56 protein-coding genes (1 of these 56 only partly in view) are annotated in these 55,923 nt (G+C 67.3%); 34 read left to right on the top strand and 22 right to left on the bottom strand.

All coding sequences use genetic code 11. The features are described from left to right. Positions 1-1,237 carry the 3' portion of an amidophosphoribosyltransferase gene (gene purF / locus J0F76_RS02765; protein WP_207465464.1) on the top strand. 254 nt of this gene lie to the left of the window's left edge, so the window shows 1,237 of its 1,491 coding nt (coding positions 255-1,491); its start codon lies beyond the left edge, outside the window; it ends in the stop codon at positions 1,235-1,237. 52 nt (positions 1,238-1,289) lie between these two features. On the opposite strand, the gene J0F76_RS02760 is transcribed toward purF, so the two are convergent. From J0F76_RS02760 to J0F76_RS02745, 4 genes are read right to left on the bottom strand one after another with little or no spacing between them, the layout of a single operon-like run. Next, on the bottom strand, positions 1,290-1,736 hold the full coding sequence (locus J0F76_RS02760; RefSeq protein ID WP_207465462.1) for an NUDIX domain-containing protein: 447 nt from the start codon (positions 1,734-1,736) through the stop codon (positions 1,290-1,292). Continuing rightward, positions 1,733-2,767 (bottom strand): 5-(carboxyamino)imidazole ribonucleotide synthase, encoded by a 1,035-nt coding sequence (locus tag J0F76_RS02755; protein ID WP_207465460.1) that lies wholly within the window; start codon positions 2,765-2,767, stop codon positions 1,733-1,735. Before J0F76_RS02755 ends, J0F76_RS02760 begins: the two co-directional genes overlap by 4 nt. Then, complete coding sequence (purE, locus tag J0F76_RS02750; protein WP_207465458.1) at positions 2,760-3,245, bottom strand: 5-(carboxyamino)imidazole ribonucleotide mutase; 486 nt, start codon at positions 3,243-3,245, stop codon at positions 2,760-2,762. Before purE ends, J0F76_RS02755 begins: the two co-directional genes overlap by 8 nt. A gap of 54 nt (positions 3,246-3,299) precedes the next feature. Further along, positions 3,300-3,518: a YdcH family protein gene (locus tag J0F76_RS02745; protein WP_207465456.1), complete on the bottom strand. Its 219-nt coding sequence runs from the start codon at positions 3,516-3,518 to the stop codon at positions 3,300-3,302. Between the two features lie 204 nt (positions 3,519-3,722). Here J0F76_RS02745 and J0F76_RS02740 point away from each other — a divergent pair, with 204 nt between their 5' ends. Further along, positions 3,723-4,133 carry an Hsp20 family protein gene (locus J0F76_RS02740; protein ID WP_207465454.1) on the top strand — a complete coding sequence of 137 codons (411 nt, stop codon included), beginning with the start codon at positions 3,723-3,725 and terminating at the stop codon, positions 4,131-4,133. A gap of 11 nt (positions 4,134-4,144) precedes the next feature. After that, complete coding sequence (locus J0F76_RS02735) at positions 4,145-4,372, top strand: DUF1150 family protein (protein ID WP_207465452.1); 228 nt, start codon at positions 4,145-4,147, stop codon at positions 4,370-4,372. Here the strand turns inward: J0F76_RS02735 and J0F76_RS02730 are convergent. Beyond that, complete coding sequence (locus J0F76_RS02730) at positions 4,359-5,816, bottom strand: MFS transporter (protein WP_207465450.1); 1,458 nt, start codon at positions 5,814-5,816, stop codon at positions 4,359-4,361. The two genes, J0F76_RS02735 and J0F76_RS02730, sit on opposite strands and share 14 nt — an antisense overlap. A 43-nt stretch (positions 5,817-5,859) precedes the next feature. After that, positions 5,860-6,621 carry a bifunctional sulfate adenylyltransferase/adenylylsulfate kinase gene (locus J0F76_RS02725; RefSeq protein WP_207465448.1) on the bottom strand — a complete coding sequence of 254 codons (762 nt, stop codon included), beginning with the start codon at positions 6,619-6,621 and terminating at the stop codon, positions 5,860-5,862. Positions 6,622-6,706: 85 nt separating this feature from the next. Here J0F76_RS02725 and J0F76_RS02720 point away from each other — a divergent pair, with 85 nt between their 5' ends. Beyond that, complete coding sequence (locus J0F76_RS02720) at positions 6,707-7,402, top strand: HAD family hydrolase (RefSeq protein ID WP_207465446.1); 696 nt, start codon at positions 6,707-6,709, stop codon at positions 7,400-7,402. Between the two features lie 48 nt (positions 7,403-7,450). Beyond that, entirely contained in the window at positions 7,451-8,902 is a 1,452-nt protein-coding gene (gene xylB, locus J0F76_RS02715) for a xylulokinase (protein WP_207465444.1), read from the top strand. 10 nt (positions 8,903-8,912) lie between these two features. On the opposite strand, the gene J0F76_RS02710 is transcribed toward xylB, so the two are convergent. Both J0F76_RS02710 and J0F76_RS02705 read right to left on the bottom strand, forming a co-directional pair. After that, positions 8,913-10,202, bottom strand: coding sequence for an ATP-binding protein (locus J0F76_RS02710; RefSeq protein ID WP_207465442.1), 1,290 nt, complete (start codon positions 10,200-10,202; stop codon positions 8,913-8,915). Next, positions 10,199-10,924, bottom strand: a complete 726-nt coding sequence (locus tag J0F76_RS02705) for a response regulator (protein WP_207465440.1) — start codon at positions 10,922-10,924, stop codon at positions 10,199-10,201. The genes J0F76_RS02710 and J0F76_RS02705 overlap by 4 nt, the downstream gene beginning before the upstream one ends. A gap of 213 nt (positions 10,925-11,137) precedes the next feature. On the opposite strand from J0F76_RS02705, the gene J0F76_RS02700 reads away from it, so the two are divergent. The 10 genes from J0F76_RS02700 to J0F76_RS02655 all read left to right on the top strand — a co-directional run bounded on the left by J0F76_RS02700 (position 11,138) and on the right by J0F76_RS02655 (position 21,409). Beyond that, positions 11,138-11,524, top strand: coding sequence for an RcnB family protein (locus tag J0F76_RS02700; protein ID WP_207465438.1), 387 nt, complete (start codon positions 11,138-11,140; stop codon positions 11,522-11,524). Positions 11,525-11,548: 24 nt separating this feature from the next. After that, positions 11,549-12,775 carry an efflux RND transporter periplasmic adaptor subunit gene (locus J0F76_RS02695; RefSeq protein ID WP_207465436.1) on the top strand — a complete coding sequence of 409 codons (1,227 nt, stop codon included), beginning with the start codon at positions 11,549-11,551 and terminating at the stop codon, positions 12,773-12,775. Between the two features lie 3 nt (positions 12,776-12,778). Then, complete coding sequence (locus J0F76_RS02690) at positions 12,779-14,722, top strand: MacB family efflux pump subunit (protein ID WP_207465433.1); 1,944 nt, start codon at positions 12,779-12,781, stop codon at positions 14,720-14,722. Between the two features lie 149 nt (positions 14,723-14,871). After that, on the top strand, positions 14,872-15,846 hold the full coding sequence (locus J0F76_RS02685; RefSeq protein ID WP_207465431.1) for a tripartite tricarboxylate transporter substrate-binding protein: 975 nt from the start codon (positions 14,872-14,874) through the stop codon (positions 15,844-15,846). A 51-nt stretch (positions 15,847-15,897) separates the two neighbouring features. Continuing rightward, entirely contained in the window at positions 15,898-16,362 is a 465-nt protein-coding gene (locus tag J0F76_RS02680; protein WP_207465429.1) for a tripartite tricarboxylate transporter TctB family protein, read from the top strand. A gap of 9 nt (positions 16,363-16,371) precedes the next feature. After that, positions 16,372-17,880 carry a tripartite tricarboxylate transporter permease gene (locus tag J0F76_RS02675; protein WP_207465427.1) on the top strand — a complete coding sequence of 503 codons (1,509 nt, stop codon included), beginning with the start codon at positions 16,372-16,374 and terminating at the stop codon, positions 17,878-17,880. An 18-nt stretch (positions 17,881-17,898) separates the two neighbouring features. Further along, complete coding sequence (locus J0F76_RS02670; RefSeq protein ID WP_207465425.1) at positions 17,899-18,855, top strand: tripartite tricarboxylate transporter substrate binding protein; 957 nt, start codon at positions 17,899-17,901, stop codon at positions 18,853-18,855. Between the two features lie 78 nt (positions 18,856-18,933). Continuing rightward, positions 18,934-19,917 (top strand): DUF808 domain-containing protein, encoded by a 984-nt coding sequence (locus J0F76_RS02665; protein WP_207465423.1) that lies wholly within the window; start codon positions 18,934-18,936, stop codon positions 19,915-19,917. Positions 19,918-19,991: 74 nt separating this feature from the next. Continuing rightward, complete coding sequence (locus J0F76_RS02660; RefSeq protein ID WP_207465421.1) at positions 19,992-21,092, top strand: M4 family metallopeptidase; 1,101 nt, start codon at positions 19,992-19,994, stop codon at positions 21,090-21,092. Positions 21,093-21,127: 35 nt separating this feature from the next. Further along, on the top strand, positions 21,128-21,409 hold the full coding sequence (locus tag J0F76_RS02655; protein WP_207465419.1) for a protealysin inhibitor emfourin: 282 nt from the start codon (positions 21,128-21,130) through the stop codon (positions 21,407-21,409). A 90-nt stretch (positions 21,410-21,499) separates the two neighbouring features. Here J0F76_RS02655 and J0F76_RS02650 read toward each other — a convergent pair whose 3' ends face one another. The 7 genes from J0F76_RS02650 to J0F76_RS02620 form a co-directional block, all read right to left on the bottom strand. Beyond that, positions 21,500-22,558 (bottom strand): DUF475 domain-containing protein, encoded by a 1,059-nt coding sequence (locus tag J0F76_RS02650; RefSeq protein WP_207465417.1) that lies wholly within the window; start codon positions 22,556-22,558, stop codon positions 21,500-21,502. An 82-nt stretch (positions 22,559-22,640) separates the two neighbouring features. Continuing rightward, positions 22,641-23,603: a magnesium transporter CorA family protein gene (locus tag J0F76_RS02645; RefSeq protein ID WP_207465416.1), complete on the bottom strand. Its 963-nt coding sequence runs from the start codon at positions 23,601-23,603 to the stop codon at positions 22,641-22,643. 100 nt (positions 23,604-23,703) lie between these two features. Beyond that, positions 23,704-23,907, bottom strand: a complete 204-nt coding sequence (locus tag J0F76_RS02640) for a CsbD family protein (RefSeq protein WP_207465414.1) — start codon at positions 23,905-23,907, stop codon at positions 23,704-23,706. A 73-nt stretch (positions 23,908-23,980) separates the two neighbouring features. Then, positions 23,981-24,928, bottom strand: a complete 948-nt coding sequence (locus J0F76_RS02635) for a 2-hydroxyacid dehydrogenase (protein ID WP_207465412.1) — start codon at positions 24,926-24,928, stop codon at positions 23,981-23,983. Next, positions 24,928-25,260 carry a tRNA-binding protein gene (locus J0F76_RS02630; RefSeq protein WP_207465410.1) on the bottom strand — a complete coding sequence of 111 codons (333 nt, stop codon included), beginning with the start codon at positions 25,258-25,260 and terminating at the stop codon, positions 24,928-24,930. The genes J0F76_RS02635 and J0F76_RS02630 overlap by 1 nt, the downstream gene beginning before the upstream one ends. Continuing rightward, complete coding sequence (proC, locus tag J0F76_RS02625) at positions 25,257-26,069, bottom strand: pyrroline-5-carboxylate reductase (protein ID WP_207465408.1); 813 nt, start codon at positions 26,067-26,069, stop codon at positions 25,257-25,259. The genes J0F76_RS02630 and proC overlap by 4 nt, the downstream gene beginning before the upstream one ends. Before the next feature lie 35 nt (positions 26,070-26,104). Then, complete coding sequence (locus J0F76_RS02620; RefSeq protein WP_207465406.1) at positions 26,105-26,608, bottom strand: type III secretion system chaperone family protein; 504 nt, start codon at positions 26,606-26,608, stop codon at positions 26,105-26,107. 204 nt (positions 26,609-26,812) lie between these two features. Between J0F76_RS02620 and cobD the strand changes: the two genes are divergently transcribed. The 8 genes from cobD (at position 26,813) to J0F76_RS02580 (ending at position 37,849) form a co-directional block, all read left to right on the top strand. After that, entirely contained in the window at positions 26,813-27,778 is a 966-nt protein-coding gene (cobD, locus tag J0F76_RS02615; RefSeq protein WP_207465404.1) for a threonine-phosphate decarboxylase CobD, read from the top strand. A gap of 100 nt (positions 27,779-27,878) precedes the next feature. Beyond that, positions 27,879-31,211, top strand: coding sequence for a transglutaminase family protein (locus J0F76_RS02610; protein WP_207465402.1), 3,333 nt, complete (start codon positions 27,879-27,881; stop codon positions 31,209-31,211). Positions 31,212-31,217: 6 nt separating this feature from the next. Beyond that, complete coding sequence (locus J0F76_RS02605; RefSeq protein ID WP_207465400.1) at positions 31,218-33,605, top strand: circularly permuted type 2 ATP-grasp protein; 2,388 nt, start codon at positions 31,218-31,220, stop codon at positions 33,603-33,605. After that, the gene (locus J0F76_RS02600) at positions 33,605-34,483 is read left to right on the top strand and encodes a transglutaminase family protein (protein WP_207465398.1); all 879 of its coding nucleotides are present in this window, start codon (positions 33,605-33,607) and stop codon (positions 34,481-34,483) included. The genes J0F76_RS02605 and J0F76_RS02600 overlap by 1 nt, the downstream gene beginning before the upstream one ends. Positions 34,484-34,560: 77 nt before the next feature. Continuing rightward, positions 34,561-35,937: a GntP family permease gene (locus tag J0F76_RS02595; protein WP_207465396.1), complete on the top strand. Its 1,377-nt coding sequence runs from the start codon at positions 34,561-34,563 to the stop codon at positions 35,935-35,937. After that, positions 35,925-36,446, top strand: a complete 522-nt coding sequence (locus tag J0F76_RS02590; protein WP_341351551.1) for a gluconokinase — start codon at positions 35,925-35,927, stop codon at positions 36,444-36,446. Before J0F76_RS02595 ends, J0F76_RS02590 begins: the two co-directional genes overlap by 13 nt. A 188-nt stretch (positions 36,447-36,634) precedes the next feature. Then, entirely contained in the window at positions 36,635-36,886 is a 252-nt protein-coding gene (locus J0F76_RS02585) for a hypothetical protein (RefSeq protein ID WP_207465394.1), read from the top strand. Between the two features lie 81 nt (positions 36,887-36,967). Continuing rightward, a complete protein-coding gene (locus tag J0F76_RS02580; protein WP_207465392.1) occupies positions 36,968-37,849 on the top strand; it encodes a LysR family transcriptional regulator in 882 nt (293 codons plus the stop codon). A 44-nt stretch (positions 37,850-37,893) separates the two neighbouring features. On the opposite strand, the gene glnA is transcribed toward J0F76_RS02580, so the two are convergent. Then, entirely contained in the window at positions 37,894-39,300 is a 1,407-nt protein-coding gene (gene glnA / locus J0F76_RS02575) for a type I glutamate--ammonia ligase (RefSeq protein WP_207465390.1), read from the bottom strand. An 82-nt stretch (positions 39,301-39,382) separates the two neighbouring features. Continuing rightward, a complete protein-coding gene (locus J0F76_RS02570) occupies positions 39,383-39,721 on the bottom strand; it encodes a P-II family nitrogen regulator (protein ID WP_207465388.1) in 339 nt (112 codons plus the stop codon). 154 nt (positions 39,722-39,875) lie between these two features. On the opposite strand from J0F76_RS02570, the gene J0F76_RS02565 reads away from it, so the two are divergent. Further along, the gene (locus J0F76_RS02565) at positions 39,876-41,477 is read left to right on the top strand and encodes an NAD(P)H-hydrate dehydratase (protein WP_207465386.1); all 1,602 of its coding nucleotides are present in this window, start codon (positions 39,876-39,878) and stop codon (positions 41,475-41,477) included. Here J0F76_RS02565 and nrdF read toward each other — a convergent pair. The 5 genes from nrdF to J0F76_RS02540 form a co-directional block, all read right to left on the bottom strand. Then, positions 41,426-42,397, bottom strand: coding sequence for a class 1b ribonucleoside-diphosphate reductase subunit beta (gene nrdF / locus J0F76_RS02560; RefSeq protein WP_207465384.1), 972 nt, complete (start codon positions 42,395-42,397; stop codon positions 41,426-41,428). The two genes, J0F76_RS02565 and nrdF, sit on opposite strands and share 52 nt — an antisense overlap. A 78-nt stretch (positions 42,398-42,475) precedes the next feature. Beyond that, complete coding sequence (gene nrdE, locus J0F76_RS02555; protein WP_207465382.1) at positions 42,476-44,599, bottom strand: class 1b ribonucleoside-diphosphate reductase subunit alpha; 2,124 nt, start codon at positions 44,597-44,599, stop codon at positions 42,476-42,478. Then, a complete protein-coding gene (nrdI, locus tag J0F76_RS02550) occupies positions 44,584-45,033 on the bottom strand; it encodes a class Ib ribonucleoside-diphosphate reductase assembly flavoprotein NrdI (protein ID WP_207465380.1) in 450 nt (149 codons plus the stop codon). The genes nrdE and nrdI overlap by 16 nt, the downstream gene beginning before the upstream one ends. A 5-nt stretch (positions 45,034-45,038) precedes the next feature. Beyond that, a complete protein-coding gene (gene nrdH / locus J0F76_RS02545) occupies positions 45,039-45,260 on the bottom strand; it encodes a glutaredoxin-like protein NrdH (protein ID WP_207465377.1) in 222 nt (73 codons plus the stop codon). A 234-nt stretch (positions 45,261-45,494) separates the two neighbouring features. Beyond that, positions 45,495-45,638, bottom strand: coding sequence for a hypothetical protein (locus J0F76_RS02540; protein WP_207465375.1), 144 nt, complete (start codon positions 45,636-45,638; stop codon positions 45,495-45,497). 88 nt (positions 45,639-45,726) lie between these two features. Here J0F76_RS02540 and J0F76_RS02535 point away from each other — a divergent pair, with 88 nt between their 5' ends. The 10 genes from J0F76_RS02535 to ppk2 all read left to right on the top strand — a co-directional run bounded on the left by J0F76_RS02535 (position 45,727) and on the right by ppk2 (position 55,764). Beyond that, complete coding sequence (locus J0F76_RS02535; RefSeq protein WP_207465373.1) at positions 45,727-46,959, top strand: aromatic ring-hydroxylating oxygenase subunit alpha; 1,233 nt, start codon at positions 45,727-45,729, stop codon at positions 46,957-46,959. A gap of 7 nt (positions 46,960-46,966) precedes the next feature. After that, complete coding sequence (locus J0F76_RS02530; protein ID WP_207465371.1) at positions 46,967-48,043, top strand: FAD-binding oxidoreductase; 1,077 nt, start codon at positions 46,967-46,969, stop codon at positions 48,041-48,043. A 274-nt stretch (positions 48,044-48,317) separates the two neighbouring features. Further along, on the top strand, positions 48,318-51,206 hold the full coding sequence (locus J0F76_RS02525) for a monovalent cation/H+ antiporter subunit A (RefSeq protein WP_207465369.1): 2,889 nt from the start codon (positions 48,318-48,320) through the stop codon (positions 51,204-51,206). Continuing rightward, positions 51,206-51,550, top strand: coding sequence for a Na+/H+ antiporter subunit C (locus tag J0F76_RS02520; protein WP_207465367.1), 345 nt, complete (start codon positions 51,206-51,208; stop codon positions 51,548-51,550). Before J0F76_RS02525 ends, J0F76_RS02520 begins: the two co-directional genes overlap by 1 nt. Beyond that, positions 51,547-53,187, top strand: coding sequence for a monovalent cation/H+ antiporter subunit D (locus J0F76_RS02515; protein WP_207465365.1), 1,641 nt, complete (start codon positions 51,547-51,549; stop codon positions 53,185-53,187). Before J0F76_RS02520 ends, J0F76_RS02515 begins: the two co-directional genes overlap by 4 nt. Then, on the top strand, positions 53,184-53,669 hold the full coding sequence (locus J0F76_RS02510; RefSeq protein WP_207465364.1) for a Na+/H+ antiporter subunit E: 486 nt from the start codon (positions 53,184-53,186) through the stop codon (positions 53,667-53,669). Before J0F76_RS02515 ends, J0F76_RS02510 begins: the two co-directional genes overlap by 4 nt. Beyond that, positions 53,666-53,947, top strand: a complete 282-nt coding sequence (locus J0F76_RS02505; protein ID WP_207465362.1) for a K+/H+ antiporter subunit F — start codon at positions 53,666-53,668, stop codon at positions 53,945-53,947. Before J0F76_RS02510 ends, J0F76_RS02505 begins: the two co-directional genes overlap by 4 nt. Next, a complete protein-coding gene (mnhG, locus tag J0F76_RS02500) occupies positions 53,944-54,312 on the top strand; it encodes a monovalent cation/H(+) antiporter subunit G (protein WP_207465360.1) in 369 nt (122 codons plus the stop codon). The genes J0F76_RS02505 and mnhG overlap by 4 nt, the downstream gene beginning before the upstream one ends. Further along, complete coding sequence (locus J0F76_RS02495; RefSeq protein WP_207465359.1) at positions 54,312-54,776, top strand: hypothetical protein; 465 nt, start codon at positions 54,312-54,314, stop codon at positions 54,774-54,776. The genes mnhG and J0F76_RS02495 overlap by 1 nt, the downstream gene beginning before the upstream one ends. 82 nt (positions 54,777-54,858) lie before the next feature. Further along, complete coding sequence (gene ppk2, locus J0F76_RS02490; RefSeq protein WP_207465350.1) at positions 54,859-55,764, top strand: polyphosphate kinase 2; 906 nt, start codon at positions 54,859-54,861, stop codon at positions 55,762-55,764. Positions 55,765-55,923: the final 159 nt, after the last annotated feature.

Genomic DNA, 55,923 nt, shown 5'->3' with positions numbered 1-55,923 from the left:
GGCCATCGGGCACGTCCGCTACTCCACCGCCGGGACCAAGGCTGCGACCGCCATCCGGGACGTGCAGCCGTTCTTCGGCGAATTCCACATGGGCGGCTGCGCCATCGCCCATAACGGCAACATTACCAACGCGGCAGCCCTGCGCCGCGAGTTGATCGAGCGCGGCTCGATCTTCCAGTCGTCCTCGGACAGCGAATGCATCATCCACCTGATGGCTCGGTCCATCCAGCGCAACATACCGGAACGGATGAAGGACGCCCTGCGCCGGATCGAAGGCGCGTTTTCCGTCATCGCCATGACGCGGACCAAGCTGATCGGCGTGCGCGACCCCTTGGGCGTGCGTCCGCTGGTCCTGGGCAAGGTGGGCGACGAAGGTTTCGTGCTGGCTTCGGAAACCTGTGCGCTGGACATCATCGGCGCCGACTTCGTGCGCGAGATCGATCCTGGCGAGATGGTGGTGATCTCTCGCGGAGAGGTCGAGTCGTCGCGGCCCTTCGGTCCGTCGAAAGGGCGGTTCTGCATCTTCGAGCATGTCTATTTCTCGCGCCCCGATTCGATCATCGGCGGGCGCTCGGTTTATGAAACCCGTCGCCAGATCGGCGTGGAACTGGCCCGCGAGGCACCCATCGAGGCGGATCTCGTCTGCCCCGTCCCCGACAGCGGCACGCCTGCGGCCATCGGTTTCGCCCAGGAATCGGGCATCCCCTATGGCATGGGGATCATCCGCAACCAGTACATGGGCCGCACCTTCATCGAGCCGACCGAGCAGATCCGCAACATGGGCGTGCGGTTGAAGCTGAACGTCAACCGGTCGCTGATCGCGGGCAAGCGCGTGGTGCTGGTGGACGACAGCGTGGTGCGCGGCACCACGTCGCGCAAGATCAAGGACATGATCCTGGACGCGGGTGCGGCCGCCGTGCATTTCCGCATCGCCTCGCCGCCCACCGCCTGGCCCTGCTTCTATGGCGTGGACACGCCCGACCGTGACAAGCTGCTGGCGGCGCAGATGACGACCGAGGAGATGCGCGACTGGATCGGCGTCGATTCGCTGGCCTTCGTGTCGCTTGACGGTCTTTACCGCGCCGTGGGCGAGGCGCAGGGACGCAACAAGTCCTGCCCGCAATACTGCGACGCCTGCTTCTCGGGCGATTATCCCGTGGCGCCGTTCGACCAGCTGGAGCGGGGCTTCCGCATGAAGGCGGGGTCGGAAACGGCGATGAACGAGGCGGCGGAGTAAGCCGGGGCGCTTCGCCCCCGGACCCCCGAGGATATTTGAGCCAAGATGAAAGCTAGCCTACGACCCGCTCCAGCGGATCGTACCAGGCGGCGTGCGGACCCCAGACGGCGCGGGCCAGCATGGCTGGCTTGTGGCGCAGCCTGGCCAGTTCAGCGCGTCGGGCCCAGCAAAAGCGGTTCACGACGCCTTCGGGGTCTTCGAGGATGATCCCGACGTCGCCATTCAGCGAGGCGCGGAAGATGATCTCGACCTGATGGAAGCCGCGTTCGGGATCGTGGAATTCGTTCACCAGGATCGGAGCGCTGACGGTGATCGCCAGGCCGGTTTCCTCGGCCACCTCGCGGATCAGGTTTTCGGGCAGGGACTGGCCGGGTTCGACCCCGCCGCCGGGCAGGCACCAGAGATCCGACTGCCGGCCGGGATAGGCGTTGACCATCAGCAGCCGGTCGTCGCGCAGGATCGCCGCGCGGACGGCCAGCCGGGGCCGAGCCAGCGTCATCCGGTGATCCGGTTGACATGGCCCATCTTGCGTCCCGGACGCGGCGTGCCCTTGCCGTAGAGATGGACCTGCACGTTCGGCGTCCTGAGCAGGTCCGGCACCCGATCCAGGTCGTCGCCGATCAGGTTTTCCATCGCCACGGCGGCGTAGCGCTTGCCGTCGCCAAGCGGCAGGCCGGCGACCGCACGGATATGCTGTTCGAACTGGTCCACGGCGCAACCCGCCTGCGTCCAGTGGCCCGAATTGTGGACGCGGGGGGCGATCTCGTTCACGATCAGGCCTTGCGGGGTGAAGAACAGTTCGACCCCCATGACGCCGATGTAGTCCAGCGCGTTGGCGATCCGCGCGGCGATCAGCACGGCGTCGGTCGTGGTCTTGGAGGGCAGTCCGCAGGGCACGGTGGTGGTGCGCAGGATGCCGTCGCGGTGGACGTTCAGGCCGGGGTCGAAGGCCGCGACCTGACCGTCGGCGCCGCGCGCGATGATGACGCTGATCTCGGCGCTGAAATCGACGAAGCCTTCCAGGACGGAGGGCGCACCGGTCCATTCGGCCGGGCCGTCGCCGATGCGGACCTGCCCCTTGCCGTCGTAGCCCATCCGCCGGGTTTTCAGGATCGAGGGACGGCCGATGGCTGCGATGGCGGCGTCCAGGTCGGATTCGGACGGCACATCGGCGAAGGGCGCGGTCGCCAGGCCGATGTCATTCAGGAAGGTCTTTTCAGCCAGCCGGTCCTGCGACACCGCCAGCGCGCGGCGGTTCGGGCGGATCGGCCGGATCGATTCCAGCAGGTCCAGGGCCGAGGTCGGCACGTTCTCGAATTCATAGGTGATCACGTCCACGCTTTCGGCGAAGGCACGCAGGGCGTCGACGTCCTCATAGGGCGCGGTCGTCAGCCGCCAGGCCACGTCGCCTGCGGGCGCGGCGCCGGGCTCGAAGATGTGGCAGCGCAGGCCAAGGCGGCTGGCGGCGACGGACAGCATCCGGCCCAACTGGCCGCCGCCCAGGATGCCGATCGTCTGGACGTCATTCATCGCGCGGCTCCTGAGGGATCGAGTCGGACAAGGCCTGGCGCCAGGCGTTCAGGCGTTCGGCCAAGGCGGGATCGCTGATGGCCAGGATACCTGCCGCCATCAGCCCGGCATTGGCGGCGCCTGCCGCGCCGATGGCCATGGTGGCCACGGGATAGCCCTTGGGCATCTGCAGGATGGAATAAAGGGAATCGACCCCGGACAGCGCCTTGGTCTGCACCGGCACGCCGATCACCGGCACGCGGGTCTTCGACGCCATCATGCCCGGCAGATGCGCCGCGCCGCCCGCGCCCGCGATGATGACCTTCAGGCCGCGCGACACGGCGGTCTTGCCATAGTCCCACAACCGGTCGGGCGTGCGATGGGCGCTGACGATCCGCGCCTCGTAGCCCACCCCCAGTTCGTCCAGTATCGCTGCGGCCTCGCGCATGGTGGGCCAGTCGGACTGGCTGCCCATGATGATCCCGACCGGTTTGTCCATCGCCGTTCCCCGATTGCTTGCGCCCGCAATAGCGCGCGGGGCGCAGGCCCGCAATCAGGCGATGATGTCGGGAGTGATCTCATCCTCGAGCCGGGCGATCTGGTCCTTGAGGACCAGCTTCTGCTTTTTCAGCCGCTGCAGCGCGAGCGAGGACGTAAGCTGCTGCGCCGACAAGGCCGCGATCGCCTCGTCAAGGTCGCGATGCTCGCACCGCAGGGCCGCCAGTCGCGCGCGGGCGATATCGTCGTGGGACATCTCGTGGTGCATGTTCATCTGGCTTTGCCCGGTGGGACGTTTGACCCTGTTTCCAGCATCATAGCGCGTCTTGTCGGCGGTGTTAACAGGAACGCGTGGTTAACGGAATATTCCCGTGTCCGCACCGCATCTTGCGCTGGGCGTCACCACCCCACATATAATCGTCAACGGGTTGCCGGATCGGGGCCCGCCATGCAGTCGCTTCATGGGCAGAGGGCTGAGATGACGAAGATTTCGCTGGGGGCGCACCCCTACCTGCTGGGTTTCGACCAGCTGGAGCGTTTGGCAGAACGCGCCGCCAAGGGCGCCGAGGGCTATCCGCCTTTCAACATCGAGCATATCGCGCCCGACGGCTTCCGCATCACGCTGGCCGTGGCCGGTTTTTCCGAAGCCGACCTGTCGGTCACGACCGAGGACCGGCAGCTTGTCATCCGCGGCCGCCAGGCCGAGCCCGATACCGGGCGCGTGTTCCTGCACCGGGGCATCGCCTCGCGCGCGTTCCAGCGCAGTTTCGTTCTGGCCGACGGGGTCGAGGTCGTGGGCGCGCAGATCGAAAACGGGCTGCTGCATGTGGACCTTCGCCGCGAACGTCCGCAGCAGGTCGTCCAGACCATTCCGATCAGCCGCAAGTAAAGGGGATCATCATGGATACCAAATTCGATTTCGGCGGCATCGACGCCGAAAAGACAGTCTATATCCGGCAGGTCGAGACCCGCACCCTGCCGCAGGAAATCCGCCAGCAACTGCCGGGCGTTGAAAGCATGTATGCCGTCCACGACACCGATGGCGAACGCCTGGCGCTTGTCAAGGACCGGTCGCTGGCCTTCATGCTGGCGCGCCAGAACGAACTGACGCCCGTCAGCGTCCACTGACGCTTTCACGGCGCGGCAAGGGATCGGCCTTGCCGCGCAAGGCTCCTCGCAGCGCAAGGACGACCAGGATCGCCGTGAACGCGCCGACCTGATAAACCAGCGCATGGGACATGGCCCCGGCATAATCATCTCCGCCCTGCCCGTGCAGCCGGACAAAGAACAGGCTGGACACGACCGCGATCCCGACGGCCGCACCGACCTGCTGGAAGGCCTGCATCGCCCCCGATCCTGCGCCCGCATCATGGCCCGGCACCGCCTGCAGGACGGACTGGAACAGCGGAGAGATGGTCAGTCCCATCCCGAAGCCGCAGATTGCCAGGGGTGCCGCCAGCGACAGCGCGCTGAAGGCTTGCGGCGGGTGCCCCGTGGCGTGGCGCAGGAAGATCATCCCGCCCAGCAGGATCGACACGCCGATGGCCATCCGCGGCGACAGCCACCTGGTGCCGAAGCGGCCGGTGATGTAGCTGCCCAGCATGATGCCCAGCGGAAACGGCGCCGTGGCGATGCCCGACTGCATTGGGTCAAGGCCGAAGCCGGTCTGCAGATAGATCGCCAGCACCAGGAACATCCCCGGTATGGCCGAGAAATGCAGCATCACCATGGCCACGCCCGATAGGAAGCCCCAGTTCCGCATCAGGGTGACGGGCAGCAGTTGCGCGCGCCCCTGGCGCGACAACGCCACCTGCCGTTGCACGAACAGCGCGCCGACCGGCAGGGCTGCAGCCAGCATCGCCACGCACCACCAGGGCCAGCCCAGCAGCGCGCCCTCGATCACCGGCAGGACGATCAGCAGGACGGCGGCGGAAAACAGCGCGATGCCGATCCAGTCGATCGCCATGCGCCGGTCGGACGACAGCTTGGGAATCCAGCGCAGGCCCGCCGCGATCACGAACAGCCCGACCGGCAGGTTCACGAGGAAGATCGGCCGCCAGTCGAGCCCCGCGATGTTGCCGGTGATCAACGCCCCGCCCAGCAGCGGCCCCGTCACCGCGCCCAGGCTTGCGACCACGCCTGCCAGCGCAAAGGCGCGCGCCTTCTGTTCGGGGGGAAACATCACGTGCATGATCGCCATGACCTGCGGCACCATCATCGCGCCGCCGATCCCCTGCAGCGCGCGCGACCAGATCAGCATGGGCATGGTCTGCGCGAACCCGCACAAGGCGGATGCCAGCGTGAACAGCCCCACGCCCATCAGGAACAGCCGCTTGCGCCCGAACTTGTCGCCGAAGCGTCCGAAGGGCAGCAGCCCGGCGGCAAAGGCCAGCACATAGGCGGCGGACACCCACTCGATCTGGGCGGCGGTCGCGCCGAGGTTGCGCTGAATCGAGGGCAGCGCCACGTTGACGATGCTGACATCGATCAGGTTCATGAAGTTGCCCAGCAGCAGCAGCACGGTGGCAAGCCAGGGATTGTAGCCGGGGTCGCCTGCGCGCGTCGGGGTCATGGGGGGACTGCCTTCCTGCGGAATGTATAGCTTTGGGTGGTCCTCAGGCCATCCCGTCCGGGATCGCCATCTGCACCCCGATGTCGTCCTGATGCCGGCGGTAGAGGTCCCGTGCCTCGGGATCGCCGTCCGGAACGAGATGCGTGGCCCCGTGGTTCCGCGCGACAAGGCCCTGCCACAACACCGCCCCCGGCCCTTGCGGAGGCGGCACGGGCAGCGGCGCAAGGATGGCGCCGGCGGGCGGGTCGATGGCGACCCCCGGCAGGGCCTGGATCAGCAGCGCCGCCCCAAGGCGCTGCGCAAGACGGGCTGCGGGGGCCACCTGGACCGCATGGCCCGGCTGGATCGCCAGAACCCGGTCGATGCCGCGCTGGCGGAACATGGCGCGCAGGTCGTTCGGGGTCATGCCGCCGGTGGGCCGCCGCAGCCCCTTGACCTTGCCGCCCAGCAGCGCCGGATCGCCCCAGCGGTCGGTCACGGACATGACCGCCAGCACCGCGCCGCCCCTATCGCGCAGGGCGATGTCGTCGCCCGGCTGCACTCGGTCCGCGAAGTCGGCACTGACCTGCAAGGCCAGCGGCACCGGCCACGGCGCGAACGCCCCCTGTTCGACCGCCCGGTGGTCCGCCTCGGTCATGTAGCCGCGCAGCGGGGCAAGGCCGCCGTTCATCAGCAGGCCCAACTCTCCGGCTTGCCGCCCGTCAAGGCTCCAGGCGGGCAGCCGGGCCGCCTCGGCCAGCAGCGCGCCTGCGGCGTCGGGGGATACGTAAAGCTCTCGGACAGGTTGGTGATGGGACTGTGTCATGCCGCAGCCCTAGCCTGTCGGGCGCGGTTTGTCATCCGGCCGCGATGCGTGTAGAGCTTGCCCGTTATCGCCAACAGGAGACCGCATGTCCCATATCCGCGCCGTGATCTTCGACATGGACGGCTGCCTTGTGGACAGCGAGCCGATGTCGCTGGAAACCCTGTCCGACATGATGGCGGCCGAAGGGCTGCACGCCACGCCGAACGATTTGCGCAAGCGGTTCCTGGGTATGTCGATCCAGGCCATCGTCAGCCACATTGCCGAGGCGCTGGACCGCCCCGACCTGCCCGACTTCGCCCGCGATTTCGAGGAACGGCTGCTGGCCCGCTATCCGGCCGAGCTGCGGGTGATCCCCGGCATTCCGGCGCTGCTGGACGATCTGGCGGCGCAGGGCGTCGCGGTCGCCATCGCCACCGGAAGCTCGGTCCGTCGCCTGGGGATCACGCTGGATGTTGCGGGGCTGGCGGATCGTTTCGGCGCCCGCGTTTTCAGCGCCGACCAGGTCAAGCGCGGCAAGCCCGCCCCCGACCTGTTCCTGCTGGCCGCGGACCGCCTGGGCATCCTGCCCGGGGCCTGCGCGGTGATGGAGGATTCGCCCCATGGCGTCGCGGGGGCGCGGGCCGCCGGAATGCGCGCCGTGGGTTTCACCGGCGGCAGCCATCTGGACGGGATGCGCGACGATCACGCCCGGCGCCTGGCGGATGCCGGGGCGGCCGTGGTGCTGCCGGGTCTGTCCGGCATGGCCGAGGCGCTGCTGGACCGACAGCGGACCGGCGTTTGACGCCTTCCGGCCTTTCGGCAAGATAGCGGCATCTTGAAGGGGACTAGCATGAGTTTTCTGGGTATCGACCTTGGCACTTCGGGCCTGCGCGCGCTGCTGGTGGACGGCGGCGGCAGGCCGGTCGGCTCGACCGAGCGGCATTATCCCGTCCGCCATCCCCATTCCGGCTGGTCCGAACAGGACCCGGCCGACTGGATCGCGGCGCTTGACGATGCCGTTGCCGAACTGCGCGACCGTCACCCCGAATTCGCGGACCTGCGCGGCATCGGCGTGGCCGGCCACATGCACGGCGCCACGCTGCTGGACGCGGGCGACCGCGTGATCCGTCCCTGCATCCTGTGGAACGACACCCGCAGCCATGCCGAGGCCGCGCGGCTGGACGGCACCCCCGGCCTGCGCGAACTGTCGGGCAATATCGTATTTCCGGGCTTCACCGCCCCCAAGCTGGAATGGGTCCGCCGGCACGAGCCGGAAAACCATGCCCGCATCGCCCGCGTCCTGCTGCCTGCCGCCTACCTGAACCTGCATCTGACGGGCGAACACGTCTCGGATCTGTCGGATGCGGCGGGAACGTCCTGGCTGGATACCGGCGCGCGCGACTGGTCCGACGCGCTGCTGGAGGCGGGCCACATGCGGCGCGACCAGATGCCGCGGCTGGTCGAGGGATCGGCCCCCGCCGGGCAACTGCGCCCGGACCTGGCGCAGGCCTGGGGCCTGTCGCATCCGGTGGTGGTGGCGGGCGGCGCGGGCGACAACGCCGCCGCCGCTTGCGGCATCGGCGCCATGGCCGAGGGTCAGGGCTTCGTATCGCTGGGCACGTCCGGCGTGCTGCTGGCGGCGCGCGACGGCTATCACCCGGCGCCCGCCACGGCCCTGCACACCTTCTGCCATGCGGTGCCCGGCACCTGGTACCAGATGGGCGTGATGCTGTCGGCGACCGACAGCCTCAACTGGCTGTCGCAGATCACCGGCGCGCGTCCCGCCGACCTGACGGCCGGTCTGGGCGACGACCTGCTGGCGCCCAGCGCCGTGCGCTTCCTGCCATACCTGTCCGGCGAGCGGACCCCGCACAACGACGCGGTCATCCGTGGCGCCTTCACGGGCCTTGGATCGGGGACCACGCGCGACGACATGACCCGCGCCGTTCTGGAAGGCGTGGCCTTCGGGCTGCGCGACAGCCACGAGGCGCTGAAGGCCACCGGCGCCCGGCTGGACCGGATGATGGCCATCGGCGGGGGCGCCCGGTCGCGCTATTGGCTGCGCGTGATCGCCACCACGCTGGACGTGACCCTGACCCTGCCCGCCGATGGCGAGTTCGGCGCGGCCCTGGGTGCGGCGCGCCTGGGCATGGTGGCGGCAGGCGCGGGCAGCGTGGCCCAGGTCATGACGGCGCCCGACGTGGTCGAGGAGATCGCCCCGGAAACAGCCCTGCGCGACCGTTTCGACGCGGCCTACCAGGCGTTCCGGGCGGCCTATCCGGCGATCCGCGACATCCAGTAGGAAGCCCGCCTCAGCCGCGCTTGCAGGAACCGTTCCGGTCTGAAACCGGCCATGCCCGCGCCGGCAGCACCACCCGCTGCCGCAGGCCCCCCGCCTGCATGTTCGCCAGCGTGACCGCGCCGCCCAACTGGTCGATGATCTGCCGCGCGATCGCCATGCCCAGGCCCGCGCCGGGCAGGGCCTTGCGGCGGCCCTCGTCCACGCGGAAGAAGGGCTCGAAGGCGCGTTCCATCAGGGGCTCGGGGATGCCGGGGCCGTCATCCTCGATCACCAGTTCGGCGCGGTCGACCTGGCGCGACAGGCTGACGCGGGCGGCCTTGCCGTGGGTCGCGGCGTTGATCACCAGGTTGCGGACGGCACGCTTCAGCAACAAGGGGTCCGCCGTGACCGTCACCGGCGCCAGGGACGCGACCGTCACGCGATAGCCCAGGGCGCCAAGCTCCTGCGCCACGTCGCCCACCAGCCGGTCCAGCCGCAGATCCTGGGCGGCGGCCTGCGTCACCTCGTCCCGGACCAGGCGGATGGCGCTGTCGGCGATGGCGTCAAGCTCGGCCAGGTCGGCAAGCCATTTTTCCCGCTCGTCGTCATCCTCGACGAATTCGGCGCGCAGGCGCATCCGGGTCATGGGGGTGCGCAGGTCGTGGCCTGCCGCCGCGACCAGCCGCATCCGGCTTTCCATGGCGGATTTCAGCCGCGCCGACAGGTGGTTCAGCGCGCGCGCCGTGGCTTGCGTTTCCGGCAGCCCGGTTTCGGGGATCGGCACCAGCACGCCGTCGCGGCCGATGCGGTCCACGGCGTTTTCCAGGATGCGCAAGGGCCCGGTGATCCGCGTGGCGGCGATCAGCGAAACGGCCGTGGCGCCGGTGACGATCAGCGCCATCCAAGCCCCGAAGATGCGCCATCCCCCGCGCGGAGGACGCAGGTCGGGCAAGGGCAGCACCAGCCACCGATCCCCCAGATCGACCGAGATCCGCATTGTCGTGCCCTGCGGATCTGCGGTCACGACCAGCGGATGCTGCATCCCTTGCCGACCCAGAACCCGCGTCCATCGCCCGGTGGAACGTTCCTCGGGCAGCCCCGGCGCGGGCGCATCGGCAAAGACGATGCCTGCCCCGGCGGCGGCTTGGGGATCGGCCTCGGCGAAGCGGACGTTCCAGGCGATCTGGCGGGCGACGGGGATGGTCGCGGTTTCCGGCAGCGGGCGCTGCATCATCTGCATCGCCACCAGCGTCGCCAGCGCGATCACCACGACGATCGCCAGGATCATGAAGCCCGCGATGCGATTGCGAAGCGAGGTCACGGCTCGGTCTTCTCGGCCTGCACGGGCACGGCAAGCTGGTAGCCGCCGTTGCGCACCGTCTTGAAGATCATGGGCCCCGCATCCGAGGACAGCTTGCGGCGAAGCCTGCTCATCAGCACGTCGATCGAACGGTCAAGCGGATCGCGGTCCCGGCCCTGCGTCAGGTCCAGCAGCAGGTCGCGGGACAGGACCCGGCCCGGCCGTTCCAGAAAGACCATCAGCAGGTCGAACTCGGCCCCGGTCAGGTCGATGTCCATCCCGCCCGCCACGACGCGCCGCTGGTCCGGCATGGCCTGAAGCCCGGCGAAGCAGTAGCTGCGTGCAGGCTCGGCCGGCGCCGCATCCTCGGGGCTGCTGCGGCGCAACACGGCGCGGATGCGGGCGGTCAACTCGCGTGGATTGAAGGGCTTGCCCAGATAGTCGTCGGCGCCGATCTCCAGCCCGACGATGCGGTCCACGTCCTCCTTCAGCGCGGTCAGCAGGATCACGGGCACGCGCGGGCGCTGGTCCTGCAGGCTGCGGCAGATCTCCAGTCCCGTGCCGTCGGGCAGCATCACGTCCAGCACGATCAGGTCGGGGCGCGCGTCCGCCACGCGGGCCATGCAGTCGCGCCGGTCCTGCGCGGTGGTGACGCGAAAGCCCTGCCCGCCCAGATAGCGCGCCAGCAGGCTGCGGATTTCAGCGTCGTCATCGACGACAAGGATGTGCGGGCTGCCGGTCATCGGGGTCCTGATTGTCTGTTGCCAAGCGACTATAGCCGCGCCGCGCGGGCGCTGCGGCGAAATTTGCAACGGACTGTTTCCGGCGCGGCGCTGGAAACCTTTGTTTACAAATCGGCGCTGCGCGGAAACCTTTCGATACGCGCCGGACGAACGCGGGACAAGGTCATGGCCTAGAACCTGCCCTTGTCGCAATCGATCCGAAAGACCCACGCCATGAAACGGCTTCTTCTTGCAGCCCTGGTCGGCCTGACCGCCCTTCCCGCCCTGCCCGCCGTCGCGAAGGAAACACCGCGCTGCGAGCGTCAGGACCGGCATCGCGACTGTCCGCCGCAGGCGGGACGCGAGGGGAAAGGCCCCCGGCACCACAACGAGGGCCGTCCCGCGCCGCGCCATGCGGGCGACGACCGTCGCGCCGAACCCGGCCGCGACTGGCAGCCGGGCCAGACCTACAAGGGCCGCGGCGACCGGATCGACCATCGCCGGGCCGACCTGCCCCGGCCGCCCCGGGGCCAGCATTGGATTCGCGATGGCGAGCGCTATCTTCTGGTGTCAGACGGCAGCGGCGTCATCCGCCACGTCATGGCCCGCGCGCTGCGCTGAGGACGGGAAGGCAAGGACAGGCTCATGCGGTTTCGGTTTCGTCACGGAGTGATCGGGCTTGCCCTGTGCGGGGCGCTTGCGGCGACGGCGGCCGCCGTCGGCATCGGCCAACCCACCGGCAGCGGCGACGCGCAGGTGCTGACCACCCCCGTCACCCGCAGCGACATCGAGGTGTCGGTGCTGGCGCAGGGCACGATCAAGCCGCGCAATCTGGTGGCGGTCGGCGCCCAGGCCTCGGGCCGGATCACCCGCATTGCCGTTGAGCTGGGGCAGACAGTCAGAAAGGGCGACCTGATCGCGGAAATCGACTCGGTCAGCCAGCAGAACGCGCTGAAGTCCGCGCAGTCTGATCTGGCCGTCGCCCGCGCCCAGCGGGTCGAGCGGGAATCGACACTGGATCTGGCGCAGCGCACGCTGAAGCGGCTGGAAACGTTGCAGCGCAGCAACCTGACCCTGCAGAACGAATATGACACGGCGGTGTCCGATGTCGCCGTTGCCAAGGCCCAGATCGAGGCGCTGGATGCCCAGATCGCCCAGGCCGCCGTCGCCATCGAAACCGCCGAGGCGAACCTTGGCTATACCCGCATCACCGCGCCCAGCGACGGGACCGTGCTGGCGATCACCGCCCAGCAGGGCCAGACGGTGAACGCCATGCAATCCGCGCCGACCATCGCGGTCCTGGGCGACCTGACGCAGATGGAGGTGTTTGCCGAGATCTCGGAGGCCGACATCGGCCAGGTCGAGCCCGGCCAGAAGGTGTGGTTCACGGTGCTTGGCGCCCCCAACCGCCGCTACGACGGGGTACTGGAGACCGTGGCCCCCGCGCCCGAATCCATCGTCAACGACAGCAGCATCAGCGGCAGCAGCGCATCATCGACCAGCGCCACATCCGAGGCGATCTATTACAACGGCCGCTTCACCGTGCCGAACCCGGACGGCAAGCTGCGCACCTACATGACGGCCGAGGTGCATATCGTCATGGGATCGGCCAAGGACGTTCTGACGGTGCCATCCATCGCGCTGGGCACGCCCGACCGCGACGGCCGCTATCGCCTGCAGGTCGAGGGAAGCGACGGCACGCTGTCCGAACGCGTCGTCAGCGTCGGGCTGAACGACAAGGTCATGGCCGAGATCACCGAAGGCCTGGCCGAGGGCGAGAAGATCGTGACCGGCACGGGCGCGTCAGAGGATGCGGGCCGCCCGTCCGGCCGCAATCCGCTGGGCGGGATGCCGCGCGGGATGCGGGGCTGAGCCATGGACCAGCCGATCATCCAGTTGTCCGGGATCGGGCGAAGCTATCCGTCGGGCGACGGCAGCCTGACCGTGTTGCGCGACGTGGACCTGTCGATCCGCCCCGGCGAGTTCGTGGCGATCATCGGCGCATCCGGCTCGGGCAAGACGACGCTGATGAACATCCTGGGCTGCCTGGACCGGCCCAGCACCGGCACCTACCGCTTCGCGGGCCAGGACATCGGCGCGCTGGACAGCGCGGGCCTGGCGGTGCTGCGGCGCGAGCGTTTCGGCTTCATCTTTCAGCGATACCACCTGCTGCCGGAACTGACCGCCCTGGGCAACGTGGAGATCCCGGCCGTCTATCGCGGCGAGGCCGTGTCGGCGCGGCGCAGGCGTGCCGCGCAGCTTCTGGACCGGCTTGGCCTCGGCACGCGGCTGGATCACCGCCCGGCGGCCCTGTCGGGCGGCCAGCAGCAGCGGGTGTCCATTGCCCGCGCGCTGATCAACGACGCCAGCGTCATCCTTGCGGACGAACCGACCGGCGCGCTGGACAGCCACAGCGGCGAGGAAGTGCTGTCGATCCTGTCCGAACTGAACGCGGACGGCCGCACGATCATCATCGTCACCCATGACCCCAAGGTCGCCGCCCGCGCCCGCCGCATCATCGAGATCAGTGACGGCAACATCATCGCCGACCGCCAGAACCAGCCCGAGTCTGCGTCCGTCCGCCGCGAAAAGGCCGGAAAAGAGGCATCCGCCCTGCCCGGCAGCGCGTTCTGGGAGGCGCTGCGCATGGCGCTGGTGTCGATGCGCGCCCACAAGCTGCGCAGCTTCCTGACCATGCTGGGGATCATCATCGGCATCGCCTCCGTCGTGTCGGTGGTGGCGCTTGGCGAAGGATCGCGCCAGCAGGTGCTGGCAAACATCTCCAGCCTGGGCACCAACACGCTGGAGGTCTTTCCGGGCCGCGACTTCGGCGACATGCGGTCCGGACGCATCAAGACGCTGGTGGCGTCCGACGCCGAAGCTGTGGCGCGATTGCCCTTTGTGGCAGCGGCAACCCCCGGAACGGCGGCCACGGCCACGATCCGCTTCGGCGCGGCCGAGGCGAATGCCCAGATCAGCGGTGTCGGCGGGGATTACTTCACCGTCACCGGGTCCAGGATCATCGCCGGGCGCGGCTTCGGCCCCACGGCCATCGCCCGCATGGCGCAAGAGGTGGTGATCGACACCAACACCCGCGACAGCCTGTTTCCGGACCGTCCCGACAGCGGCGTGGGCCAGGTGATCCATGCGAGCAACGCGCTGCTGCGCGTCGTGGGCGTGGCGGAAATCGCATCTCGCGGGCCGGGCGGCAGCCAGAGCCTGCGGCTCTACGCGCCCTATACCACCGTGCAGGCGCGCTATCTGGGCACCTCCACCCTGTCCAGCCTGACCCTGCGCATCGCGGACGACGCGGACATGGGCGCCGCGCAGGACGCCGTGACCGACTTCCTGACGCAGCGGCACGGCACGCAGGATTTCTTCATCGTCAACACCGACGAGATCCGCCAGACCATCACCAGCACCACCGGGACGCTGACGCTGCTGGTCTCGGCCATCGCCGTGATCTCGCTTGTGGTGGGGGGCATCGGGGTGATGAACATCATGCTGGTGTCGGTCACGGAACGCGTGGGGGAAATCGGGCTGCGCATGGCGGTCGGCGCGCGGCGCAGCGACATCCTGCAGCAGTTCCTGATCGAGGCCGTGCTGGTCTGCATGATCGGCGGCGTGCTGGGGATCGCGGCGGCGCTTGGCTTCAACCTGGTCTTCGACCGGCTGAACACCAGCTTCACGATGATCCAGTCCCCCGACGCCATGATCGCGGCGCTGGTCAGTTCCACCCTGATCGGCATCACCTTCGGCTTCCTGCCCGCGCGAAGCGCCTCGCGCCTGGATCCGGTGGCCGCGCTGTCCAAGGGATAGTACCCGCATCTGCATGACGCAGCGGAAACAAGCTGGAACGTTAAGGACTTCGGAAAGAAATCATTTGTGTCCTGCCGGATTGCTGTCGCAATCTGATCGCAGAACGACGGCACGGAGGAGCGTGCCGACCGATCCATCCGGGAGGACACATGACCGCTTCGAAACTGATCGGCGCGCTTTTCGCCGCCACCATCCTGACCGCGCCCGCATTCGCCCAAGGCTATCCCGAACGCCAGATCACCATGGTCGTGCCCTTTGCGGCCGGCGGTCCCACCGACACGGTTGCCCGCCTGGTCGCCGAACGCATGTCCGAGGATCTGGGCCAGCAGATCGTCGTCGAAAACGTCGGCGGCGCGGGCGGCACGCTGGGCGCGGGCCGGGTCGCCAAGGCGGAAGCCGACGGATACACGGTGCTGCTGCACCACATCGGCATGGCGACATCCGCCACGCTGTATCGCAACCTGGCCTATGACACGCTGAACGCCTTCGACTATGTGGGCCTCGTTACCGAGGTGCCGATGGTCGTGACCGCCCGGCAGGATTTCGAACCCGCCGATTTCCCGGCCTTTGTCGAATACGTCAAGGCGAACGCCGATTCGCTGACGCTGGCCAATGCAGGCATCGGGGCGGCCAGCCACCTCTGCGGGATGCTGCTGATGCAGGCGCTGGAAGCGCCCCTGGTGACGGTCCCCTACAAGGGCACCGGCCCCGCGATGACCGACCTGCTTGGCGGCCAGGTGGACATCATGTGCGACCAGACCACCAACACCACCCAGCAGATCAAGGGCGGCACGATCAAGGCCTATGCCGTGACCACGCCCGAACGCCTGGACCTGTTCCCCGACCTGCCCACGGCGGCCGAATCCGGGTTCGAGGCGATGCAGTTCGGCATCTGGCACGGCATCTATACCCCCAAGGGCACCCCGCCCGAGGTGAACCAGCGCCTGTCGGAATCGCTGCAAAAGGCCCTTGCCGACGAGGGCGTGACCAAGGCCATGGCCGACCTGGGCACCGCGCCCTCGCCCGCCGCAGACGCCACGCCCGAGGCGCTGAAGGCCAAGCTGGAAGCCGAGATCGCCCGCTGGAAGCCGGTGATCGAGGCTGCGGGCGTCTACGCCGACTGACCCGACTGCCCCGCCGCCACGCCGGCGGCGGGTTTCCGGCATGGGGGGATCATGTCCACGAAACCGAAAGACGACACCGACATCGCTGCCGGATTGCTGCTGATGGCCGCCGCCGGCTTTTTCGGCTGGCAATCGCTGGGGCTGGAGATGGGAACCTCGATCCGCATGGGGCCGGGCTATTTTCCGATGGTCCTGTCGGGGCTGCTGTTCATCCTGGGCGCGGTGATCCTGTTCAAGGCCTTCGGGCGGCCGGATGACGAGCCCTTCGGGCGCATCGCCTGGCGCGGCATCCTGTTCATCCTGCCCGCGCCGATCTTCTTCGGCCTGACCGTGCGCGGCCTGGGCTTCGTGCCAGCGCTGTTCATCACCACGCTGATCGCCAGCCAAGCCTCGGTGCGGATGCGGCCCCTGGCGGCGCTGGTGCTGGCGGTGGCGGTCACGGTGCTGGCGACGCTGGTCTTCTCCTACGGCCTGGGCCTGCCCTTCCGGCGCTTCGGCCCCTGGCTTCCGCTGTAAGGGGCGCGCATGGACCTGCTATCCAACCTCGCGCTGGGCTTCGGCGTCGCCTCGTCGCTGGCGAACCTGGCCTTCTGCCTGATCGGGGTCCTGTTGGGCACGCTGATCGGGGTGCTGCCCGGCATCGGCGCCACCGCCACCATCGCCATGCTGCTGCCGATCACCTTCCAGTTGGAACCCGTGTCCTCGCTGATCATGCTGGCGGGGATCTATTACGGCGCGCAATACGGCGGATCGACCACGGCGATCCTGATCAACATGCCGGGCGAAAGCAGTTCCGCCGTGACGGCCATCGACGGCTACCAGATGGCGCGCAAGGGACGCGCGGGCACGGCGCTGGCTGTCGCCGCCATCGGCTCGTTCTTCGCGGGGTCGGTCGCGACCTTCCTGGTGGCGATCTTCGCGCCCCCGCTGACCGCCATCGCGCTGGAATTCGGCGCGGCGGAATACTTCAGCCTGATGGTCATGGGCCTGGTGATGTCGGTGGCGCTGGCCCACGGATCGGTGCTGAAGGCGCTGGCGATGGTCGTCCTTGGCCTGCTCCTGGGCATGGTCGGCACCGACGTCTATACCGGCGCGCCTCGCTTCACCCTGGGTATGACGCAGTTCGCCGACGGGCTGAACTTCGTGGCCGTGGCCGTTGGCGTCTTCGGCATCGCCGAGATCCTGCGCAACCTGGAGGACGAGCACGACCGCGAGGTGATGACCAGGAACATCACCCGCCTGTTCCCCACCCGGGACGAGTTCCGCCAGATGGTCGGCCCGGTGCTGCGCGGCACGGGCGTGGGGTCGGTGCTGGGCATCCTGCCCGGCGGCGGCGCGATCCTGGCGGCCTTTGCCAGTTACACGGTCGAAAAGAAGCTGTCCAAGCATCCCGAGGAGTTCGGCAAGGGCGCGCTCGCCGGGGTCGCGGGGCCGGAAAGCGCCAACAACGCGGGGGCGCAGACCTCCTTCATCCCGCTGCTGACGCTGGGCATTCCCGCCAATCCGGTCATGGCGCTGATGATCGGCGCGATGATCATCCAGGGCATCGTGCCCGGCCCGAACGTGGTGTCCGAACAGCCCGAACTGTTCTGGGGCATCATCGCGTCGATGTGGATCGGCAACCTGATGCTGGTCGTGCTGAACCTGCCGTTGATCGGGTTGTGGGTGAAGCTGCTGACGGTGCCCTATTACGTGCTGTTCCCGATCATCATGGCGATGTGCTCGATCGGGGTCTATTCCGTCAACTCGAACCCCTACGACCTGTTCGCGGTCGCATTCTTCGGCCTGCTGGGATACGTCATGTCCAAGCTGCGCTGCGAACCCGCGCCGCTGCTGCTGGGCTTCGTCCTCGGCCCGCTGCTGGAGGAAAACCTGCGCCGCGCCATGATCCTGTCGCGCGGCGATCCCACCACCTTCGTCACCCGCCCGATCAGCGCGGGCCTGCTGGTCCTGTCGCTGGCGATCCTGGTGCTGGTCTTCTTGCCCCAGATCCGCAAGCGTCGGGACGAGGTCTTCACCGAAAGCGACGCCTGAACCATGAAAGGACTGCCCATGATCACCCGCCGCATCCTGCTGGCCTCGACCCTTGCCCTCGGCCTTGCCGGGGCCGCCGCCGCCGAATTTCCTGATCGCCAGATCACCCTGGTCATTCCCTTCGCCGCCGGAGGGTCCACCGACGTGGTGGGCCGCATCGTCGCCGAACGCATGGGGCAAGAACTGGGCCAGCAGATCGTCGTGCAGAACGTCGGTGGCGCGGGCGGCAGCCTGGGGGCGGGTCAGGTCGCCAAGGCGGATGCCGACGGCTACACGATCCTGATGGGCACGGTCGCGACCCACGCCCTGAACCCGCTGATCCTGAAACAGAAGCCCTATGACCCGGTCGCAGACTTCGCCCCGGTATCGCTGCTGGTGCTGGTGCCGAACGTGCTGGCGGTCAATCCCGAAATGCCGGTCAACACGGTGCAGGAACTGATCGACCTCGCCAAGACCGACCCGCTGGCCTATGCCTCGTCCGGCAACGGCACACCGCTGCACCTGTCGGGCGAACTGTTCAAGTCCATGGCCGGGGTGCAGATCGACCACATCCCCTACAAGGGCTCGGGCCCCGCGCTGACCGACGTGCTGGGCAACCAAGTGCCGATCATCTTCGACAACCTGCCCTCGGCGTCCAGCCATATCACCAGCGGCAAGCTGCGCGCGCTTGGCGTGACGACGGCAGAACGCGCCCCCAGCTTCCCCGACGTGCCCGCCATCGCGGAAACCCTGCCGGGATACGAAACCTATTCGTGGAACGCGCTGTTCGCCCCCGCAGGCACCCCGCCGGAAGCCATCGAGGCGCTTGCCGCCGCCGCCAAGGCCACCATGGCCGACCCTGCCGTGGCCGGACGCATGGCCGAGTTCTCGGCCACCATCGTCGCATCCACCCCAGATGAACTGGCGGAGCACGTCAAGGCCGAGATGGCGAAGTGGGAGCCGGTGGTGAAGGACGCGAACGTCAGCATGGATTGAACCAACCGGCCCCGCGGGGGTTTGCTTCCGGCGTGATTCACGGCAAGGATCGCGCCGGATACAGCCGATGGGGGATGGATGAGCGGACTTCTGGCACTTCTGGACGATGTGGCCTCGATATCCAAGGTCGCGGCGGCGTCCATCGACGACGTGACGGGGCAGGCCGTCAAGGCCGGGGCCAAGGCGGCGGGCGCGGTGATCGACGATGCGGCGGTAACGCCGAAATACGTCCACGGGTTTGATGCAAGCCGCGAAATCCCCATCGTCTGGAAGATCGCGCGCGGATCGCTGTTCAACAAGCTGGTGATCCTGCTGCCGGTGGCGCTGCTGCTGTCTTCGTTTGCGCCTTGGGCCATTTCCCCGCTGCTGATGCTGGGGGGCGCCTATCTGTGCTACGAGGGCGCCGAGAAGGTGGCCCATGCGCTCGGCTACGGCGACAGCCATGACAGCGAGGAACACACCCACCCCGAAGGCGACGGCGCCGCGCTGGAGGAAGCGCGCGTGGCGGGCGCGATCAAGACCGACTTCATCCTGTCGGCCGAGATCATGACCATCGCCCTTGCCACCATCCCGGCCAGCGATACGCTGGCGATGCGGGCGCTGATCCTGGCGGTGGTCGCCGTGGGCATCACCGCGGCCGTTTACGGCTTTGTCGCGCTGATCGTGAAGGCGGACGACGCGGGCGTGCATCTGGCGACGCGGCAGAACGGCCTGTCCTCGGCCATCGGGCGGGGCATCGTCAAGGTGATGCCCGGCTTCATGAAGACCCTGACGGTGGTGGGCACCGCCGCGATGATCTGGGTCGGCGGCCAGATCGTGCTGCATGGGCTGGCGGAACTGGGCTGGCACGGCCCCTATGACTGGGTCCACCACCAGGCCGAGGCGGCGGCCCACGCCGTCCCGCAGGCGCCGGGCCTGACGGCCTGGGCCGTGACCGCGTTCTTCGACGGCATTTTCGGCCTTGTCCTGGGACTGATCCTGATCCCGATTGCCCATTATGTGGTGAATCCGGTCCTGCAAGCCACCGTGGTGCCGCTGATGGCCCGGCTGCGGGGTGCGTAGGCAACGCCGTTCTTGTTTCGTTCACGTCAGCCCCGTGCTAGGATGAGGCGAGTTTCCAGAACGGGATTCGCCTCATGTGCTTTTCGCTCCATTGTTCGCATCACCATCCGGTCGCCTGCATCGTTCCGCCCTACATGCTGCGGGTGATGGCCCTGCGCGGCGATCCCAGAACGGCCGAGATGGCGCGGGCCCTTCTGAAGCAGACAGAAAAGCTGCGCGACGAGCGAGCCGAACTGAATCGCGGGGGCCTTCCGCCCGCCCACCCGATCAGCGGTGCCTTCGCGACCGCCGCCGTTTCCCCGGCCGAAGGACTGTGCTGCCCTGACCGGCGCATCCACGACGGTCAGCACAAGGCCGCCCTGCCCGGCAAGCTGATCCGGTCCGAAGGCGACGGCCCCACCGGCATTCCCGACGCCGACACCGCCTATGACGCGGCAGGCCAGGTGTTTTCCCTGTTCGCCAAGGAATACGGCCGCAATTCCCTCGACGGCGAGGGGATGCCACTGGTGGCCACGGTCCACCACCGCCGCGACTACAACAACGCCTTCTGGAACGGCACGCAGATGGCCTATGGCACGGGTGACGGCAAGGTCTTCCGCACCTTCCTGGAACTGTCGGTGATCGGGCACGAGATGGCGCATGGCGTGATCCAGCATTCGGGCGGGCTGATCTACGAGAACCAGTCGGGCGCGCTGAACGAAAGCATCGCCGATGTCTTCGGCAGCCTGGCGCTGCAGCGCGCCCTGGGGCAAGAGGTGCATCAGGCCGACTGGCTGGTGGGCCGCGGCATCCTCGGCCCCGGCATCAACGGCGCGGCCCTGCGCAGCATGAAGGCGCCCGGCACCGCCTATTCCGACGACCTGCTGGGCCAGGATCCGCAGCCCTGGCACATGGACCATTTCGTCGCCACCAGCGACGACAATGGCGGCGTGCACATCAACTCGGGCATCCCGAACCACGCCTTCTACCTGTTCTGCGCCTATCTTGGCGGCCGCGCGTGGGAACTGCCGGGGCGCATCTGGTATCGGGCGCTGCAGACGCTCAACAACCCGATGGCCAGCTTTTCCGACTGGGCGGATCAGACCATGGACGCCGCCATCGAACTGGCCGGGCGCGGCAGCATCGAGACCGTGATGCTGCGCCGCGCGTGGAAACTTGTCGGAATCGCGATCTAGGCCTAGATTCCCCCTGACATCGGGGGATCGACGCCATGATCATCGAAATCGCGGCCCAGGGCGGCTTTGGCGGCATCGCGGCCGCGAACCTGCACAAGACCATCGACGTTCAGGACCAGCCGGAACAGATGCGCCAGGATCTGTGCGAGGCGTTCGAGCCGGACCAGCTTGCCCGGCTGGCACGCCAGCCTTGCGGCGATTGTGCCGACCGGCTGACCTATCGCATCACCGTGACCGATGACCGCCGGACCCGCAGCTTCACCCTGCGCGAGGCGCAGATCCCGCCCGACATGCTGGATCTGATCGACCAGATGTAGACGGCGCGGTTCAGGGCCGCGCTTGTTTCATCCTGGCCAAAATATCCTCGGGGGGTCCGGGGGGCGAAGCGCCCCCGGCGGCGGCGGCCGTCAGCGATGCGCCTCGCCCTTGTGGCGGCGGTTCCACATGATCGAGTTCACGAAGGCCGTGGCAATGAAGACCGCGCCCAGCAGGCCGGTCACGACTTCGGGCAGGTGCCACATGGTCTGGCCGAACATGATGATCGACAGGATCAGGATAGACCAGAACGCCCCATGTTCCAGATAGCGGAATTCGGCCAGGGTGCCGCGTTCCACCAGCATGACGGTCATCGACCGTACATACATCGCGCCGATGCCCAGGCCGATGGCGATCAGGAACAGGTTCTGCGTCAGCGCGAAGGCGCCGATCACCCCGTCGAAGCTGAAGGACGCGTCCAGGACCTCCAGATACAGGAACCCGCCAAGGCCCGCCTGCGCCGTGCCGCGGGCGGCCTCCTGCGCCTGTCCCCATCGGTCAAGGACATGACCCAGCGCGTCCACGGCCAGAAACGTCACGATCCCCCACATGGCGCTGAACATGAAGATCTTCTCGTCCCAGGCCGGCAGCAGCCAGACGAAGACCAGGATCAGGACCAGGACGAAGCCGACCTCCATCCCGCGGACAGAGCCGCAGCGGCGCAGGGCCCGCTCGATCTTGCCGATCCAGTCCACCTCCTTCGACTGGTCGAAGAAGAAGGTCAGCGCGACCAGCATCAGGAAGGCGCCGCCGAAGGCCGCGATGGGCAGGTGCGCCTCGTGGATCAGGCGGGAATATTCCTGGGGGTTGGTGGCGGCCAGCTGGACCGCGGCCCAGGGCCCGATCTGCGCCGCGATCACCACGATCAGCAGCGGAAAGATGATCCGCATCCCGAAGACGGCGATGATGATGCCCCAGGTCAGAAAGCGGCGCTGCCAGACCGGCGCCATTTCCTTCAGCTTGTTAGCGTTGACGATGGCATTGTCGAAGGACAGCGACACCTCGAGGATCGCCAGCACGAGGGCGATCGTCAGGAAGGAAACCGCCCCCGCCGTGGTGCCGGTGAAGCGATGGCCCAGCCAGCCGGCCAGAAGGACGCCAAGCACGGTGACGATCAGCGGCCAACGCAGATAGGACAATGACGAGCGCATGAAACTCACTCCTGTTCGTGGCGCCCAAGGGGCGGATGGTCCCGCAGCGACAAGGGCCCTTGCGGCAAAGGGACGGGACGGCCTACAGCCAGCGCTTCCAACGCAGGACCAGCCAGGTCGCGGCAGCCGTCGCGGCCATCAGGCCCAGGGCCATCGGATAGCCCCAGACTTCGTCCAGTTCAGGCATCACCTCGAAGTTCATGCCGTAGATGCTGGCGATCAGCGTCGGCGGCAGGAACAGCGCCGCCACGACCGACAGGATGCGCACGGTGTTGTTCTGTTCCAGGTTGATCATGCCGAGCGTCGTGTCCACCGCCAGGCTGACGCGCGATCCCAGGAAGTCGGCATGGACCTCCAGCGCCTGGACATCGCGCAACTGGCCCTTGATGACCGGGCGCAGCCGGGCGGATTCGGGCTGTTCGTCAATGGCGGCGATATAGAAGGCCAGCATCCGCTCGATCGTCAGCAGGCCCAGGCGGATGCGGGCCATGGCCTCGGCCTCGCGGCCCACCTGGCGCAGTGCGGCCTGCAGACGGTCGCTCTGGCCGCGGGCGCTCTGCGTCTCGAAGATCATCAGCGTGGTGTCGTCCAGAAGCCGGCCCGAGCCCTCCAGGATGTCGGCCATGCGGGCGACGATCTCCTCGACCAGGCCGATGAACAGGCGGTGCGGGGTGGAACAACCCAGCGTGGAACGCTCGCCGCGTTCGGGAAAGGTCAGGAAGGGGCGCGGCGAATGGTGGCGCACGGTCACCAGCCGCTTGGGCGACAGGATGAAGCTGACCGGCATCGCCACGCGATTGCCGTCGCCGCGTTCGCCCGGCAGCACGGCGGTCATGTAGTCCATCCCCGACTCGCGGTACAGCCGGTTCGAGATCTCGATCTCTTCCATGTCGGCGAGGGTCGGGACATCGACGCCCAGTTCGTGCAGGCGGGCCGTTTCATCCTTGTCGGGGGCGATGAGGTCGATCCAGATCGCATCCTCCAGGGACGCGCCCTTCTCCTGGCGGGCGATGCGGCCCTGGCGGATGACATAGGAATACATCATGGATGCGACCCTCGGCTGGCTTCCGGCCTTGGTAGCGCGGCCGGGGGCAAAGAAAAAGGGTGCCAGGACGGCACCCCTTTCCTTCGGTTCGCAGGCCACGTCAGATGCTGCGGTCGCGGAAATGGTCGTCGATCTCGCGTTCGGCGTCGTTCTTGGTCCAGCCGTACTTTTCCTGAAGCTTGCCGGCCAGACGGTCCTTGTTCCCGTCGATCTGGGTCAGTTCGTCGTCCGTCAGGTCGCCCCATTTCTCTTTCACGGAGCCTTTGACCTGATTCCATTTTCCCTGGATGATGTCCCAGTTCATGAATGCCTCCTTTCGAAGCTGCGATGTGCCGGACTAACATTCCGCAGCTTCAGGGGGTTCCTGAAGGGCCCGATCACCTCACCCGATCGTGAGGGTCGCGGCCTTCGGCAAAGGCGATCAGGTTGTCCAGCGCGCGCAGGCCCATGTCGGTGCGCACGTCATCGGTCGCGGTTCCCAGATGCGGCAGCAGCGTCGCGTTCGGCGCGTCCAGCAGCGCCTGGGGAACATGCGGTTCGCGTTCGTAGACGTCCAGTCCCGCGCCCGCGATGCGGCGGTTCGCCAGCGCGTCGATCAGCGCCGCCTCGTCGACCACATCGCCGCGCGCGATGTTGACCAGATAGCCTTGCGGACCAAGCGCCGCCATCTGCGCCGCCCCGATCAGGTGGCGCGTCCCGGGGCCGCCCGGAACAGCGACGACCGCCACGTCCGCCTGCTGCAGCATCCCGTCCAGGTCCGCGATCTGGCGGGCCGGAAACGCCAGACCGGTGACGGGCGAGCGGTTGAAGAACACGACGTCCATCCCGAAGCCGTGGTGGCAACGCCGTGCGATGGCCTGGCCGATGCGACCCATGCCGATGATGCCCACGGTGCGGCCCGTGACGTGCCCGCCCAGAAGCTGCGTTGGGTTCCAGCCGGTCCACCGGCCTGCACGCAGCATCCGCTCTCCCTCGCTGGCGCGGCGCATCGTCATCAGGATCAGGGTCAGGGCAATGTCGGCGGTGGCGTCGGTCACGACGTCGGGGGTGTTGGTGACGATCACGCCCGCGGCAGAAGCCGCCTTGATGTCGATGTGGTTGTAGCCCGCCCCGAAGTTCGCAAGCATTCGGCAGCGCGGCCGATCCGCGAATGCGGCAGCCGTGAAGGCATCGCCCAAGGTCGGGATGATCGCATCGTAGTCGCGCAAGGCCTGCGCGGCCTCGGCTTCAGGCATTGGCGTGTTGTCGCGGAAGGTGGCGTCGAAACGGTCGCGGATGGCCTGGGTCGCGCGGTCGGTCATCGGGCGGGTGACAAGCAGGCGCATCAGAACATCCTTCCGCCGTTCGGGACGTCCAGGTCGGGGCGGATCAGCACGACCTCTCCGTCAGGGTCGGGAACGCCCAGCACCAGCACCTCGGACCGGACGGGCCCGATCTGGCGGGGCGGGAAGTTCACGACGCACAGCACCTGCTTGCCGACCAGATCCTCGGGCCGGTAGTGTTGGGTGATCTGGGCCGAGGACTTGCGTTCGCCCAACTCTCCTACATCGAGCCACAGCTTGATGGCGGGTTTTCGCGCCTCGGGGAAGGGTTCGGCGCGGGTGATGGTGGCGGCGCGGATATCGACCTTCAGGAAATCGTCGAAGCTGATGGTCATTGCGCTTTCCCCAGCTCGCGACCGCGCTCGGTCGCGGCGGCGACGGTGCGCGCCATCAGCGGCGGCAGGCCAGTGTCGGGGTCCATCAGAACCCGAAGCCCCGCCGCCGTCGTGCCGCCGGGCGAGGTGACGTTTTCGCGCAAGACCGCCGGGTCCTCATCCCCGTCGATGGCCAGGGCGCCTGCGCCGGCCACCGTCATGCGCGCCAGTTCCAGCGACAGCGCGGCGGGCAGGCCCTGCGCCTCGCCCGCTTTCGCCATCGCCTCGATCAGGTGGAAGACATAGGCCGGGCCGCTGCCCGACAGGCCGGTGACGGCGTCCATCTGGTCCTCGTGGTCCAGCCGGACAACGCGGCCCACGGCACCCATCAGCGTTTCCGCCAGATCAAGATGCGCCGCCGTCGCGCGGTCGTTGCCGATCATGGCGCTGATGCCCTGCCCGATGGCGGCGGGCGTGTTCGGCATGACGCGCACGATGGGCGCGCCGGGGAAGGCGGCCTCGTAGGTGGCGATGGTGGTGCCTGCGGCGACCGACAGGACCAGGGTGTCAGACAGGGTGGGCACCCCGCCCAGCGCATCCGCCATCATCTGCGGCTTGACCGCCAGGACCAGCACCGCCGGGTCGGCAGGCAGGTCCGCGTTCACCCGCAATCCCTTGTCCTGCCATTCGGGCGCAAGGCGCGGGTCGATCACCGTCACGGCGCCGGGTTCAAGCCCACGCGCCAGCCAGCCCCGCAGCATCGCGCCGCCCATCCGGCCGCAACCGACCAGCACCAGCCCGCGCTTGTTGATATCGTCGAAATCGCCCATCCGGCCCCCCTTGTCGCAGCGGGGCCACCTGCCCCTCATGCCCGTCCGTAGGCCTCGCCCAGGGCGATGTCCAGCGCAGCGGCGGGGGTGCTGTTGCCCCAAGCGACAAGCTGGAACGAGGGGTAGAAGCGCTCGCAGGAAATCAGCGCGTTGCCGATCATCTGGTCCACCTGCTCGGCCGAGGCGACCGCGTCGCCCGCCAGCACCAGCCCATAGCGCCACACCATCAGCCGCTGCTTCGACCAGAAGGTGAAGCCCCCGTCCCAGACCTGGTCGTTGGCCAGGTTCAGCGTCTCATAGACATGGGGCAGCCGGTCGGCGGGGGGGTCCAGGTCGAAGGTGCAGATCAGCCGCAGCACCTGCTCCCGGTGGGACCAGGCCAGCGTCAGCGAATAGCTGCGCCACTGCCCCTCGACCACCATGGCGATCTGATCGTCGGCAAGGCGATCAAAGTCCCAGTCATGATGGGCGGCCACAACCTCGACGATGTCGATGGGATGAATCTCGTCGGTCGGAATCACTGCTTCCGTTTGTGCCATGCCAGCATCCTGCCTCAGACGGGAAGCGATTCTGCTGCCGCTTACCCTTGGTTGAGAGCCAGACGGGCGATGTCGCCCGAATGTTCCTGCGGGCATCGTGGGCGCGATTTGCCACCCTGTAAAGCGATATTCCCGAAAATATTGTGGAAAACTGGCAGCCGGGATAGGCCGGGGGCGTCTGAATTCAAGCGGGGCGGGCCGATCATGAAACGGGACCACGGGGGCGACATCGATGCGGCCGCAGGGCGCTTTGGCCCTGGCGACTGGATCGACCTGTCCACCGGCATCAACCGGCGTCCCTGGCCGGTCGGGGACTTGCCGCCCGAGGTCTGGCGCGCCCTGCCGACAGCCTCTGCGACCGACCGGCTGATCCGCATGGCTTCGGACTGGTTCGGCTGCCCGGCCGACCGGGTCCTGCCGGTCGCGGGCGCCTCGGCCGCGATCCAGATGATCCCGCGCCTTTTGCCGGCGGGACGCGCGGCGGTGATCGCGCCCAGCTACAACGAACACGCGGCCAGCCTGCGTGCGGCAGGCTGGCGCGTGGCCGAGGTGGGGACGACCGAGGCAATGGCAGGCGCGGATCTGGCCGTCGTGGTCAATCCGAACAACCCCGATGGCCGCGACTGGCGGCCCGAGGTGCTGGCGCAGCTTGCCGGAGCGGTCGGCCACCTGGTCGTGGACGAAAGCTTTGCCGACGCCCGCCCCGACCTGTCGCTTGCCCCCGCGCTTCCCCCGAACGCGCTGGTCCTGCGCAGCTTCGGCAAGTTCTGGGGCCTGGCCGGGCTGCGGCTGGGCTTCGTGCTGGCGCGCCCCGACCTGCTGGCCCGCCTGTCCGAGGCTGCCGGTCCCTGGGCCGTCAACGGACCCGCGCTGCATATCGGCGCGCAGGCGATGGCGGATCGTGCCTGGGCCGACGACACGATTGTTCACCACGCCGAGGCCGCCCTGCGCCTTGATCGCCTGGCCCTGCGCGCGGACTGGCGTCCGGCGGGGGGCACGCATCTGTTCCGGCTTTACGACACCGGCGACGCCGCTTCCGCGCAGGACCGGCTGGCGCGCGCGCATGTCTGGTCGCGGCGCTTTCCTTATTCCCCGTCATGGCTGCGGCTGGGCATCCCCGGCAACCCGGCCGAGTGGGATCGGCTGTCGCACGCCTTGCGGAAAATCTAGGCAGAGCGTCCCCGGCAGGCCGCAGCGGCACCGCCCCGGCTTTCCTTCTCGCACGGGGCTTCACAATGTGTAAGCTGACGGCAAGGACAACGGGGGACGCATGTCGATCAAGGCCAGCATCTATCACCTGACGCACTACAAGTACGACCGTCCGGTGATCCTTGGCCCGCAGGTGATCCGCCTGCGCCCCGCGCCCCATTCGCGCACCCGCGTCATTTCCCATTCGCTGAAGGTCGCGCCCGAAGGCCACTTCGTGAACCACCAGCAGGACCCGTTCGGCAACTGGCTGGCCCGCTTCGTCTTTCCCGAACCTGTGCGCGAACTGAAGATCGAGGTCGATCTGGTCGCGGACATGACCGTCTACAACCCCTTCGACTTCTTCGTCGAGGACAGCGCCGAACACTGGCCCTTCGACTACGCCCCCGAGCTGGCCGAGGAGTTGATCCCCTACCGTCAGGTGGAACCCGCCGGGCCGCTGCTGTCGGCGCTGCTGGCCTCCATCCCGCGCGACAAGACCCGCACGGTGGATTTCGTGGTGGCGCTGAACGCCCGCATCGCCGGGGAAACCGGCTACACGATCCGCATGGAGCCGGGCGTCCAGACGCCTGAGGAAACGCTGACCCTGAAAAGCGGATCGTGCCGCGATTCAAGCTGGCTGCTGGTCCAGGCGCTACGCCACCTGGGCTTTGCCGCGCGCTTCGTGTCGGGATACCTGATCCAGTTGAAGCCGGACCTGCAGGCCTTGGACGGCCCGTCGGGCACGTCCCACGACTTCACCGACCTCCATGCCTGGGCCGAGGTGTACCTGCCCGGCGCGGGCTGGATCGGGCTGGACCCGACCTCGGGCCTGCTGACCGGCGAAAGCCACATCCCGCTGGCCGCAGCGCCCCATTACCGGTCTTGCGCGCCCATCAGCGGCATGGCGAGCTTTGCCGAGGTCGATTTCGACTTCGACATGCAGATCCGCCGCGTGGCCGAGCATCCCCGGATCACCAAGCCCTTCAGCGACGAGGCCTGGGCCGACCTGAACCGGCTGGGCCACCAGGTCGATGCCGCCCTGCGCGAGGGCGACGTGCGGCTAACCATGGGCGGGGAACCCACCTTCGTGTCCATCGACGACTTCGAGTCCGCCGAATGGAACACCGATGCGGTGGGGCCGGTGAAACGCCACCGCGCGGACGTGCTGATCCGCAAACTGCGGACCCGTTTCGCGCCGAACGGATTCCTGCACTACGGCCAAGGCAAGTGGTATCCGGGCGAGACGCTGCCGCGCTGGACCTTCTCGCTGTACTGGCGCAAGGACGGCCAGCCGGTCTGGCAAAACCCCGACCTGATCGCGCAAGAGGCAGACGAGAGCGACGTGACGTCCCTCCAGGCGCAGGAACTGCTGCGCGAGATGGCCGCCGAACTGGGCGTTTCCGACGATAACGTCCTGCCCGCCTATGAGGACCCCGCCGAATGGCTGGTGCGCGAGGCGAATCTGCCCGCCAACGTCACTCCCGAGAACAGCGAACTGGACGACCCCGAGGCGCGCCACCGCATCGCCGCCGTCTTCAACCGCGGCCTGACTGTGCCCACGGGCTTCGTGCTGCCGGTCCAGGCCTGGCAGTCGCGCGCGGGGCTGCGATGGTATTCCGAACGCTGGCGGCTGCGGCGCGGCCATGTCTTCCTGGTGCCCGGCGACAGCCCGGTCGGATACCGCCTGCCCTTGTCGTCGCTGCCGCACCTGCCGAAATCAGACTATCCCTATATCAACCCGACCGACCCGACTGTCGAACGCGCGCCCCTGCGCAATCCCGGAGAGATTGCGCTTGACCGCAAGTCCCAGCCGATGGCAAGCTTCGTCGCCAATCAGCCCATGCAGGACGTGGTCCAACAGGTGCCGGGCATGGGCCAGCCGGAACTGCAAGGGATGGTCCGCACCGCCTTGTCGGTCGAACCCAAGAACGGGCGTCTTTGCGTCTTCATGCCCCCCGTCGCCACGCTGGAGGAATACCTGGACCTGCTGCACGCGGTCGAGGCGGCGGCGCTGCGGCTGAACCTCAAGGTCCATGTCGAAGGCTATGCGCCCCCCCACGACCCGCGCCTCAACGTGATCCGCGTGGCCCCCGATCCCGGCGTGATTGAGGTGAACATCCATCCCGCCGCCGATTGGGACGACTGCGTGGCGATCACCCAAGGCGTTTATGAAGACGCGCGCCAGTCGCGGCTGGGCGCGGAAAAGTTCATGGTCGACGGCAAGCACACCGGCACCGGCGGCGGCAACCATGTCGTCGTCGGCGGTGCGACAACCAACGACAGCCCCTTCCTGCGCCGCCCGGATCTGCTGGCCAGCCTGATCCTGCATTGGAACCGGCATCCCTCGCTGTCCTATCTGTTCTCGGGCCTGTTCATCGGGCCGACGTCGCAGGCGCCCCGCATCGACGAGGCGCGGCACGACGCGCTGTATGAACTGGAGATCGCGCTGGCCCAGATCCCGGCGCCTTGGGCAGGCATCACCCCCCTGCCCTGGCTGACTGACCGGCTGCTGCGCAACATCCTGACGGACGTGACCGGCAACACCCACCGGGCGGAAATCTGTATCGACAAGCTCTATTCCCCCGACGGTCCCACCGGCCGCCTTGGCCTGGTGGAGTTCCGGGGCTTCGAGATGCCGCCCGACGCGCGGATGAGCCTCGCGCAGCAACTGCTGCTGCGTGCCCTGATCGCGCGATTCTGGCGCGAACCGGCCACCGGCGACCTGACCCGCTGGGGCACCGCGCTGCACGACCGCTTCATGCTGCCGCACTTTGTCTGGGCCGATTTCCGCGACGTGCTGCGCGACCTTTCCGACCACGGCTTTCCCATGCAGGAGGAGTGGTTCAAGGCCCAGGCCGAGTTCCGCTTCCCCTTCTGCGGCGAGGTCGAAGTCGAGGGCGTCCACCTGGAACTGCGCCAGGCGCTGGAACCCTGGCATGTCCTGGGCGAGACAGGCGCCATCGGCGGCACAGTGCGCTATACCGACAGTTCCACGGAACGGCTGCAGGTCAAGTTGTCGGCGGCGGACCCGTCGCGCTTCAAGGTCCTGTGCAACGGTCGCGCCGTGCCGCTGACCGACGTCGGCGCGGGCGAAGCCGTGGCGGGCGTGCGCTTCAAGGCGTGGCAGCCGCCGTCCGCCATGCATCCGGTGCTGCGGGTGGATGCGCCGCTGACCTTCGACATCCTCGACACCTGGTCGAACCGCCCGCTGGGCGGATGTGTGTACCACGTCGCCCATCCGGGCGGGCGCAACTACGACACCTTCCCCGTCAACGGCAACGAGGCCGAGGCGCGCCGCCTGGCCCGCTTCAGCCCGCACGGCCACCGCCCCGGCCATGGCCACGCGGTTCCCACCGAACGCATTCACCGCGAGTTCCCGCTGACGCTGGACCTGCGCCGCGCAGCCGGGGTCTGAAGCGGCATGGCGGGGGAACGGGCAAACTTGGCGAAACCGTCGCGGACCGCGACCTATCGCCCCCTGCCCGGCGTCCCGGACGAGATGGTCACCCCCGACGGCACCGTCCGCCCTCTGTGGCACAGGCTGGTCGCCCATCTGGACGGGCTGTCCGACGACCATCTGGCGCGCGACCTGTTCCGCGCCGACCGCTATCTTCTGGACAGTGGCGTCTTCTATCGCCAATACGGCGGCGGCCAATCGGTCGAGCGTCCCTGGCCGCTGAGCCACATTCCCGTCCTGCTGGCCGAGGAGGAATGGAAGAACATCGGCGCGGCGCTGAGACAGCGCGCCGACCTTCTGGAAGCGGTGATGGCCGATCTCTATGGCCCGAACGAACTGGTCGCGTCGGGGCGGCTGCCCGCCGCGCTTGTCGCGGGCAACCCCGAATGGCTGCGCCCGATGGTCGGCGTCAAGCCGAGGGGCGGGCATTTCCTGCATTTCCTGGCCTTCGAACTGGGGCGCGGCCCGGACGGCAAATGGTGGGTCCTGGCCGACCGGACGCAGGCACCCTCGGGCGCGGGCTATGCGCTGGAAAACCGGGTCGCCACCTCTCGCGCCTTTTCCGAACTTTATCCGGGCGAGAACGTCCACCGGCTGGCGGGCTTCTTTCGCGACTTCCGCGACGCGCTGCAGGCCCAGGCCAGCGACAAGGACAGCCGGGTCGCGATCCTGACCCCCGGCCCCATGAACGAGACCTATTTCGAACACGCCTATATCGCGCGCTACCTGGGCTTCACCCTGCTGGAGGGCGACGACCTGGGCGTGTCGGGCAACCGGCTGATGGTGCGCACCGTCCAGGGGATGCGGCAGGTCGATGTGCTGTGGCGCAGGCTGGATGCGCAATACGCCGACCCGCTGGAACTGGACGCGGGGTCCCGCATCGGCACGCCCGGCATGGTCGCCACGCTGCGGGCGGGGTCGGTCACGATGGTCAATGCGCTGGGCTCGGGCATCCTGGAAACGCGCGCGCTGATGGCCTTCCTGCCCAAGCTGGCGCCGGATCTGGCGGGCGCGCCGCTGGCCATGCCCAACATCGCGACCTGGTGGTGCGGCGATCCCGCCGCCCGCGCCTCGGTGCTTGCCAGTCCCCGGCGGATGGTCCTGGCCGACGCCCTGACAACCCGCCTGCCCTTCGACCCCAAGGACGACCTGACCCACGCCGTCGGATTGCCCGCTGATGCGCTTGCCCGGCGGCTGCGAGACCGAGGCGGCGATCTTGTCGCGCAAGAGGCCGTGACCCTGTCCACCACCCCCGCCCTTGTGGACGGCAAGCTGGTCCCGCGCCCCATGACGCTGCGCGTCTATCTGGCGCGGACCGCGACCGGCTGGGCGGTCATGCCGGGGGGCTTCGCGCGGATCGGCTCGGGCGCGGACGTCGCGGCCGTGGCGATGCAGGAAGGCGGGACGGCCGCCGACGTCTGGGTCATGAGCAACGCCCCCGTGCCCGCCATCACCATGGCCCGCCGGTCCGAGGCCGCGGACAAGCGCCTGGTGCCCGGAGGCCTGCCCGCGCGGGCGGCGGACAACCTGTTCTGGCTGGGCCGCTATGTCGAGCGAGCCGAAGGGATCGTGCGCCTGATGCGCGCCTATCACACCCGGCTGGCCGAAGCGGGCGATACCGGCGCGCATCTGCTGGCGGGCTTCGATCCCCTGCTCCGCCAGATGGGCATCGACCCGGACGCCCCCATTCCGCAACGGCTGCTGGACAACCTGTCCGCCGCCATCGGCAGCGCCGGCAGCGTGCGCGACCGCTTTTCGCCGGATGCCTGGTCAGCGCTGCACGACATCGACCGCAGCGCCCGCCGGATGGCCAGGACGGTGACGCCCGGCGACGACACGGCGCGCGCGCTGTCCGCACTGCTGCGCAAGCTGGCCGGCATCTCGGGCCTGGTGCACGAGAACATGTACCGCTTCGTCGGCTGGCGCTTCCTGACCATCGGGCGGCTGCACGAACGCGCCATGGGCACGGCGGCGCTGCTGGCGGTGTTGTGCGATCCCAAGGCGCCCGAAGGCGCGCTGGATCTGGCGATCGAGGTCGGTGACAGCGTCCTGACGCACCGCCGCCGCTTTGCGCTCAGCGCCTCTCGAGGGACGGTGATCGACCTGCTGGCGCTGGACCCGCTGAACCCGCGTGCGCTGCGCCACCAGATCGACGGGCTGCGCGAGCAGATCGACATGCTGCCCGCCGCCAACGAACACGGCGCCCTGTCGCCCCTGGCGCGGCAGGTGCTGCGCCTGCACGCGGATCTTGCGACCACCGATCACGGCAGCCTGACGACCGACGCGCTGTGGGGTCTGCGCGCGCGCATTGCCACGCTGTCGGATGTCCTGACCACGACCTACTTTCCCTGATGCTGTACCGCTTGCGCCTGTCCATCCGCTATGACTTCGCCCGTCCCACCGGGGCCGGGCGGCAGTTGCTGCGCATCAGCCCCGCCGACCTGCCGGGCCTGCAAAAGGTGCAGCAGACCAGCATCACCATCACGCCGCCGCCCGCCGAACGCAGCCACTTCACCGACTTCTTCGGCAACGAGGTCACGCAGGTGGTCCTGCCCGCCGGGCTGACGCATATCCGCTTCGACATGGCGGGACGGGTGCTGCGCCTTGGCGACGAGTCGGAACTGGATCTGTCGGCCACGCTGGACAGCCTGCCCGGCGACCTGAGGGACGTCACGGACCTTGGCCCCCATTCGCCCCATCACTTCGTGCGCCCGTCGCCCCGCATCCCCCTGGTGCCCCCCATCGTCGACTTTGCCCGCAGCGCCTGCGGCGACGCCGCGACCGTCCGCGAGGCCGTCGAATGCGTGGGCCACGCGATCCACGACCACATGCGCTTCGACGCCCGCGCGACCGAGGTGGACACCCCCATCGCCGACGCTTTCTCCGGACAGCACGGCGTCTGCCAGGATTTCTCGCAGATCATGATTTCGGGCCTGCGCGGCTTGGGAATCCCGGCGGCCTATGTCTCGGGCTTCCTGCGCACCGTGCCGCCGCCCGGCAAGCCCCGGCTGGAAGGGGCAGACGCCATGCACGCCTGGGTGCGGGCCTGGACAGGGGCCGAGGCGGGCTGGTGCGAATACGACCCGACGAACGCCTGCTTCGTGGCGGCCAACCACGTCACCATCGGCTATGGCCGCGACTACAGCGACGTGGCGCCCGTCACCGGCTCCACCAGGCTGGCGGGATCGCAGACGGGCAGCCACAGCGTGGACATCGTGGCCGAGGACTGACCTTCCGCGGCGTCGCATCGGTTGACGTTGGTAACGCTATCACGCAGAGGACGCTGACACGATCCGGGAGAGGTCTTTTGGAAAACGTCGAAACCGTTCACAGCACATTGTTCCTGCTGGGCACCGCCGCAGCCGCCGTCGCGCTGCTTCTGGTGCTGATCATGCGCTTCAAGGTGCATGCCTTCATCTCGCTGGTCCTGGTCAGTTTGCTGACCGCCCTCGTGACCGGCATTCCGCTGGCCGATGTGGTGCCGACCCTGCTGACGGGCTTCGGCAATACCCTGGCCACGGTCGCCCTGCTGGTCGGCTTCGGCGCGATGATCGGCCGCCTGCTGGAGGTGACGGGCGGCGCGCAGGTGCTGGCGGACCGGCTGATCAACAAGTTCGGCGAACACCGCGCGCCCTTCGCGCTTGGCGTGGCCTCGCTGCTGTTCGGCTTTCCGATCTTCTTCGACGCGGGCCTGATGGTCATGCTGCCGATCATCTTCAGCGTGGCGCTCCGCTTTGGCGGATCGGTGATCCTTTACGCCTTCCCCGCTGCCGGGGCCTTCGCGGTCATGCACGCGCTGGTGCCGCCGCATCCGGGGCCGGTTGCCTCGGGCGACCTGCTGGGCGCCGATATCGGCCTGCTGCTGATCGTCGGCACCATCGTGGCAATCCCGACCTGGTATATCGGCAGCTACCTGGTATCGCTGTTCCTGGGCCGGCGCTTCAACGTGCCGGTGCCGGAACTGCTGGGCGCGTCTGACGAGCACCGCCTGACTGGAGAGCCGCCGGCCTTCGGCACCGTCCTGCTGATCCTGCTGCTGCCGCTGATCCTGATCTTCTTCAACACCGGCCTGAACACGCTGGCCACGGCCGGGGTCGTGAACGGCGACGCCGGTTGGGTCAGCCTGCTGCGGATGCTGGGCCAGACCCCCGTCGCCCTGCTGATCACGCTGCTGATCGCGCTGTATCTGCTGGGGCGCGGCAACGATCCGGCGCGGATGGAAAAGATCGTGGACGGCGCGCTTGGCCCGATCTGCGCCATTGTCCTGGTCACCGGCGCGGGCGGCATGTTCGGTGGCGTCCTGCGCGCCAGCGGCATCGGCGAGGCATTGGCGGGCAGCATGCAATCCCTGGGCCTGCCGTTGATCGTCGCGGCCTTCGTGATCGCGACCGCGCTGCGCGTCGCGCAGGGATCGGCCACCGTGGCGCTGACCACGACCGCCAGCCTGATCGCGCCGACCGTGGCCGCGACGCAGGGACTCTCGGAACTGGACCTGTGCTTCCTGGTGATCGCGATCGCGGGCGGCGCCACGGTTCTCAGCCACTTCAACGACTCGGGGTTCTGGCTGGTCGGGCGCTTCCTGAAGATGGATGAAACGACCACCCTGCGGACCTGGACCGTGATGGAGACGACCATCGGCCTGACCGCCTTTGCCTTCGCCCTGCTTGGCTGGTGGCTGCTGTGACCGGCCCGCAGCACATCGTCGTCATGGGCGTGTCGGGCGCGGGCAAGACCACGACGGGAGAGGCCCTGGCCGCCCATCTCGGCTGGCCCTTCGTGGAAGGAGACGCCTTCCACCCCCAGTCGAACGTGGACAAGATGGCCCATGGCACGCCCCTCACCGACGCCGACCGCCAGCCCTGGTTGCAGGCCCTGGCCGACCAGATCGCGGCGGCCGAGGCGCGGGGCGAAAGCTCGGTGCTGGGCTGTTCGTCGCTCAAGCGCAGCTATCGCGACATCCTGCGCACCGGCGCGCCGCGCGTCCGCTTCCTTCATGTCCACGGCACGCGAGAGGTTCTGGCGGACCGGCTGAACCACCGCGCAGGGCATTTCTTCCCACCCAAGCTGCTGGATTCGCAACTGGCGACGCTGGAGCCGCTGGCCGAGGATGAGGACGGCGCGGTCATCGACATGATGCTGTCGCCGCGGGATCAGGTCGCCCAGGCCATTCGCCTGCTGGGGCTGGCCCCCTGACCGCACGGGAAAGGCCGCCCTGTCCGGGCGGCCTTTCCTTTTCCTGTCCGCACCTTCGGGATCGTGCCATGAATGACGGTCGATTGTGCAGCACTGTCGAACACTGAAGCCAGCATCCAGCGACTAATCCTTGCTGTTTCAGGTCGTTATCTCTGTGTCATCGAAATGACACGAGAAGGAACTGTCCGATGAAAAACATTGCAACGATCATCGGCGCGCTGGTTCTGGCAACGGGCGCCGCCCAGGCCGCCGGATTGAACGAGACCAACAGCCACAACGACATGCCGACCGCCCCCGTTACGGCCCAGAACCCGGTGCAGGTGAAGGCGGCCCAGGTGCTGTCCCCCTCTGAACGTGCGCGCCGCGGTGTTTCCGCCAATGCGGACCTGACCGTCAGCGACTTTTCGGCCCCCGGCCCGCGCTCGACCTATACGCGCTGATCCCCGGGATCGGCCCCCTGAACGCCGCCCCTGTCCAGGGGGCGGTTTTCCTTTTTCCAAGACAGGTGCATGGTGGCGCCCATGGATATCGGCGTTTTCCGTACATTCGTCAGCGTCGTGGACGAGGGCAGCTTTGCCGCCGCAGCATCGCGCATGGGCATTTCCCGCAGCCTGTGCAGCAAGCACGTCGCCGACTTGGAGACCTTCCTGGGCGTGCGCCTGCTGGTGCGCACCACGCGCAAGGTGACGCCGACCGCCGCCGGCCTGTCCTACAGCCGCGACCTGCGCGACATCCTGGCCCGGCTGGACGGCGCGACCGAGGCCGTCAAGGCCACCACGACCAGCCGGTCCGGCGCGCTGAAGATCGGCAGCCCGATCTTCTACACGCTTAAGGTGCTGCAACCGCACCTGCTGGTCTTCATGGAACGCTATCGCGACATTCAGTTGCAGGTCGTCCTGGACGACGGCACCAGCGACATCGTGGGCGAAGGTTTCGACGCGGTGATCCGCATCGGCAACCTGGCCGATTCGACCCTGCACGCCCGGAGGCTGCATTCGGTGCGGATCCTGCTGGTCGCCTCGCCGGACTACCTGGCGCGGGCCGGGCGCCCCGAACGGCCCGCCGACCTGCTGCGCCACGACTGCCTGCATTACACCAACCTGCCCGGCACCATGACCTGGCCCCTGCGCCGCGGCAGCCGGACCATCCGGCAGTTGATCCGGCCCAGTTTCTCGTCGAACAACACCGAGCTGCTGCATTCCATGGCCCTGAACGGACGGGGCCTGGCCCTGCTGCCGGAATTCATGGTGGGCGACGACCTGGCGGCGGGCCGATTGGCGGTGCTGATGACCGACTACACCCTGCCCGACCTGCCGGTGAACCTCGTCTATCCGTCGGGAAAGTTGCAGACGGGAGCCATGCGCAGCTTTGTCGACTTTGCCGTCAGCCTGCGCCTGGGATGAAAAAGGCGCCCGAAGGGCGCCTTTTCCGGTCACTGTCCCAAGCCTCAGCAGCTGTAGTACATCGCGTATTCGATGGGGTGTGGGGTATGCTCGTAGGCATAGACCTCTTCCCACTTCAGCTTGATATAGGCTTCCAGCTGGTCGCGGGTGAAGACGTCGCCCTGCAGAAGGAAGTCCATGTCCTTCTCCAGTTCCTCCAGCGCCTCGCGCAGCGAACCGCAGACGGTCGGGATTTCGGCCAGTTCTTCCGGCGGCAGGTCGTAAAGGTCCTTGTCCGACGCGGGGCCCGGATCGATCCGGTTCTTGATCCCGTCCAGGCCCGCCATCAGCAGGGCCGCGAAGGCCAGGTAGGGGTTGGCCGCCGGATCAGGGAAGCGGGCCTCGACACGCTTGGCTTTCGGCGATTCGGTCCACGGAATGCGGACGCAGCCCGACCGGTTGCGCGCGGAATAGGCGCGCAGCACCGGGGCCTCGAAGCCCGGGATCAGCCGCTTGTAGCTGTTCGTCGAGGGGTTGGTCAGCGCGTTCAGCGCCTTGGCGTGCTTCAGGATGCCGCCGATGAAGTACAGCGCCTCCTGCGACAGGTCGGCGTATTTGTCGCCGGCGAACAGCGGCTTGCCGTCCTTCCAGATCGACATGTTGACGTGCATCCCCGACCCGTTGTCGCCCTTCATGGGCTTGGGCATGAAGGTCACCGACTTGCCATAGGCATGGGCGACGTTGTGGATGACGTACTTGTATTTCTGGATGTTGTCGGCCTGTTCGGTCAGGCCCCCGAAGATCAGGCCCAACTCGTGCTGGCCCGAGGCGACCTCGTGGTGGTGCTTGTCCACCTTCATGCCCATCCGCTTCATGGTGGACAGCATCTCGCCGCGGATGTCCTGGCCGGCGTCGATGGGGTTGACCGGGAAATAGCCGCCCTTGTGGGCCGCGCGATGGCCTTGGTTGCCCATCTCGTATTCGGTGTCGGTGTTCCAGGCCGCGTCGACGGAATCGATCTGGTAGGACACCTTCTGCGGCGACACCTGGTAGCGGACGTCGTCGAAGATGAAGAACTCGGCCTCGGGGCCGCAATAGAAGGCGTCACCGATGCCGGTGGACTTCAGATAGGCCTCGGCCTTGACGGCGGTGCCGCGCGGGTCGCGGGCATAGGCCTCGCCCGTATCCGGCTCGACCACGTTGCAATGCACGCACAGCGTCTTTTCGGCATAGAACGGGTCCATGTAGGCCGAGGCGGGATCCGGCATCAGCTTCATGTCGGACTGGTCGATGGATTTCCACCCGGCGATCGAGGAGCCGTCGAACATGAAGCCTTCCTCGAAGAAGTCCTCGTCGATCAGATCCACGTCCAGCGTCACATGCTGAAGCTTGCCCTTGGGATCGGTGAAGCGGACGTCCACATAGGCGACCTCCTCGTCCTGCAGCAGCTTCAAAACGTCATTGACTGTCATCTCTTCCCTTTCTTCGTAGAAGCGGCCCGGACACGAACGGCGCCGGGCACGTTAGTCCTGTTGGGTATGGCTGTTCTTCTGGTCAGACAGCGTCGTCGCCGGTTTCACCCGTGCGGATGCGGATTGCCTGCTCGACAGGCGATACGAAAATCTTGCCGTCGCCGATCTTCTCGGTGCGGGCCGCGCTGACGATGGCGTCCACCGCCGCCTCGACCTGGTCGTCGGGTAGGACCATCTCGATCTTCACCTTGGGAAGGAAATCGACCACGTATTCCGCGCCGCGATAAAGCTCGGTGTGACCCTTCTGGCGGCCGAAGCCCTTGACCTCGGTGACGGAAAGACCCTGCACGCCCACTTCCTGAAGCGCTTCCTTCACATCATCCAGCTTGAACGGCTTGATGATCGCCTCGACCTTCTTCATCGCAATGATCCTTCCTCGCGGCTTGCCTGACGCCTGATTGGCGGGTTTCATGGCGTGGGTAAACGGGCCGCAGCACGGATCGCGCCCGCAAACTGAAGGACCGGGGGTTTGTGCCTAATTTTTGTTCTTCCTGATGAATGAAAGGGCATTCGCCATGCTGGAAAGCACCGAGGTTCTGACGACCGCCCAAATGCGCGCCATCGAATCCGCCGCCATGGCCACCGGACAGGCGACCGGGCTGCAGTTGATGGAACGCGCAGGCCGCGCCGTGGCGGGCCAGATTCGCCTGCGCTGGCCCAAGCCGCGGCGCGTGACGGTGCTGTGCGGCCCGGGTAACAACGGCGGCGATGGTTATGTGGTGGCGCGCCTGCTGCACCGGGCCGGCTGGCAGGTGCGGGTGCTGGGGACGGACAACCCGCCCGGGCCGGACGCGGCCCAGATGAAGCGGCAATGGCAGGGGATCGGGCGCATCGAGCCGCTGACCCTGGCCGTGCTTCAAGGCGGTGCCGAAGGCGGTGTTCATGTGGATGCGATTTTCGGCACCGGTCTGACCCGCCCCCCCGAGGGAGAAGTCGCCGCGATCCTGCACCATCTAGGACGCATCAAGCCCCCCCTCGTGGCGGTCGACTGCCCCAGCGGGCTGTGCATGGACAGCGGAGCCTTGCTGGGACATCCGCGCGGCGGCGGCGATCTCGCCCCCCATGCCAACGTCACCGTGGCCTTTCACAGGCCCAAGCCCGGCCATGTCATCGGCCTGGGCCCCCTGCTGTGCGGTGAACTGGTGATTGCCGACATAGGACTGCACGACGTCGACAGTGCCCCGACCGCCCGTCCGGCTGTCATCTGGCCCCCGTTCGATATTCCACGCGACCAGCCGGACCGGCCGCCGACCAACCCGCTTCTCAAGCAGTCGCCCTTGCATCCTCACAAATACAGCCATGGCCACGCGCTGATCCTTGCCGGAGGCCCCGCCAGGGGGGGTGCCGCGCGCCTGTCCGCCCGGGCGGCGCTGCGGATCGGCGCGGGCCTCGTGACCCTTGCCCCCCCGGCCGAGGCCCTGCCCGACCATATAGGCCAGCCCGACGCACTGATGCGCCGCGCCGTTGATCACGAGCTGCAAGAAACCTTGGCCGACACTCGCCTCAACGCCATCTGCATCGGCCCGGGCTGCGGCATTGACCGGGCCGGCGCCCTTCTGGCCGACCTGCTGCCCGCGCGCCGCGCCACCGTCCTGGACGCCGATGCACTGACCGCCCTGTCACGGGATGCAGCCCTGACGGCCGCGCTGCACGACGCCTGCGTCCTGACGCCCCACATGGGCGAATTCGCCCGCCTGTTCCCCGACCTCGCCGAACGGCTGGCGGCCACGCCGAGCGAAGGCCCCGCCTATTCCAAACTGGACGCCGCCCGCGATGCCGCCGCCCGCTGCGGCGCCGTGGTCCTGCTGAAAGGCCCCGACACGGTGATCGCCGCCCCGGACGGCCGTGCCCGCATCCATTCCGCCTTCGACGTGCCGTGGCTCGCCACGGCAGGCGCGGGCGACGCGCTGGCGGGGATGATCACCGGGCTGCTGGCGCGCAGCCTGCCACCGCTGGAGGCCGCCAGCCTAGGCACGCTGATCCACGCCCAGGCCGCGCGCCTGTTCGGCCCAGGCCTGATCGCGGACGACCTGCCAGAGATGATCCCGCAGGTCCTGCGCGCGCTTCAGAAGTTCCAGTCCTCGTCCTCTGTCGCGACCGCCTTGCCGATGACATAGGACGACCCCGAGCCGCTGAAGAAATCGTGGTTCTCGCTGTCGGGCGACAGCGCGGCCAGGATCGCCGGGTTCACCTCGCAGGCGGCGGGCGGGAACAGCGCCTCGTAGCCCAGGTTCTGCAGCGCCTTGTTGGCGTTGTAGTGCAGGAAGGCCTTCACGTCTTCGGTCAGGCCGATGCCGTCGTAAAGCTCGGCCGTGTATTTCTGCTCGATGTCGTAAAGCTCGAACATCAGCGAGAAGGCGAAATCCTTCAACTCGGCCCGCCGCGCCTCGTCCACGCGCTCCAGCCCGCGCTGGAACTTGTAGCCGATGTAGTATCCATGCACCGCCTCGTCGCGGATGATTAGGCGGATCAGGTCGGCGGTGTTGGTCAGCTTGGCCCGGCTTGACCAGTACATCGGCAGGTAGAAGCCCGAATAGAACAGGAAGCTTTCAAGGAACACGCTGGCGATCTTGCGCTTCAGCGGATCGGACCCGGCCTTGTATTCCTCCAGGATCAGCCGCGCCTTGCCTTGCAGATGCGGGTTCTCCTCGGACCAGCGGAAGGCCTCGTCCACTTCCTTGGTCAGGCACAGGGTCGAGAAGATCGAGGAATAGGACCGCGCATGAACCGCCTCCATGAAGGCGATGTTGGACAGCACCGCCTCCTCGTGCGGGGTGATCGCATCCGGCATCATCGACGGCGCGCCGATGGTGTTCTGCACCGTGTCCAGCAGCGTCAGCCCGGTGAAGACGCGGATCGTCAATTCCCGCTCGGCCGGACGCAGCGTGGCCCAGCTTTGCACGTCGTTCGACAACGGCACCTTTTCCGGCAGCCAGAAGTTCACCGTCAGCCGGTTCCAGACCTCCAGGTCCTTGTCGTCGTCCAGACGGTTCCAGTTGATCGCGCGCGCGACCGTCTGCATCTGCTGATCCTTCATCGCCGAAGAACCCCTTTCATTCATCTTGGCAAAAATATCCTCGGGGGGTCCGGGGGGCAGACAGCCCCCCGGCTTCGCTTACAAGGTGCAGGACACGCAGCCCTGGACCTCGGTCCCTTCAAGCGCGGTCTGGCGCAGGCGGATGTAGTAGATCGTCTTGATGCCCTTCTTCCACGCGTAAATCTGGGCGCGGTTGATGTCGCGGGTCGTGGCCTCAGCCGGGAAGAACAGCGTCAGCGACAGGCCCTGGTCCACGTGCTCGGTCGCGGCGGCATAGGTGTCGATGATCGCCTCGGGGCCGATCTCGTAGGCGTCGCGATAGAAGTCCAGGTTCTCGTTCGACATGAAGGCCGCCGGGTAATAAACGCGGCCGATCTTGCCTTCCTTGCGGATTTCGATTTTGGAAACAATAGGGTGGATCGAGCTGGTCGAATTGTTGATATAGCTGATCGAGCCGGTCGGCGGCACAGCCTGAAGGTTGCGGTTGTACAACCCGTGCGTCATCACGTCGGCCTTCAGCGCGGCCCAGTCGTCCCGCGTGGGTAGCGTCACCCCTTCGAACACCCGCGCCACGTCCGGCAACACCGGCAGCCAGTCGCGGTCGGTATATTTGTCGAAGAACGTGCCGTCCGCATATTTCGACTTGTCGAAATCCTTGAAGGTCCGGCCATGTTCCTGCGCCAGCAGGTTCGACGCGCGGATCGCGTGGAAGGCCACGGCGGCAAAATAGACGCTGGTGAACTCGACCCCCTCGGGCGATCCGTAATGAATCCGTTCGCGCGCCAGGAAGCCATGCAGGTTCATCTGGCCCAGACCCACGGCATGGGCCTCGTCATTGCCGCGCCGGATGGACGGCACGGCGTCGATCGCCGACATTTCCGAAACGGCAGTCAGGGCGCGGATCGCGGCCTCGATGGTGGCGCCGAAGTCCGGGCCGTCCATGGTCGCCGCGATGTTCAGAGACCCAAGATTGCACGAGATGTCAGTGCCCAGGTGCGAATAGCTCAGATCCTCGTTGAACTCGGAGGCCTCGTTCACCTGCAGGATCTCGCTGCACAGGTTCGACATGGTGATGCGGCCATGCACGGGGTTGGCACGGTTCACCGTGTCCTCGAACATGATGTAGGGATAGCCGGATTCGAACTGGATCTCGGCGATGGTCTGGAAGAACTCGCGGGCGTTGATCTTCTTCTTCTTGATGCGCTTGTCGTCCACCATCTCGGCATATTTCTCGGTCACCGAGATCTCCGAGAACGGCACGCCATAGACCTTCTGCACGTCATGCGGCGAGAACAGGTACATGTCGGCGTTCTTCTTGGCCAGTTCGAAGGTGATGTCGGGGATCACCACGCCAAGGGACAGCGTCTTGATGCGGATCTTCTCGTCCGCGTTCTCGCGCTTGGTGTCCAGGAAACGCATGATGTCGGGATGGTGCGCGTTCAGATAGACCGCCCCCGCCCCCTGCCGCGCGCCAAGCTGGTTGGCATAGGAGAACGAATCCTCCAGCAGCTTCATCACCGGAATGACGCCGGACGACTGGTTCTCGATCCCCTTGATCGGCGCCCCGGCCTCGCGCAGGTTGGTCAGCATCAGGGCCACGCCGCCGCCGCGCTTGGACAGCTGCAGGGCCGAGTTGATGGACCGCCCGATGGATTCCATGTTGTCTTCCAGCCGCAGCAGGAAACACGAGATCAGCTCGCCCCGCGACTTCTTGCCGGCGTTGAGGAAGGTGGGCGTCGCGGGCTGGAAGCGGCCCGACAGCATCTCCTCCATGAAGCGCATCGCCAGCGCCTCGTCGCCCCGCGCAAGCGCCAGGGCCACCATCACCACACGGTCCTCGTAGCGCTCCAGGTAACGCTGCCCGTCGCGGGTTTTCAGCGTGTAGCTGGTGTAATACTTGAACGCGCCCAGGAAGGTCGGGAAGCGGAACTTGCGCTTGAAGGCGGCGTCCCAGATCGCGCGCTGGAAGTTCCTGGAATACTGGTCCAGGACTTCGGGCTCGTAATAGCCTTCCTCGACTAGGTAATCCAGCTTCTCGTCCAGCGAATGGAAGAAGACGGTGTTCTGGTTGACGTGCTGCAGGAAATACTGGCGCGCGGCCATGCGGTCGGCGTCGAACCGGATGCGCCCGTCGGCGTCATACAGGTTCAGCATCGCGTTCAGCGCGTGGTAGTCCAGTTCTGGCTTCAAACCGTCAAGCATTCCATCCCCCGGAATTGATGAAGGCCCGCGCGGACCTTTTGAATATCTGTGTCAGACCCCGCCAGCTCGAACCGCCAGAGCACGGGGACATTGCATTTTTCCGCGATGACGCGGGCCGACAGGGCATAGGTCGCGCCGAAATTGCGGTTGCCCGTGCCGATCACCCCGCGCAGCCAGGCGCGGCGGCGGGGATCGTTCAGGAAATGGATCACCTGCTTGGGCACCGCGCCGCGCCCCTCTCCGTCCGCATAGGTCGGGCAGATCAGCACGAAGGGCGCATCGACAGGCGGCATGGGATCGGCCGGCCGGATCGGAATCCGCAGCGCGGGCAGGCCAAGGCGCGCGACGAAGCGCGCCGTGTTCCCCGAGGCCGAGGAATAATAGACCAGCCCGTAGGGCGGGGTTTCACCCCGCCATGCCCCGCCCGCCGCCATGGCGATCAGGCCAGCCGGCCGATCATGTCGGGCCGGAAGCCCGCCCAATGCGCATCGCCCGCGATCACCACCGGAGCCTGCCGATAGCCGAGCGCGGTCACGCGCTCCATCGCCGCCGCGTCCTCGGTCAGGTCGATGACGTCGTAGGACAGCCCGCGGGCGTCCAGTGCACGGGTCGTCGCGGTGCATTGCACGCAGGCGGGTTTGGAATAAACGATGATGGTCATGCCCACTGCTCCTTCTGCTTTGGGCAGGGTCAGACAGGCCGCAGGACAAGTCCCCCGAACCGCTCTGTCAGGCCTGCTGCCCGGTGTCGTTTTCCTGTCATGGCCAGCCTTGGCCCCGGACCTTCCGGTCAGACTGCCCTGCCAGCCATCGGCTTGCCAAGGAGGTCGTTCCTGCGTGATCCGGCCGCCCTCTTAGCTGTTGCATATCGACAACCGCAAGGGGGCATCACCACATCATCTAGCCATATTTGCCAACGGCACGTCAACATGTTGACAGGCGATTCGGTTTCTGACTTGGAGGAAAAACATCGCTGTTGCTTTTTCGGTACCACCTGCCGCCGTGTATTTCAGCATGGCAGCCAGCCATGTCTCAATCATGCGTCACAAGGTCGCAATTCTGCCATTTTTGCGCCGCAATGCGTCTAACTTGCACCCCATAGCAGCCAGCACCTCCATGGGTCCAGACATGAACACGACCTCGACCGCCAGCCTGATCGCAGAACGCGTTCCCGGCTTTTCCCTGCCGCGCGAGTTGTATTGCGGCGAACAGGCCTTCCAGGACGATCTGGAACAGATCTGGTATCGCGAATGGCTGTTCGCGCTGCCATCCTGCGAGATCCCGAAGACCGGCAACTTCGTCACGCTGAACGTCGGCGCCTACCCGGTGATCGTGGTGCGCAGCGGCGACGGCCGCATCCGCGCCTTCCACAACGTCTGCCGCCACCGCGGCCAGCGGCTCTGCGCCAAGACGAACGGGTCGAACCCGAAACTGGTCTGTCCCTATCACCAGTGGACCTATGACCTGGACGGCAAGCTTCTGTATGCCCGCGACATGGGCGAAGGTTTCGACGCCAGCAAATACGGGCTGAAGCCGGTCCATTGCGTCGACTTGGGCGGCATGGTCTTCATCTGCCTGGCCCAGATCCCGCCCGCGATCAACGACCTGGCGGCGAACCTGACGCGGTATGTCGCGCCAAGCGCCATCGCCGACAGCAAGGTCGCCTTCACCTCGACCATCATCGAGAAGGGCAACTGGAAGCTGGTGATGGAAAACAACCGCGAGTGCTATCACTGCGGCGGTTCCCACCCCTCGCTGTGCCGGACCTATTCCGACGATCCGCTGATGACGGTGATGGAGGGGCCGAACTCGGCCTCGCCCGAGATCCTGGACCACTGGGCGCGCTGCGATGCGGCGGGCCTGCCCGCGCGGTTCACCAACACGCCCGACATGCAGTGGCGCATGGCCCGCGTGCCGCTGATGGACAACCAGGAAAGCTTCACCATGTCGGGCAAGGCCGCCGTGTCGCGGCGGATGGGGACGATCCCCTGGAACGACGCGGGCAGCCTGATGTTCTATCACTTCCCGTCGTCCTGGAACCACTTCCTGCCCGACCACGCCATCGTGTTCCGCATCCTGCCCATCAGCCCCACCGAAACCGAGGTGACGTCCAAATGGCTGGTCCACAAGGACGCGGTCGAGGGCAAGGATTACGACCTGAAGGCCCTGACCGAGGTCTGGCTGAACACCAACGACGAGGACCGCCAGGTGGTCGAGGAGAACCAGCGCGGCATCCTGTCGCCCGCCTATCAGCCCGGCCCCTATTCGCCGACGCAGGAAGCGGGCGTCATCCACCTGATCGACTGGTATTGCGGGCTGATGTCCCGCCGCCTGACCCCGACAAGCGTCGCGGCGGAGTAAGAAGCGCATGAAGAAGCCACGCCTGAACTGGGCCGCCGAACCGTGGTCCGACGACGAGCATCTGGAATGCGCGATGGTGGTTCCCGAAACGGCGGATGCCGCCACCTTCACCTTCCGGGCGCCGTCGGGGGCGTGGTTCGATTACCAGCCCGGGCAGTTCGTCACGCTGGACCTGCCCCTGCCGTCCGGCAACGTGCAGCGGACCTACACGATCAGCTCCAGCCCGTCGCGGCCGCTGTCGATCAGCGTCACGGTCAAGGCGCAGCGCACATCGCTGGCGACGCGCTGGATGCTGGACCACCTGCGGCCGGGAATGCGGATCAAGGCCTATGGCCCGTCGGGGATCTTTTCCAGCCATCGGCACCCCGCGAAGAAGCACCTGTTCATCTCGGCCGGGTCGGGCGTCACGCCGATGATGTCCATGACCACCTGGGCCTGGGATTCGGGCGAGATGCCGGACATTGTCTTCGTCCACGCCGCGCGCTCGCCCTCGGACATCATCTTCCGCCGCCGCCTGGAACAGTTCGCCGACCGCGTGCCCGGCCTGCAACTGCGCTTCACGGTGGAAGAAAACGACCCCTTCACCGCGTGGACCGGCTATCTGGGGCGCCTGAACCAGATCATGCTGGGCCTGATGGCCCCCGACTACCTGGAACGCGAGGTCTTCTGCTGCGGCCCGGAACCGTTCATGCAGTCCGTGCGCGACATGCTGATCGCGCTCGGCTTCGACATGGACCACTATCACCAGGAAAGCTTCGGCGCCCCCATCAAGACCGAGGCCGACGCCCCGGTGATCGAGGATGTCGTTCCCGAGGAAGGCGCAAAGGCGCAGATCACCTTCACGGCCAGCGGCGTCACCGCGCCCTGCGCGGAAACCGACACCGTCCTGGCGGTCGCCAAGCGGTCGGGGCTGAACATCCCGTCGGGCTGCACCTTCGGCCTGTGCGGCACCTGCAAGATCCGCAAGACCTCGGGCGAGGTGCACATGGTCCACAACGGCGGCATCAGCGACGAGGACATCGAGGACGGCTATATCCTGGCCTGCTGTTCCCACCCCATGGGCAGGATCGAGGTCGAGGTCTGACGCGGGCCGGTCCCCAACGTTGACACAGGCGCCTCGGTTCGCAGCCGAGGCGATCTGCCGCAGCCTGCGGCGCGGCCTGTGGGCGGATAACAGAAAAGTTGGAAAAATCCCCGGATTGCGGCCAATCCGGCCTTGATCTTGACCGGCACGAAAGGCATTCGGTTTCAAACCCCCGAACGCCCGGCGTCGCTTGTTCCCCCTTCACACGGAACAAGATCCGGACAGGCATGTCCGGGGGACGCGATGCAGTTATCAGGGCGAGGGCAAGGCAAGCATGGCCGAACACAATCTGTTCCTGTTGTTGGCCTTTCTTCCCTTCGCGACCTCGCTGATCCTGCTGACCATGCCCCAGACGGCGCGGGGCGCATCGACCTGGCTGGCGGCCTTGTCGCTGGCTGCCGGGCTGGCGATCCTTTTCGGCTTCCGTCCCGAGATCCAGTCGGGCAACGTCATGCGCGCCAGCCTGCAATGGATTCCCTCGCTGGGCATGAACATGGCGCTGCGGATGGACGGCTTCGCCTGGCTGTTCGCGACGCTGGTGCTGTCGATCGGCGTCCTGGTCGTCATCTATGCCCGCTACTACATGGCCGAAAGCGACAGCCTGCCGCGCTTCTTCGCGCTGCTGATGGCCTTTACCGGGGCGATGCAGGGCATCCTGATCTCGGGCAACGTGCTGGTCATGGTCGTGTTCTGGGAAATGACCTCGCTGATCTCGTTCCTGCTGATCGGCTTCTGGCACGGCGGCGCCGCCGCGCGGGACGGGGCGCGGACGGCGCTGATCGTGACGGCCCTGGGCGGGCTCTGCCTGCTGGTGGCGATGCTGATGCTGGGCCATGCCGCCGGCAGCTATGACCTGGGGATGATCCTGCGGGCGGGCGACAGGGTCCGGGCGCACCCCTTCTACGAACCGATGCTGGCGCTGTTCCTTCTGGGCGCCTTCACCAAGTCGGCGCAGTTCCCGTTCCACTTCTGGCTGCCCGGCGCCATGGCCGCGCCGACCCCGGTATCGGCCTTCCTGCATTCCGCGACCATGGTGAAGGCGGGCGTGTTCCTGCTGATCCGCTTCTCGCCCGTCCTGGGCGGGACCGAGGCCTGGTTCTTCGCCGTCACCGGCGCAGGGGTCGTCACGCTGATCCTGGGGGCGGCGGTCGCGCTGTATCGCCATGACCTAAAAGGGCTGCTGGCCTATTCGACGATCAGCCACCTTGGCCTGATTACCGCGCTTGCGGGGATCGGTGGGCCGGTGGCGATCCTGGCCGCGATCTTCCACATCTGCAACCACGCGGTCTTCAAGGCATCGCTGTTCATGGCCGCGGGCATCATCGACCATGAAACCGGCACGCGCGACATGCGCCGCCTCAGCGGGTTGATGCGGCCCATGCCGATCACCGGCACGCTGGCCATCGTCGCCGCCGCCGCCATGGCGGGGGTGCCCCTGCTGAACGGCTTCCTGTCCAAGGAGATGTTCCTGGCCGAGGCCGTGGATTGGCACAACGGCACCTGGCTGGACAACGCCCTGCCCTATTTCGCCATCGTCGGCAGCAGCCTGTCGGTCGCCTACTCGCTGCGCTTCATCGCGACGGTGTTCTTCGGCCCGCAGGCGACCGACCTGCCGAAAGCCCCGCACGAACCCCCCGCCTGGATGCGCCGCCCGGTCGAACTGCTGGTCTTTGTCTGCCTGCTGGTCGGCATCTTCCCGGCGCTAACCCTGGGAACGGTCATCAACACCGCCGCCCGGTCAGTCGCGGGCGCCGGGATGCCCTATTACAAGATCGCGATCTGGCATGGCGTCAACGCGCCCCTGCTGCTGAGCCTGATCGCCCTTGGGGTGGGAACCCTGATCTACCTGTCCAGCGCCAAGGCCATCGCCCAGGGCCCCGAGGGTCCGTTCCTTCTGCATCGCCTGCGCGGCCAGCGGGTCTATGACTGGCTGCTGTTCCGCCTGACCTGGCGGCTGCCGCGCCTCGCGCTGCGCATCTTCTCGACCGAAGCCCTGCAGCCTCAGTTGCGCCTGCTGGTCCTGACCGCCATCGCGGTGGCCTGCGGGTCGCTGTGGGGCGTGCTGAGCTTTGCGGACGATCTGCGCCTGCACGCGCCGAACCCTGCCTTCGCCCTGCTGTGGCTGGTGGGCGCGGCCTGCGCCATCGGCGCCGCATGGCAGGCCAAGTATCACCGCTTCGCGGCCCTTGTCCTGCTGGGCGGCGCAGGCGTCGTGACCTGCCTGACCTTTGCCTGGTTCTCGTCCCCCGACCTGGCGCTGACCCAGTTGCTGGTCGAGGTCGCGACAACCGTGCTGCTGCTTCTGGGCCTGCGCTGGCTGCCCAAGCGCCGGTCCGAGATCGCGGCCGACAAGCTGCTGCCCGCCAAGATCCGGCGCGGCCGCGACCTGGTCATCGCCATTGTCGGCGGCACCGGCATCGCCGCGATCGCCTTCGCCCTCATGACGCGGCCGCTGATCAGCAACGTGGGCGACTGGTTCCTGGGCAATGCCTATTACGAGGGCGGCGGCACGAACGTCGTCAACGTGATCCTTGTCGATTTCCGCGCCTTCGACACCTTCGGCGAGATCACCGTGCTGGCGATAGTGGGGTTGACGATCTTCGCCCTGCTGCGCCGCTTCCGTCCCGCGCCCGAAAGCGTCGAGGCCCCCTACCAGCAGACGCTGGACAACACGCCCACGCTGGACGACTACCTTTACGTTCCCTCGGTCATCATGCTGTGGATGTTCCCGCTGCTGATCCTGGTGTCGGGCTACTTCTTCTTCCGGGGGCACGACCTTCCGGGCGGAGGCTTTGCCGCCGGCGTGACGCTGGCGATCGCCTTCCTGGTCCAGTACATCGCCACGAACGTGCGCTGGGTCGAGGCGCGGATCACCGTGCTGCCGATCCGCTGGATGGGCATCGGCCTGCTGATCGCCGTCGCGACCGGCATGGGCGCCTGGCGGTTCGGCTATCCGTTCCTGACCGCCCATGCGCGCTATGTGCATGTACCGCTGGTGGGCGAGGTGCCCGCCGCCACCGCGCTGCTGTTCGACATCGGGGTCTTTGCCACCGTCGTGGGCGCCGTCGTCCTGATGCTGGTCGCCATCGCCCACCAGTCGCTGCGCGCCAGCCGGATGCGCGAACAGGACGACGCCGCCGCTGCCCGGAAGGAGACCGCCTGATGGAAATCATCCTGTCCGCCGCAATAGGCATCCTGTCGGCCTCGGGCATCTGGCTGGTGCTGCGCCCGCGCAGCTTCCAGGTGGTGATCGGCCTGTGCCTGCTGTCCTATGCGGTCAACCTGTTCATCTTTTCCATGGGGCGGCTGACGCCCGGCGCACCGCCGATCATGCCAAAGGGCGGCTTTGTCGACCCGACGCGCTATGCCGACCCGCTGCCGCAGGCGCTGGTCCTGACCGCCATCGTCATCAGCTTCGCCACCACCGCGCTGTTTCTGGTGGTGATGATCGCGTCCCGCGGCATGACCGGCACCGACCATGTCGACGGAAAGGAGCGCAGCCAGTGATCAACGAACACCTGATCATCGCGCCGATCCTGATCCCCTTCGTCACCGGGGCGCTGATGCTGCTTTACGACGACCGGCAGCGGGGCGCGAAATTCTGGCTGTCCACGATCTCGGCCGCGTCGCAACTGCTGATCGCGGTCGAGCTTGTGGTCCGCGCCAAGACCGGCGGCGACATCAGCGATGCCGAGGGCATCAGCTTCTACCTGCTGGGCGACTGGGCCGCGCCTTACGGCATCGTCCTGGTGCTGGACCGGCTGGCCGCGATGATGCTGGTGCTGACCGCGCTGCTGGCGATCCCGTCGCTGGTCTATGCCCATGCCGGATGGAACCGGCAGGGTTCGCATTACTTTTCCATGTTCCAGTTCCTGCTGATGGGGTTGAACGGCGCCTTCCTGACCGGCGACATCTTCAACCTGTTCGTGTTCTTCGAGATCCTGCTGGCCGCGTCCTACGGCTTGTTGCTGCACGGATCGGGGCAACTGCGGGTGCGGGCCGGGATGCACTATATCGCCATCAACCTGGCGGCATCGCTGCTGTTCCTGATCGGCGTCAGCCTCATCTACGGGGTCACGGGCACCCTGAACATGGCGCATCTGGCGAACCTGATCGCCTCGGTCGCGCCCGAGGATCGGCCGCTGCTGCACGCGGGCGTGGCGATCCTGTCGGTGGCGTTCCTGGTAAAGGCGGGAAGCTGGCCCCTGTCCTTCTGGCTCCCCACCGCCTACATGGCCGCCGCGGCCCCGGTCGGCGCCATGTTCGCGATCATGACCAAGGTGGGCGTCTATGCGATCCTGCGCCTGTCGATGCTGCTGTTCGGCGAAACCGGCGGGCCGTCCACCAGCTTCGGCGCCAGCGTCCTGATCCTTCTGGGCATGGCCACGATCCTGTTCGGGCTGCTGGGGCTTCTGTCCTCGCAAAGCCTGGGGCGGATGGCGGCGCATTCGGTGCTGATCTCGTCGGGGACGGTCCTGGGCATCACCGGCTTCGCGCTGGCGGGCGGTGGTCCGGCGATGCTGTCGGGCGCGCTATATTACCTGATCGGGTCGGTCCTGGCGACCAGTGCCCTGTTCCTGCTGATCGAGCCCATGAACCGCGAGGATGGCGGCATCGCCGCGATGCTGGCCTTGACGGCGGACGCCTATGGCCTCGACGACACCGACCTGGACGAGGTGCCGGACACCGCGCTCGCCATGCCGGCCATGACCGTGCTGGGCATCTGCTTCGCGCTTTGCGTGCTGATGCTGGCGGGGCTGCCGCCCTTGCCGGGCTTTGTCGGCAAGGTTGCCATCGTGCAGGCCCTGATCGCGCAGACGGCCCTGCCCGCAGGCCTTGCCTGGTCCTTCATCGGGCTGCTGATCCTGTCGGGCCTGGCCACGCTGATCGGCATGGCCCGGATCGGCATCCAGACCTTCTGGGCCAACGACGCCACCCTGCCCCGCGTCCTTGCACTGGAGGTCGCCCCGGTGATCGCGCTTCTGGTGGTGCTGGCCCTGACCAGCCTCAAGGCCGAGGCGATGCTGCGCTATACCTCGGGCACCGCGCGCGCGCTGCATGACACGGCCGCCTATGCCTATGGCGTCTTCGCCACCCCCCGCGCCGCCGACCGGCCCAAGGAAGACGAGGGTTCCGAGCCATGACCAGGCTGATCCCCCATCCCGTCCTGTCCACCACGCTGGTCGTGCTGTGGCTGATGCTGACGCGATTCTCGCTGGGCTACCTGATCCTGGGAACGGCCCTGTCGCTGGTCGCAGGCTGGGCCATGTCCGCCCTGCATCCGTCGACCCCGCACGTGCGGCGCTGGGCCGTCGTGCCCCGGCTGGTCCTTGTCCTGTTCTGGGACATCATCCGATCCAACCTCGCGGTCGCGCGCCTGCTGCTGACCGAGGGGCGCAACGGGCGCCGTTCGGCCTTTGTCCAGATCCCGCTGACGATCACCGACCAGACGGCGCTGGGGTTCCTGGCGATGATCCTGACGGCGACCCCCGGCACGGCCTGGGTCGAATACGAGACGGACAGCGGCATCCTGACGCTGCACATCTTCGACGGCTCCGAGGTCCAGCACTATCGCGATGTCGTCGGCAAGATCTACGAGCCGATGCTGATGGAGATCTTTGAATGAGCGAAATGATCCTGACCATCGCCCTGGGCTACGCACAGGTGACGCTGGCGCTTGCGGGCTGCCTGGTCGGCACGCGCATCCTTCGCGGCCCGCGCGCGCAGGACCGGGTGCTGGCGCTTGACGCGCTTTACGTCTCGATCATGCTGCTTCTGGTGGTGACGGGGATGCGCCTGGGGACGGCCTTCTTCTTCGAGGCGGCGACCGTCATCGCCATCATGGGCTTCGTGACCTCGGTCGCGCTTGCCAAGTTCCTGTTCCGTGGCGAGGTGATCGAATGAGCCCGTTGCAAGCCGTCCCGCTGGCCGTCGCGATCCCCGTCGCCCTTCTTGTCGTCCTGGGCTCCACCCTGACGCTGATCGGCGCCCTGGGCTTTGCGCGGCTGTCGACCTTCTATGACCGGCTCCATGCCCCGACGCTTGCGACAAGCTGGGGGACGGGCGGGGTCATCATCGCCTCGGCGCTGATGTTCACCGTTCTGGAAGGCCGGCCCGTGGTGCATGAATTCGTCATCGGCATCTGCATCGTCGTGACAACCCCCGTGACGCTGATGATGCTGGCGCGCGCCGCCCTGCAACGCGACCGCTCGGAAGGCGCGGACGGGCTGCCCGCCACCGGCGGCGAGACCCCGCCCGAGGATCGGTGATGCGCGCGGCCGTTGCCCTGGCGGCCTGGCTTGCCGCCGCGGCGGCAGGTCTGGCCGACGCGCCGCTGATCGTCCTGGACCAGAGCCGCCTGCCCTTCGACCTCGGCCCCGGCCATCCGGCGAACAATCCGGCAAGCCCGGCCAATTCCCCCCATGCGGCGTGGAACTCGTCCGGCAACACCGCCAACGCGGGCACGACATGGCAGAACCGTCCGTCGAACCCCGAGAACGAGGAACGGCTGATCATCACCGCGGACGGCGGCGTCCTGGGCTATTACGCGACCAATCCGGGCGGCGTCCTGAACCTGTTCGACGTGAACGGCCGTCGCGTCGCCTATCGGCCCGCCGGCGGAACGCGCAGCCTTTTCACCGTGACGGGCCAATGGTGCGGCACCGTGGACGGCGGCCGAAGCAACTTCGTGCTGGCGGTCACCCCGGCCTGCATCAAGCGCTTCGGCCGCTAGGCCTGTCGCGCAGGGAACACCCGGCCGCCGCAAAGTCGTTACAATTCCGCCTTAGACGGGCCTTCCATCGCGAGGTTAGACCATGAACCAAGAACCCAAGGACTGGCTGGAAGCCGAGCTTCTGGAAACCCTGGACGAGGATTACGAGATCGAGCTGGAAGACGCCGTCCTGTCCGAGGAAATCCGGCGCATCTATCGCGAAAAGCGGCCCGACCAGATGGACCGCAAGCTGTATTTCCGCGAACTGCTGCGCCTGCAGACCGAACTGATCAAGCTGCAGGACTGGGTCAGCCACACCAAGGAAAAGGTCGTGGTGATCTTCGAAGGCCGCGACAGCGCCGGCAAGGGCGGCGCGATCAAGCGCATCAGCCAGCGCCTGAACCCCCGCGTGGTCCGCACCGTGGCGCTGCCCGCCCCGTCCGACCGCGAGAAGACGCAGTGGTATTTCCAGCGCTATGTCCCCCACCTGCCCGCGGGCGGAGAGATCGTGCTGTTCGACCGCAGCTGGTACAACCGCGCGGGCGTCGAACGCGTGATGGGCTTCGCGACCGACGACGAGGTGGACCAGTTCTTCCAGGACGTCCCGGAATTCGAACGGATGCTGGTCCGGTCCGGCATCCGGCTGGTGAAATACTGGTTCTCGATCACGGACGAGGAACAGCAGCTTCGCTTCCTGATGCGCATCCACGATCCGTTGAAGCAATGGAAGCTGTCGCCGATGGACCTGCAGTCGCGCGTCCGCTGGGAAGCCTATACCAAGGCCAAGGAGGACATGCTGGAACACACCAACATCCCCGAGGCGCCGTGGTACATCGTGCCCGCCAACGACAAGAAGCGCGCGCGCCTGAACTGCATGAGTCACCTGCTGAGCCTGATCCCCTATGGCGATGTCCCGCACGAGGAGGTGACGCTGCCCGACCGCGTCTTCAATCCCGACTATGAACGCGATGTCCTGTCGCGGGACCTGTATGTGCCGCAGCGTTACTAGGAAGGTGGGATACAACGGCCGGTTTAACAAAGGCTAGCCCCGCCCTTATTCCTTGAATGACGGCGGCATTAGCCTATGGTCCGTGGACATTCGTGGTTTCCCCACCGGCTGATTTCTGATTCAAACTCCCCAAAGGGAGGTCTGAATGGACGAGCAGCG

This window comes from Paracoccus fontiphilus (genome assembly GCF_017356265.1).
In the GTDB taxonomy this organism is placed as follows: domain Bacteria; phylum Pseudomonadota; class Alphaproteobacteria; order Rhodobacterales; family Rhodobacteraceae; genus Paracoccus; species Paracoccus fontiphilus.
Note: the sequence above shows the minus strand (reverse complement) of the source record. Positions and strands in the feature narration are given on the sequence as shown.

Coding starts and splice junctions, on each gene's coding strand:
- purE (WP_207465458.1), bottom strand. CDS start 3,245: ATGGACAAACCGGTCGGGATCATCATGGGCAGCCAGTCCGACTGGCCC.
- J0F76_RS02755 (WP_207465460.1), bottom strand. CDS start 2,767: ATGAATGACGTCCAGACGATCGGCATCCTGGGCGGCGGCCAGTTGGGC.
- J0F76_RS02520 (WP_207465367.1), top strand. CDS start 51,206: ATGGAAATCATCCTGTCCGCCGCAATAGGCATCCTGTCGGCCTCGGGC.
- J0F76_RS02605 (WP_207465400.1), top strand. CDS start 31,218: ATGGCGGGGGAACGGGCAAACTTGGCGAAACCGTCGCGGACCGCGACC.
- J0F76_RS02680 (WP_207465429.1), top strand. CDS start 15,898: ATGTCCACGAAACCGAAAGACGACACCGACATCGCTGCCGGATTGCTG.
- J0F76_RS02640 (WP_207465414.1), bottom strand. CDS start 23,907: ATGAACTGGGACATCATCCAGGGAAAATGGAATCAGGTCAAAGGCTCC.
- J0F76_RS02700 (WP_207465438.1), top strand. CDS start 11,138: ATGAAACGGCTTCTTCTTGCAGCCCTGGTCGGCCTGACCGCCCTTCCC.
- J0F76_RS02730 (WP_207465450.1), bottom strand. CDS start 5,816: ATGACCCCGACGCGCGCAGGCGACCCCGGCTACAATCCCTGGCTTGCC.
- nrdE (WP_207465382.1), bottom strand. CDS start 44,599: ATGCTTGACGGTTTGAAGCCAGAACTGGACTACCACGCGCTGAACGCG.
- J0F76_RS02745 (WP_207465456.1), bottom strand. CDS start 3,518: ATGAACATGCACCACGAGATGTCCCACGACGATATCGCCCGCGCGCGA.
- J0F76_RS02740 (WP_207465454.1), top strand. CDS start 3,723: ATGACGAAGATTTCGCTGGGGGCGCACCCCTACCTGCTGGGTTTCGAC.
- J0F76_RS02760 (WP_207465462.1), bottom strand. CDS start 1,736: ATGACGCTGGCTCGGCCCCGGCTGGCCGTCCGCGCGGCGATCCTGCGC.
- J0F76_RS02705 (WP_207465440.1), bottom strand. CDS start 10,924: ATGACCGGCAGCCCGCACATCCTTGTCGTCGATGACGACGCTGAAATC.
- J0F76_RS02585 (WP_207465394.1), top strand. CDS start 36,635: ATGAAAAACATTGCAACGATCATCGGCGCGCTGGTTCTGGCAACGGGC.
- J0F76_RS02510 (WP_207465364.1), top strand. CDS start 53,184: ATGACCAGGCTGATCCCCCATCCCGTCCTGTCCACCACGCTGGTCGTG.
- proC (WP_207465408.1), bottom strand. CDS start 26,069: ATGGGCGATTTCGACGATATCAACAAGCGCGGGCTGGTGCTGGTCGGT.
- J0F76_RS02540 (WP_207465375.1), bottom strand. CDS start 45,638: ATGATTGAGACATGGCTGGCTGCCATGCTGAAATACACGGCGGCAGGT.
- nrdH (WP_207465377.1), bottom strand. CDS start 45,260: ATGACCATCATCGTTTATTCCAAACCCGCCTGCGTGCAATGCACCGCG.
- J0F76_RS02720 (WP_207465446.1), top strand. CDS start 6,707: ATGTCCCATATCCGCGCCGTGATCTTCGACATGGACGGCTGCCTTGTG.
- J0F76_RS02565 (WP_207465386.1), top strand. CDS start 39,876: ATGCTGGAAAGCACCGAGGTTCTGACGACCGCCCAAATGCGCGCCATC.
- J0F76_RS02660 (WP_207465421.1), top strand. CDS start 19,992: ATGTGCTTTTCGCTCCATTGTTCGCATCACCATCCGGTCGCCTGCATC.
- J0F76_RS02570 (WP_207465388.1), bottom strand. CDS start 39,721: ATGAAGAAGGTCGAGGCGATCATCAAGCCGTTCAAGCTGGATGATGTG.
- glnA (WP_207465390.1), bottom strand. CDS start 39,300: ATGACAGTCAATGACGTTTTGAAGCTGCTGCAGGACGAGGAGGTCGCC.
- J0F76_RS02670 (WP_207465425.1), top strand. CDS start 17,899: ATGATCACCCGCCGCATCCTGCTGGCCTCGACCCTTGCCCTCGGCCTT.
- J0F76_RS02645 (WP_207465416.1), bottom strand. CDS start 23,603: ATGATGTATTCCTATGTCATCCGCCAGGGCCGCATCGCCCGCCAGGAG.
- J0F76_RS02525 (WP_207465369.1), top strand. CDS start 48,318: ATGGCCGAACACAATCTGTTCCTGTTGTTGGCCTTTCTTCCCTTCGCG.
- J0F76_RS02735 (WP_207465452.1), top strand. CDS start 4,145: ATGGATACCAAATTCGATTTCGGCGGCATCGACGCCGAAAAGACAGTC.
- xylB (WP_207465444.1), top strand. CDS start 7,451: ATGAGTTTTCTGGGTATCGACCTTGGCACTTCGGGCCTGCGCGCGCTG.
- J0F76_RS02665 (WP_207465423.1), top strand. CDS start 18,934: ATGAGCGGACTTCTGGCACTTCTGGACGATGTGGCCTCGATATCCAAG.
- J0F76_RS02630 (WP_207465410.1), bottom strand. CDS start 25,260: ATGACCATCAGCTTCGACGATTTCCTGAAGGTCGATATCCGCGCCGCC.
- J0F76_RS02685 (WP_207465431.1), top strand. CDS start 14,872: ATGACCGCTTCGAAACTGATCGGCGCGCTTTTCGCCGCCACCATCCTG.
- J0F76_RS02675 (WP_207465427.1), top strand. CDS start 16,372: ATGGACCTGCTATCCAACCTCGCGCTGGGCTTCGGCGTCGCCTCGTCG.
- ppk2 (WP_207465350.1), top strand. CDS start 54,859: ATGAACCAAGAACCCAAGGACTGGCTGGAAGCCGAGCTTCTGGAAACC.
- J0F76_RS02580 (WP_207465392.1), top strand. CDS start 36,968: ATGGATATCGGCGTTTTCCGTACATTCGTCAGCGTCGTGGACGAGGGC.
- J0F76_RS02620 (WP_207465406.1), bottom strand. CDS start 26,608: ATGGCACAAACGGAAGCAGTGATTCCGACCGACGAGATTCATCCCATC.
- nrdI (WP_207465380.1), bottom strand. CDS start 45,033: ATGGCGGCGGGCGGGGCATGGCGGGGTGAAACCCCGCCCTACGGGCTG.
- J0F76_RS02505 (WP_207465362.1), top strand. CDS start 53,666: ATGAGCGAAATGATCCTGACCATCGCCCTGGGCTACGCACAGGTGACG.
- J0F76_RS02695 (WP_207465436.1), top strand. CDS start 11,549: ATGCGGTTTCGGTTTCGTCACGGAGTGATCGGGCTTGCCCTGTGCGGG.
- J0F76_RS02495 (WP_207465359.1), top strand. CDS start 54,312: ATGCGCGCGGCCGTTGCCCTGGCGGCCTGGCTTGCCGCCGCGGCGGCA.
- J0F76_RS02535 (WP_207465373.1), top strand. CDS start 45,727: ATGAACACGACCTCGACCGCCAGCCTGATCGCAGAACGCGTTCCCGGC.
- J0F76_RS02650 (WP_207465417.1), bottom strand. CDS start 22,558: ATGCGCTCGTCATTGTCCTATCTGCGTTGGCCGCTGATCGTCACCGTG.
- J0F76_RS02690 (WP_207465433.1), top strand. CDS start 12,779: ATGGACCAGCCGATCATCCAGTTGTCCGGGATCGGGCGAAGCTATCCG.
- J0F76_RS02600 (WP_207465398.1), top strand. CDS start 33,605: ATGCTGTACCGCTTGCGCCTGTCCATCCGCTATGACTTCGCCCGTCCC.
- J0F76_RS02635 (WP_207465412.1), bottom strand. CDS start 24,928: ATGCGCCTGCTTGTCACCCGCCCGATGACCGACCGCGCGACCCAGGCC.
- J0F76_RS02725 (WP_207465448.1), bottom strand. CDS start 6,621: ATGACACAGTCCCATCACCAACCTGTCCGAGAGCTTTACGTATCCCCC.
- nrdF (WP_207465384.1), bottom strand. CDS start 42,397: ATGAAGGATCAGCAGATGCAGACGGTCGCGCGCGCGATCAACTGGAAC.
- J0F76_RS02530 (WP_207465371.1), top strand. CDS start 46,967: ATGAAGAAGCCACGCCTGAACTGGGCCGCCGAACCGTGGTCCGACGAC.
- J0F76_RS02610 (WP_207465402.1), top strand. CDS start 27,879: ATGTCGATCAAGGCCAGCATCTATCACCTGACGCACTACAAGTACGAC.
- J0F76_RS02655 (WP_207465419.1), top strand. CDS start 21,128: ATGATCATCGAAATCGCGGCCCAGGGCGGCTTTGGCGGCATCGCGGCC.
- cobD (WP_207465404.1), top strand. CDS start 26,813: ATGAAACGGGACCACGGGGGCGACATCGATGCGGCCGCAGGGCGCTTT.
- mnhG (WP_207465360.1), top strand. CDS start 53,944: ATGAGCCCGTTGCAAGCCGTCCCGCTGGCCGTCGCGATCCCCGTCGCC.